This is a genomic window from Streptococcus viridans (assembly GCF_900636365.1).
GTDB classification, from domain to species: domain Bacteria; phylum Bacillota; class Bacilli; order Lactobacillales; family Streptococcaceae; genus Streptococcus; species Streptococcus viridans_A.
In genome coordinates this window covers 1922915-1980585 of the sequence record NZ_LR134266.1, presented here as the reverse complement: position 1 = coordinate 1980585, position 57671 = coordinate 1922915, and the positions used below count along the sequence as shown (strand labels likewise).

The 57671-nt window shown below is 42.6% G+C and carries 51 protein-coding genes (2 of these 51 running past the window's edge); 35 read left to right on the top strand and 16 right to left on the bottom strand.

The window, feature by feature from the left end:
- From pgsA to EL081_RS09895, 5 genes are all read left to right on the top strand, one after another.
- Positions 1–45: the end of a CDP-diacylglycerol--glycerol-3-phosphate 3-phosphatidyltransferase gene (pgsA, locus tag EL081_RS09915; RefSeq protein ID WP_006595343.1), read on the top strand. The gene continues 495 nt to the left of window position 1, outside the view; only the last 45 of its 540 coding nucleotides appear in the window; the start codon falls outside the window, past its left edge; it ends in the stop codon at positions 43–45.
- Complete coding sequence (locus EL081_RS09910) at positions 46–873, top strand: energy-coupling factor ABC transporter ATP-binding protein (RefSeq protein ID WP_006595344.1); 828 nt, start codon at positions 46–48, stop codon at positions 871–873.
- Positions 858–1700: an energy-coupling factor transporter ATPase gene (locus EL081_RS09905; RefSeq protein ID WP_126405009.1), complete on the top strand. Its 843-nt coding sequence runs from the start codon at positions 858–860 to the stop codon at positions 1698–1700. Before EL081_RS09910 ends, EL081_RS09905 begins: the two co-directional genes overlap by 16 nt.
- Positions 1693–2487 carry an energy-coupling factor transporter transmembrane component T family protein gene (locus EL081_RS09900; RefSeq protein WP_126405008.1) on the top strand — a complete coding sequence of 265 codons (795 nt, stop codon included), beginning with the start codon at positions 1693–1695 and terminating at the stop codon, positions 2485–2487. Before EL081_RS09905 ends, EL081_RS09900 begins: the two co-directional genes overlap by 8 nt.
- Positions 2488–2658: 171 nt before the next feature.
- Positions 2659–3303 carry a LysM peptidoglycan-binding domain-containing protein gene (locus EL081_RS09895; RefSeq protein WP_048715090.1) on the top strand — a complete coding sequence of 215 codons (645 nt, stop codon included), beginning with the start codon at positions 2659–2661 and terminating at the stop codon, positions 3301–3303.
- A gap of 166 nt (positions 3304–3469) precedes the next feature.
- On the opposite strand, the gene EL081_RS09890 is transcribed toward EL081_RS09895, so the two are convergent.
- From EL081_RS09890 to sdaAB, 3 genes are read right to left on the bottom strand one after another with little or no spacing between them, the layout of a single operon-like run.
- A complete protein-coding gene (locus tag EL081_RS09890; RefSeq protein ID WP_126405007.1) occupies positions 3470–4096 on the bottom strand; it encodes an HAD hydrolase-like protein in 627 nt (208 codons plus the stop codon).
- Between the two features lie 3 nt (positions 4097–4099).
- Positions 4100–4972 (bottom strand): L-serine ammonia-lyase, iron-sulfur-dependent, subunit alpha, encoded by an 873-nt coding sequence (gene sdaAA / locus EL081_RS09885; RefSeq protein WP_126405006.1) that lies wholly within the window; start codon positions 4970–4972, stop codon positions 4100–4102.
- Between the two features lie 9 nt (positions 4973–4981).
- Complete coding sequence (gene sdaAB / locus EL081_RS09880) at positions 4982–5653, bottom strand: L-serine ammonia-lyase, iron-sulfur-dependent subunit beta (protein ID WP_006595350.1); 672 nt, start codon at positions 5651–5653, stop codon at positions 4982–4984.
- A 228-nt stretch (positions 5654–5881) separates the two neighbouring features.
- Between sdaAB and EL081_RS09875 the strand changes: the two genes are divergently transcribed.
- The 11 genes from EL081_RS09875 (at position 5882) to EL081_RS09825 (ending at position 19587) form a co-directional block, all read left to right on the top strand.
- Positions 5882–6424, top strand: a complete 543-nt coding sequence (locus EL081_RS09875) for a LysM peptidoglycan-binding domain-containing protein (protein ID WP_126405005.1) — start codon at positions 5882–5884, stop codon at positions 6422–6424.
- Positions 6425–6627: 203 nt separating this feature from the next.
- Positions 6628–7749 carry a tRNA 2-thiouridine(34) synthase MnmA gene (gene mnmA, locus EL081_RS09870; protein ID WP_126405004.1) on the top strand — a complete coding sequence of 374 codons (1122 nt, stop codon included), beginning with the start codon at positions 6628–6630 and terminating at the stop codon, positions 7747–7749.
- A 137-nt stretch (positions 7750–7886) separates the two neighbouring features.
- On the top strand, positions 7887–8342 hold the full coding sequence (locus EL081_RS09865) for an NUDIX hydrolase (RefSeq protein WP_126405003.1): 456 nt from the start codon (positions 7887–7889) through the stop codon (positions 8340–8342).
- Between the two features lie 5 nt (positions 8343–8347).
- On the top strand, positions 8348–10261 hold the full coding sequence (gene mnmG / locus EL081_RS09860; protein WP_126405002.1) for a tRNA uridine-5-carboxymethylaminomethyl(34) synthesis enzyme MnmG: 1914 nt from the start codon (positions 8348–8350) through the stop codon (positions 10259–10261).
- 210 nt (positions 10262–10471) lie between these two features.
- Positions 10472–12451 (top strand): DHH family phosphoesterase, encoded by a 1980-nt coding sequence (locus tag EL081_RS09855; protein ID WP_126405001.1) that lies wholly within the window; start codon positions 10472–10474, stop codon positions 12449–12451.
- Positions 12448–12900: a 50S ribosomal protein L9 gene (gene rplI / locus EL081_RS09850; protein WP_126405000.1), complete on the top strand. Its 453-nt coding sequence runs from the start codon at positions 12448–12450 to the stop codon at positions 12898–12900. Before EL081_RS09855 ends, rplI begins: the two co-directional genes overlap by 4 nt.
- Before the next feature lie 24 nt (positions 12901–12924).
- Positions 12925–14280, top strand: coding sequence for a replicative DNA helicase (gene dnaB / locus EL081_RS09845; RefSeq protein ID WP_006596978.1), 1356 nt, complete (start codon positions 12925–12927; stop codon positions 14278–14280).
- Between the two features lie 3 nt (positions 14281–14283).
- Positions 14284–14556 (top strand): Veg family protein, encoded by a 273-nt coding sequence (locus tag EL081_RS09840; protein ID WP_006595358.1) that lies wholly within the window; start codon positions 14284–14286, stop codon positions 14554–14556.
- A gap of 594 nt (positions 14557–15150) precedes the next feature.
- Positions 15151–15762, top strand: coding sequence for a 30S ribosomal protein S4 (gene rpsD / locus EL081_RS09835; protein WP_003009175.1), 612 nt, complete (start codon positions 15151–15153; stop codon positions 15760–15762).
- A gap of 282 nt (positions 15763–16044) precedes the next feature.
- Positions 16045–18198, top strand: a complete 2154-nt coding sequence (gene comA, locus EL081_RS09830; RefSeq protein ID WP_126404999.1) for a peptide cleavage/export ABC transporter ComA — start codon at positions 16045–16047, stop codon at positions 18196–18198.
- 27 nt (positions 18199–18225) lie between these two features.
- Positions 18226–19587, top strand: a complete 1362-nt coding sequence (locus EL081_RS09825; RefSeq protein WP_126404998.1) for a bacteriocin secretion accessory protein — start codon at positions 18226–18228, stop codon at positions 19585–19587.
- Positions 19588–19898: 311 nt separating this feature from the next.
- Here EL081_RS09825 and EL081_RS09820 read toward each other — a convergent pair whose 3' ends face one another.
- Positions 19899–20435, bottom strand: coding sequence for a TetR/AcrR family transcriptional regulator (locus EL081_RS09820; protein ID WP_126404997.1), 537 nt, complete (start codon positions 20433–20435; stop codon positions 19899–19901).
- Positions 20436–20570: 135 nt separating this feature from the next.
- On the opposite strand from EL081_RS09820, the gene EL081_RS09815 reads away from it, so the two are divergent.
- Positions 20571–23366 carry a YhgE/Pip domain-containing protein gene (locus EL081_RS09815; protein ID WP_126404996.1) on the top strand — a complete coding sequence of 932 codons (2796 nt, stop codon included), beginning with the start codon at positions 20571–20573 and terminating at the stop codon, positions 23364–23366.
- A gap of 65 nt (positions 23367–23431) precedes the next feature.
- Here EL081_RS09815 and EL081_RS09810 read toward each other — a convergent pair whose 3' ends face one another.
- Together EL081_RS09810 and EL081_RS09800 are read right to left on the bottom strand one after the other, a co-directional pair.
- Positions 23432–24100, bottom strand: coding sequence for a DUF4947 domain-containing protein (locus EL081_RS09810; RefSeq protein ID WP_126404995.1), 669 nt, complete (start codon positions 24098–24100; stop codon positions 23432–23434).
- A gap of 317 nt (positions 24101–24417) precedes the next feature.
- Positions 24418–25668, bottom strand: a complete 1251-nt coding sequence (locus tag EL081_RS09800; protein ID WP_185946479.1) for a carbohydrate-binding domain-containing protein — start codon at positions 25666–25668, stop codon at positions 24418–24420.
- Positions 25669–25895: 227 nt separating this feature from the next.
- Between EL081_RS09800 and EL081_RS09795 the strand changes: the two genes are divergently transcribed.
- The 10 genes from EL081_RS09795 to EL081_RS09745 all read left to right on the top strand — a co-directional run bounded on the left by EL081_RS09795 (position 25896) and on the right by EL081_RS09745 (position 35537).
- Positions 25896–26675: a polyphosphate polymerase domain-containing protein gene (locus EL081_RS09795; protein WP_126404993.1), complete on the top strand. Its 780-nt coding sequence runs from the start codon at positions 25896–25898 to the stop codon at positions 26673–26675.
- Positions 26668–27351: a DUF4956 domain-containing protein gene (locus EL081_RS09790; RefSeq protein WP_126404992.1), complete on the top strand. Its 684-nt coding sequence runs from the start codon at positions 26668–26670 to the stop codon at positions 27349–27351. Before EL081_RS09795 ends, EL081_RS09790 begins: the two co-directional genes overlap by 8 nt.
- A 479-nt stretch (positions 27352–27830) precedes the next feature.
- On the top strand, positions 27831–27959 hold the full coding sequence (locus tag EL081_RS09780) for a teichoic acid D-Ala incorporation-associated protein DltX (RefSeq protein ID WP_006595368.1): 129 nt from the start codon (positions 27831–27833) through the stop codon (positions 27957–27959).
- Positions 27960–27973: 14 nt separating this feature from the next.
- Positions 27974–29524, top strand: a complete 1551-nt coding sequence (dltA, locus tag EL081_RS09775) for a D-alanine--poly(phosphoribitol) ligase subunit DltA (protein WP_126404991.1) — start codon at positions 27974–27976, stop codon at positions 29522–29524.
- Complete coding sequence (gene dltB, locus EL081_RS09770; protein ID WP_126404990.1) at positions 29521–30771, top strand: D-alanyl-lipoteichoic acid biosynthesis protein DltB; 1251 nt, start codon at positions 29521–29523, stop codon at positions 30769–30771. The genes dltA and dltB overlap by 4 nt, the downstream gene beginning before the upstream one ends.
- A gap of 18 nt (positions 30772–30789) precedes the next feature.
- Positions 30790–31029 (top strand): D-alanine--poly(phosphoribitol) ligase subunit DltC, encoded by a 240-nt coding sequence (dltC, locus tag EL081_RS09765; protein WP_006595371.1) that lies wholly within the window; start codon positions 30790–30792, stop codon positions 31027–31029.
- Positions 31022–32290 (top strand): D-alanyl-lipoteichoic acid biosynthesis protein DltD, encoded by a 1269-nt coding sequence (gene dltD, locus EL081_RS09760; RefSeq protein WP_126404989.1) that lies wholly within the window; start codon positions 31022–31024, stop codon positions 32288–32290. The genes dltC and dltD overlap by 8 nt, the downstream gene beginning before the upstream one ends.
- 143 nt (positions 32291–32433) lie before the next feature.
- Positions 32434–32670, top strand: a complete 237-nt coding sequence (locus EL081_RS09755; protein ID WP_185946480.1) for a hypothetical protein — start codon at positions 32434–32436, stop codon at positions 32668–32670.
- A 100-nt stretch (positions 32671–32770) separates the two neighbouring features.
- A complete protein-coding gene (gene aspS / locus EL081_RS09750) occupies positions 32771–34525 on the top strand; it encodes an aspartate--tRNA ligase (RefSeq protein ID WP_126404987.1) in 1755 nt (584 codons plus the stop codon).
- A gap of 70 nt (positions 34526–34595) precedes the next feature.
- A complete protein-coding gene (locus EL081_RS09745; protein ID WP_126404986.1) occupies positions 34596–35537 on the top strand; it encodes a YitT family protein in 942 nt (313 codons plus the stop codon).
- 33 nt (positions 35538–35570) lie between these two features.
- On the opposite strand, the gene pulA is transcribed toward EL081_RS09745, so the two are convergent.
- The 6 genes from pulA to EL081_RS09715 form a co-directional block, all read right to left on the bottom strand.
- A complete protein-coding gene (pulA, locus tag EL081_RS09740; protein WP_126404985.1) occupies positions 35571–37622 on the bottom strand; it encodes a type I pullulanase in 2052 nt (683 codons plus the stop codon).
- Positions 37623–37630: 8 nt separating this feature from the next.
- Positions 37631–38614, bottom strand: a complete 984-nt coding sequence (locus tag EL081_RS09735; RefSeq protein WP_126404984.1) for a LacI family DNA-binding transcriptional regulator — start codon at positions 38612–38614, stop codon at positions 37631–37633.
- Between the two features lie 11 nt (positions 38615–38625).
- A complete protein-coding gene (locus tag EL081_RS09730) occupies positions 38626–39438 on the bottom strand; it encodes a DUF1189 domain-containing protein (RefSeq protein ID WP_126404983.1) in 813 nt (270 codons plus the stop codon).
- A 228-nt stretch (positions 39439–39666) separates the two neighbouring features.
- On the bottom strand, positions 39667–40509 hold the full coding sequence (locus tag EL081_RS09725; protein ID WP_006596980.1) for a sugar ABC transporter permease: 843 nt from the start codon (positions 40507–40509) through the stop codon (positions 39667–39669).
- A 1-nt stretch (position 40510) separates the two neighbouring features.
- Positions 40511–41806, bottom strand: a complete 1296-nt coding sequence (locus tag EL081_RS09720) for a sugar ABC transporter permease (RefSeq protein WP_126404982.1) — start codon at positions 41804–41806, stop codon at positions 40511–40513.
- A gap of 81 nt (positions 41807–41887) precedes the next feature.
- Positions 41888–43144, bottom strand: coding sequence for an extracellular solute-binding protein (locus EL081_RS09715; protein WP_126404981.1), 1257 nt, complete (start codon positions 43142–43144; stop codon positions 41888–41890).
- Positions 43145–43605: 461 nt separating this feature from the next.
- Here EL081_RS09715 and malQ point away from each other — a divergent pair, with 461 nt between their 5' ends.
- The 4 genes from malQ to nrdI all read left to right on the top strand — a co-directional run bounded on the left by malQ (position 43606) and on the right by nrdI (position 48626).
- Positions 43606–45171: a 4-alpha-glucanotransferase gene (malQ, locus tag EL081_RS09710; protein WP_347231945.1), complete on the top strand. Its 1566-nt coding sequence runs from the start codon at positions 43606–43608 to the stop codon at positions 45169–45171.
- Complete coding sequence (glgP, locus tag EL081_RS09705) at positions 45159–47417, top strand: glycogen/starch/alpha-glucan family phosphorylase (RefSeq protein ID WP_126404979.1); 2259 nt, start codon at positions 45159–45161, stop codon at positions 47415–47417. The genes malQ and glgP overlap by 13 nt, the downstream gene beginning before the upstream one ends.
- A 173-nt stretch (positions 47418–47590) precedes the next feature.
- Positions 47591–48103: an ABC transporter permease gene (locus EL081_RS09700; protein WP_126404978.1), complete on the top strand. Its 513-nt coding sequence runs from the start codon at positions 47591–47593 to the stop codon at positions 48101–48103.
- A gap of 55 nt (positions 48104–48158) precedes the next feature.
- The gene (nrdI, locus tag EL081_RS09695; protein ID WP_123160721.1) at positions 48159–48626 is read left to right on the top strand and encodes a class Ib ribonucleoside-diphosphate reductase assembly flavoprotein NrdI; all 468 of its coding nucleotides are present in this window, start codon (positions 48159–48161) and stop codon (positions 48624–48626) included.
- A 240-nt stretch (positions 48627–48866) separates the two neighbouring features.
- Here the strand turns inward: nrdI and EL081_RS09685 are convergent, their stop codons facing one another.
- Positions 48867–49112, bottom strand: coding sequence for a hypothetical protein (locus EL081_RS09685; RefSeq protein WP_006596982.1), 246 nt, complete (start codon positions 49110–49112; stop codon positions 48867–48869).
- A 166-nt stretch (positions 49113–49278) separates the two neighbouring features.
- A complete protein-coding gene (gene argS / locus EL081_RS09680; RefSeq protein ID WP_126404977.1) occupies positions 49279–50967 on the bottom strand; it encodes an arginine--tRNA ligase in 1689 nt (562 codons plus the stop codon).
- Positions 50968–51069: 102 nt separating this feature from the next.
- Between argS and argR the strand changes: the two genes are divergently transcribed.
- Together argR and mutS are read left to right on the top strand one after the other, a co-directional pair.
- Positions 51070–51513, top strand: coding sequence for an arginine repressor (gene argR / locus EL081_RS09675; RefSeq protein WP_126404976.1), 444 nt, complete (start codon positions 51070–51072; stop codon positions 51511–51513).
- Between the two features lie 106 nt (positions 51514–51619).
- A complete protein-coding gene (gene mutS / locus EL081_RS09670; RefSeq protein WP_126404975.1) occupies positions 51620–54163 on the top strand; it encodes a DNA mismatch repair protein MutS in 2544 nt (847 codons plus the stop codon).
- A gap of 232 nt (positions 54164–54395) precedes the next feature.
- On the opposite strand, the gene EL081_RS09665 is transcribed toward mutS, so the two are convergent.
- Together EL081_RS09665 and EL081_RS09660 are read right to left on the bottom strand one after the other, a co-directional pair.
- Complete coding sequence (locus EL081_RS09665; RefSeq protein ID WP_048715642.1) at positions 54396–54854, bottom strand: DUF3021 domain-containing protein; 459 nt, start codon at positions 54852–54854, stop codon at positions 54396–54398.
- A complete protein-coding gene (locus tag EL081_RS09660) occupies positions 54848–55288 on the bottom strand; it encodes a LytTR family DNA-binding domain-containing protein (protein ID WP_040802875.1) in 441 nt (146 codons plus the stop codon). Before EL081_RS09660 ends, EL081_RS09665 begins: the two co-directional genes overlap by 7 nt.
- 252 nt (positions 55289–55540) lie before the next feature.
- On the opposite strand from EL081_RS09660, the gene mutL reads away from it, so the two are divergent.
- A complete protein-coding gene (gene mutL, locus EL081_RS09655; protein ID WP_126404974.1) occupies positions 55541–57490 on the top strand; it encodes a DNA mismatch repair endonuclease MutL in 1950 nt (649 codons plus the stop codon).
- A gap of 20 nt (positions 57491–57510) precedes the next feature.
- Positions 57511–57671 carry the start of a Holliday junction branch migration protein RuvA gene (gene ruvA / locus EL081_RS09650; RefSeq protein ID WP_048691877.1) on the top strand. 433 nt of this gene lie beyond the right edge of the window, so the window shows 161 of its 594 coding nt (coding positions 1–161); the start codon lies at positions 57511–57513; its stop codon lies beyond the right edge, outside the window.

Sequence of the window (57671 nt, the reverse complement as noted above, 5' to 3'; positions counted from 1 at the left end):
TACTTTAAAGGCAGTGCCTACCTCTTTAAAGATACCTTTAGATAAATGAATAATATTATAGAAGTTCGAAATCTTACATTTAAATACCAAAAAACAGATGAGAACCATCAGTTAAATGATATTTCGTTTCACGTGAAACATGGTGAATGGTTATCCATTATTGGACATAACGGAAGTGGTAAATCAACAGTGGTCCGCTTGATTGATGGCTTGTTGGAACCGGAATCTGGTCAAATCTATATTTCTGGAGATTTGTTAACTCCTGAAAATGTTTGGGATAAACGTAGTGAGATTGGCATGGTTTTCCAGAATCCAGATAACCAGTTTGTTGGGGCTACAGTTGAAGATGATGTGGCGTTTGGGTTGGAGAACCAAGGAATTCCAAGAGATGAAATGGTGCAACGAGTAGACGAAGCTTTGAAGATGGTCCGCATGGATGAGTTCAAAGATCGAGAACCCGCTAGGTTATCCGGTGGACAAAAGCAACGAGTGGCCATTGCCGGGATTATTGCTTTACGACCTAAAATCATCATTTTAGATGAAGCGACCAGTATGTTGGATCCTGAAGGGCGTCTAGAACTAATTCGTACAGTTCGAGAAGTTAAAGAACGATATGGGTTAACGGTTATTTCTATTACCCATGATTTAGAGGAAGTTTCCCTAAGTGATCGGGTTATTCTTTTTGAAAAAGGAAAAGCGACCTTGGATCTGACTCCAAGAGAACTCTTTTCTCGAGATGATCTGGATGAAATAGGACTAGAAGAACCTTTCGCCAATCGATTGCGCAGCATGTTACATCAAAAAGGTTTTCCAGTTGGAGAAACCTATCAGACTGAAGGAGAGCTAGAGAAACTATTATGGGAATTGCTTTAAAACAGCTTAGTTATACCTATCAAGAAGGTACTCCTTTTGAAGGAGCGGTTCTTTTTGATGTGAATATAGAAATCCCAAGCGGTTCTTATACAGCTCTAATTGGGCATACTGGAAGTGGAAAATCAACCATCCTTCAATTATTAAATGGTTTGCTTTTGCCCAGTCGAGGGGAAGTGCAAATGAATGATATGCGCATTAGTTCTGAGTCTTCTCAAAAAGAGCTAAAGGATCTTCGGAAAAAAGTGGGTCTCGTCTTTCAATTTCCAGAAAGTCAACTCTTTGCTGAGACTGTTGTAAAAGATGTCGCATTTGGGCCTCAAAATTTTGGAGTAGACCAAGAATCAGCTGAGAGCATTGCTAAGGAAAAATTACGCTTAGTCGGTCTTTCTGAAGAGTTGTTTGAACGGAGTCCCTTTGAATTGTCTGGAGGGCAAATGAGACGGGTCGCTATTGCAGGCATTTTAGCGATGGAACCTGAAATTTTGGTCTTGGACGAGCCGACAGCTGGTTTGGATCCGTCAGGTAGACGGGAATTAATGAAGCTATTTGCGTCACTTCATCAAGCTGGGATGACCATCGTTCTTGTTAGTCATTCTATGGAAGATGTGGCAGAATACGCAAATCTTGTTTATGTTTTGGAAAAAGGACGAATGGTGAGGTCTGGGCATCCAAGGGATGTATTTCAGGATGTAGAAGGATTAGAAAACATACAATTAGGTGTACCGAAAGTGACGAAATTTGCTTGGCGCTTACGTCAAAAAGGACTATCTTTGCCAACTTTACCAATCACTTTACAGGAGTTTAAGGAGTTAATTGGACATGAATAGTATGATTTTAGGACGATATGTACCAGGTAATTCCATTCTCCATCGTATGGATCCAAGGGCGAAGTTACTAGGACTTTTCTTGTTAATTGTTATTTTGTTTTGGGCCAATAATGTGTTGACGAATGTCCTGTTATTTTTATTGGCCTTTGCGTTGATTTTGAGTGCCAAGATCCCCTTCCGTTTTTTTATTAATGGCCTGAAATCGATGGTTTTTATCATTGCTTTCACCACACTCTTTCAGTTGTTTGCGACGACTGGCGGTAAGACTTTAGTTCAATTTTATTTTTTGACTGTAACGGATAAAGGACTTGCTCAAGCGGGTGTGATCTTTTGTCGTTTTATTCTCATTGTTGTATTTTCAACGATTTTAACACTGACAACAACGCCCTTAAGCTTAGCAGATGCCGTAGAAAAGTTGTTAACTCCATTTAAAATCATCAAAGTTCCTGCTCATGAAATTGGACTCATGTTGTCTATGAGCCTTCGTTTCGTCCCCACTCTAATGGATGATACGATTCGCATTATGAATGCACAGAGAGCTAGAGGGGTTGATTTTGGAGAAGGGAATCTCCTTCAGAAGATCCGCTCTTTTATACCGATTTTAATTCCCTTGTTTGCATCAAGTTTTAAACGTGCAGATGCTCTTGCAATTGCCATGGAGGCAAGAGGTTATAAAAGTGGAGAGGGAAGAAGCCGTTATAGGCAGTTAAAATGGCAAGCCTTAGATAGTGTAGCGATTCTGTCTGTAGTAGCAGTTGGTGCTATCATTTTTTGGTTGAAATATTAGAATACCACCACTACATATAGGGGAATTTTTCTAAAAAAATGAAGAAAAACGCTATTTATAGCGTTTTTTGCATGAAAAATACATGATTTTGTAACCTTTGTAACATAAATTATAACTAACTGTAACATTTAATGTGTAAGATAGTATTATGTTCGAAAGGAGAATGTATTGATGAACACAAAAAAAGTCCAATGGACATTAACTTCTATTATCTCAGCTCTTTCACTTTTTGTTTCTGGTGTGGTAGTGAATGCTGAAACATACGAAGTGAAAAATGGTGATACTTTATCAGAAATTGCGATTAAGAATAACACTACTATCGAAAAGCTTGTTGAATTGAATCAAATCAGCAATCAAGATTTGATCCACGCTGGTCAAATTATTGAGTTGGGTGAACGTTCAAATTCATTGATCAACAAAGTAAATACTGCCACAGTAAGTCAGGAACCTGGAGTCGAGGCTTCGACAAATCAAGTAGCGGCTTCAACAACAACTACTGCTAATGCTACTTATAATGCAGCACCTGTTGTTACGAATTCAGGAAATGGGATTGTACTTGCTAATGGGAATACTGCTGGAGAAACTGGATCCTATGCAGCAGCTCGAATGGCTGAAATGACAGGTGTTCCTGCATCAACTTGGGAAGCCATTATTGCCCGCGAATCAAATGGTCAAGTGAACGCAGCAAATCCATCTGGAGCTAGTGGTCTTTTCCAAACAATGCCAGGTTGGGGTTCAACTGCTACAGTTGATGATCAAATCCAAGCGGCTTATAATGCCTATTCAAACCAAGGACTTTCAGCTTGGGGATACTAAAAAAGAGGGGAAACCCTCTTTTTATTTTGTTTCTTACCTTGACAAGGATTGGAAAGTGATGTAAAGAAAAATGACTGTGTCAGTCAACCTTGCTGAACCATGGATACTCTTACACAAGCGTGATTTCGTACATAAAAGAGGTTTACAAATTTGTAAACCTCTTTTATTAACTTAAATGAGTCAGTAAAGCTAGGGGGGAATCTACGATGGTATCGGGAGTTTCCTCTTTTAATTGCTCTAGAGGTGCAAACCCCCAACTGACTGCAATTGTGTGAATACCAATGGTTTTTCCCCCAATGATATCAAATTTAGTATCTCCAACGATGCAAGCTTCCTCTTTTGGAATTTGATGATCAACTAGTACACGATGAATGATATCAGCTTTGTGCATAGATCCTGGGATAGAACCATAAATCCCCTCAAAGTAATCACTAATTCCTAATGAATGGGCTATTTCGAGACTCACTTCCTGATTCTTAGAGGTGGTAATGAATAAGTGATAACCCAATCCCTTCAATTGATGAAGGAGTTCTTTGATAGTTGGGTAGAGATAGATTTGTTGTTGGCCAGTTTCTTTGTAATAAGTACGATAGATTTCTACAGCTTTTGTGACAAGTTCTTTTGGAACATGGTTTGTAAATGTAACCTCGAGTGGAGGGCCCATAAAGGTTCGAATCGTTTTTTTATCAGGTGCAGGAACACCCAGTTCGTTAAAAGTATGTAAAAAAGTTGTCTCAATACCTTCGGAACTATCGACTAAGGTTCCATCTAAGTCGAAAAATATGTACTTCATAGCTTATTCTCCAAATATTTCTTGCTGTAGCCGTTTCCCAGTTGGAGTCGCTGCCAGACCACCTTCGGCCGTTTCTCTAAAGGCAGTTGGTAGGCTTGATCCTACCTGATACATGGCGTCAATGACTTCATCAACAGGGATTTTGGATTCGATTCCTGCCAAGGCCATATCTGCAGCGATATATGCATAACTCGCTCCCATTGCATTTCGCTTAACGCAAGGAACCTCCACCAGTCCTGCAACGGGATCACAAATTAAGCCTAGCATATTTTTAATGACGAAACAGATGGCTTGGCTAGCTTGATAAGGGCTTCCCCCAGCAGCTAACGTCAAGGCAGCCGCACTCATGGCAGCCGCGGAACCCACTTCGGCTTGACAGCCTCCCTCAGCTCCTGAAATCGATGCATTGTTGGCAATAACCAGTCCAAAAGCTCCTGCTGCTAATAAGAATTCCAATTGTTTGTGTTCATCTAAATGGAGTTTCTCGATGGCTGAAGTAAGAACAGCAGGTAAGCAACCAGCTGATCCAGCAGTGGGAGTAGCACAGACCAAGCCCATTTTTGCATTGTGTTCGTTGACAGCAATAGCATTTTTGGCAGCGGTTAGGACAGTATAGTCAGAGAGGGCTTTTCCAGATCGAATATAGCGATCTAGTTTTGCAGCATCTCCTCCAGTCAAGCCACTTCGAGAAAGTTGGTCATTGAGTCCAAGATGAACGGATTCTTTCATGACTTCGAGGTTTCGAGTCATAAGAGTCAGAACTTCTTCGCGCTCGCGACCAGTTAGTTCAAACTCAGTTGCAATCATTAATTCTGCGACATTTCCTTCATAGTGGAGGGTCGCTTGCTCAACTAGTTCGGTAATGGAATAAAACATGGGGTCTCCTTATTGAAAGAAATTCACATTGTGTAAATGGGGAATTTGACGGATTAACTCAATCGCTTCGTCACAATTTCGAGAATCTACTTCAATGATCATAATAGCCTTTTCTCCGGCTTTTTCGCGGGTAACGTTCATTTGGGCGATATTGATATCATAGCGGGAAAGCGCCTCTGTGACATGGGCGATCATCCCAGGAACGTCTTGGTGAACGATAATAATTGTTGGGGTATTCATGTTTAGAGAAATTGCAAAGCCATTTAACTCGGTAACTTGTATGTTTCCCCCACCAATGGAAATTCCTGTGACGGAGATGGTTTTGTGATCATTTTTCACCGTGATGGTCGTCGTATTTGGATGAGGAGCATTGCTCTCCTTTTGAATGGACCAGACGATTCGAATTCCTCTTTCATGTGCAATTTCAAGACTATTGGGGATTCTTGGATCATCTGTATCCATGCCTAAAATTCCAGCTACAAGGGCCAAGTCTGTCCCGTGACCACGATAGGTTTTGGCAAAGGAATTAAACAACTGAAATTCAACTTCTGTTGGATCCTCTCCAAAAATTGAAGAGACAATTTTCCCAATACGAACAGCTCCAGCAGTGTGGCTACTAGAAGGTCCAATCATAACCGGTCCAATAATATCAAATACGGATTGGAATTTAAGCGAATTCATCAGTCAGCTCCTTAGGGTTTCTTTTCTTTCATTATAACAAATCTAGGGCATGTTTTCTTCTATTTAAGAGGGAAATTTTGTTTTAAACTTAAAAGATACTTAAAACTAGTTTATTTGAGGTATTTTTATTCTTACTAACATATTGTTGAAACATTTGACGTGATTTCATAAAGTTTCTGAAACATTTCTTCTGTAAGATAAAGAACATACAGAAAAGGAGTGAAAAAAATGAATAAAAAAATGTTTGTAAAACGTGTTATCGGACTGAGCTTATTATCAGGAATGTTTATTCCCGTCCTCGCCAGTGCAGAATCTTATACTGTAAAGTCAGGTGATACCTTATCAGCTATTGCTAAAGAGAAGAATACAACGGTTGATGCGATTGCTAAGAAAAATAAGATTAGCAATGTAAATCTCATTACAGTTGGTCAGGTTTTAGAGATTGAAGATGAGAAGGCAACAACTAATACTACAGAGCAAGCTGCCACTAGTAAAGCTAACACTACACAAGCAACAACTACGGTATCTGCTTCAAATGGCTTGAGTGCCGAAGATGCAGCGGCTAAAGAATGGATTGCCCAGAAAGAATCAAGTGGCAGTTACACAGCGCAAAATGGCCAATATTATGGTCGTTACCAGTTATCCCTTTCTTATTTAAACGGTGATTTATCCGAAGCAAATCAGGAAAAAGTAGCCAATCAATATGTTGTCAACCGCTATGGTTCATGGTCGGAAGCTAAAAACTTCTGGCTGGCCAATGGTTGGTATTAAAGTAGATGAAAGAGTTCAGCAATTGCACTCTTTTTGATTTACAGACTTGTAAACGTCTAGATACAATAGTCAATAAGAAGAATGGCAAGATGCTTGTTTTCTACTATAAAGCGTGTTACAATTGATAATGCTCAAAACGACCTTCAATCGTTGAAGCAAACCACGACCTTCAATCGTGAGTAACGAAAAGATGGGAGAAACCTATGAGTGATAACTCGAAAACACGTGTTGTTGTTGGTATGAGTGGCGGTGTCGATTCATCTGTAACGGCTTTGTTGTTAAAGCAACAGGGTTACGATGTCATTGGCATCTTCATGAAAAACTGGGATGACACAGACGAAAATGGTGTCTGTACAGCTACAGAAGATTACAAAGATGTAGCAGCAGTTGCAGATCAGATTGGCATTCCTTACTATTCTGTCAACTTTGAGAAAGAATACTGGGATCGCGTCTTTGAATACTTCCTTGCTGAATACCGTGCAGGTCGGACACCAAATCCGGATGTCATGTGTAATAAGGAAATCAAATTTAAGGCCTTCTTAGATTATGCCATGACACTTGGTGCCGATTATGTAGCAACAGGGCACTATGCGCGCGTGGCGCGTGATGAGGATGGTATTGTCCATATGCTACGTGGCGTTGACAATGGAAAGGATCAAACGTATTTCTTAAGCCAATTGTCACAAGAACAACTTCAAAAAACCATGTTCCCATTGGGACATTTGGAAAAACCTGAGGTTCGCCGTTTAGCAGAAGAGGCTGGATTGGCTACAGCTAAAAAGAAAGATTCCACTGGGATCTGCTTTATCGGCGAAAAGAATTTCAAAGAGTTTCTCAGTAACTACCTCCCTGCCCAGCCAGGCCGAATGATGACTGTAGATGGACGAGATATGGGCGAACATGCCGGTTTGATGTATTACACAATCGGTCAACGGGGTGGTCTTGGAATTGGTGGTCAACAAGGTGGGGACAATGCCCCATGGTTTGTAGTTGGTAAAGATCTGAGTCAAAATATTCTGTATGTCGGTCAAGGCTTCTATCATGAAGCACTGATGTCAACAAGTTTACAAGCTAGTCAAGTTCACTTTACACGAGATATGCCAGAAGAGTTTACACTAGAATGTACAGCCAAGTTCCGTTATCGCCAGCCAGATTCCAAAGTGACAGTTCATGTCAAGGGTGACCAGGCTGAGGTCGTTTTTGCAGAACCTCAACGGGCCATTACACCTGGGCAAGCTGTTGTCTTTTACGATGGTGAAGAGTGCCTCGGTGGTGGTTTGATTGACAATGCCTACCGAGATGGAGAAGTTTGTCAGTATATTTAAATTGACAAATGTTCTCAATTTGCTACAATAATAAAAGCAATAGAAATGATGGTCAAAGCTCATGGATGTTGCAGGCTTTTTTGTCCTGCACTTCTCAGAGTTTTGACTATTTTTGTGTCGTTTCGAAAGGAAGTAAAATGCAAAAACGGGATTTTCGGACCAAGTTGAATCAGACGGTTTTTGGTGTGAGAGCCACTGCTTTGATTGTAAAAGATAATCGTTTGTTAGTCGTAGAAGATGAGGATGGTTTTTATACGATTGGAGGTGCCATTCAAGTGGATGAAGCTACTGAAGATGCTGTGGTTCGAGAAGTAAAAGAAGAACTTGGCGTTGTATCTAGAGCAGGTCAGCTAGCTTTCATTGTTGAAAATCGCTTTGAACAAGATGGGATTCACTACCATAACATTGAATTTCATTATTTGGTGGACTTGCTGGAAGAAGCACCTTTGGTTATGCAGGAAGATACAAAGTCCTTACCTTGCCGGTGGCTTGCTTTAGAAGGCTTATCTACTGTTGACCTGAAACCGGCATTTTTAAAAACGTCCTTACCAGATTGGAACGGACAATTACAACATATTCAGCTGGAGGAATAAAAAAGATGACTTATAATTTTATAGAAGAATACGATATTATTGTAATCGGAGCGGGACATGCGGGTGTAGAAGCTTCGCTTGCTGCGAGCCGGATGGGTTGTAAAGTTTTACTTGCAACTATCAATATAGAAATGTTGGCGTTTTTGCCGTGTAATCCTTCAATTGGTGGTTCGGCAAAAGGGATTGTGGTCCGTGAGGTAGATGCCCTCGGCGGTGAGATGGCCAAGAATATTGACAAGTCCTACATTCAAATGAAGATGTTGAATACAGGAAAGGGTCCAGCAGTCCGTGCACTTCGTGCCCAAGCGGATAAGGAACTTTATTCTAAGGAAATGCGCAAGACGGTTGAGAACCAAGAAAACTTGACTCTTCGCCAAACCATGATTGATGAAATTTTGGTAGAAGATGGGAAGGTTATTGGTGTTCGAACTGCGACTCACCAAGAATATGGGGCCAAGGCTGTTATTGTCACGACTGGAACAGCTTTACGTGGAGAAATCATCATTGGGGATCTCAAATATTCATCTGGCCCTAACCATAGCCTTGCTTCTATTAATTTGGCTGACAATCTCAAAAAACTAGGACTTGAAATTGGTCGTTTCAAAACGGGTACGCCACCACGTGTAAAGGCATCGTCAATCAATTATGAAGAAACGGAAATTCAACCTGGTGATGAGAATCCAAATCACTTTTCTTACAATTCGCGTGACGAGGATTATCTAAAGGATCAAATCCCTTGTTGGCTAACCTATACCAATAGTCAAAGTCACGAGATCATCAACAGCAATTTACACCGGGCCCCTATGTTTACAGGTGTTGTAAAGGGTGTTGGCCCTCGTTATTGTCCATCTATTGAAGATAAGATTGTTCGCTTTGCTGACAAGGAACGTCATCAGCTTTTCCTTGAACCAGAAGGACGCAATACAGAAGAAGTCTATGTCCAAGGCTTATCAACCAGTTTACCAGAGGATGTGCAACGAGATCTTGTCCATTCTATTAAGGGATTGGAAAATGCTGAGATGATGCGAACGGGTTATGCGATTGAGTATGATATGGTTCTTCCACATCAATTGCGGGCAACTTTAGAAACCAAGAAAATTTCAGGTCTCTTTACAGCAGGCCAAACCAATGGAACATCTGGCTATGAGGAAGCTGCTGGCCAAGGAATTGTGGCAGGGATTAATGCTGCCCTAAAAATTCAAGGAAAACCAGAGCTCATCTTGAAACGTAGTGATGGTTATATTGGAGTCATGATTGATGACTTGGTAACCAAAGGGACCGTTGAGCCCTATCGTTTGTTAACAAGTCGTGCTGAATATCGTTTGATTCTTCGTCATGATAATGCAGATATGCGCTTGACAGAAATCGGTCGCGAGGTTGGTCTAGTTGACGACGAACGTTGGGCACGTTTTGAAACCAAGAAGTATCAGTTTGAAAATGAAATGAAGCGCCTTGACAGTATTAAGTTAAAACCTGTAAAGGAAACGAACGAGAAGGTTGCAGCGCTAGGCTTTAAACCATTGACAGATGCTGTCACAGCCAAAGAATTCTTGAGAAGACCAGAAGTATCTTATCAAGATGTTGTCAACTTTATCGGACCAGCTGCTGAAGAACTAGATGATAAGATTATCGAGTTGATCGAAACTGAAATTAAGTACGAGGGTTATATCTCAAAAGCTTTAGATCAGGTTGAAAAAATGAAGCGAATGGAAGAAAAACGAATTCCTGCCAATATTGATTGGGATGATATTGACTCCATCGCAACAGAAGCTCGTCAAAAGTTCAAACTGATTAATCCAGAGACCATTGGTCAAGCTAGCCGGATCTCAGGTGTCAACCCAGCTGACATTTCTATCTTGATGGTGTATCTTGAAGGCAAGAGTCGGAGCATTTCTAAGAATCAAGAAAAAGAATCCTAACTTGTAATGATGTAAATATGTGGAAGAAGTAGCCAAATAGCTACTTCTTTTCTCGTTCTACTGTGTATTTACAATAGTGTAAACATCCTTTACACCGTTTGACAAATGAGGGACCGGACCTTAATCCCTGTCAGCTTTTTCTTTGGCGGAAAGGCTTGACTGGCCTCGCTTTTTCTTATGTTTTATGGTATAATGGCCCAACAGAGGTTTATGATGAAAAAATTTCGTATGACGCCTATCCATTATTGTATGGTAGGTTTGTTAGCATTTATTATATTAGCCATCAGTTCCAGATTATTGGGTGGCACAATTGTAAATTTATTTGTGATTCTGTTGATTCTTTCTGGTGTCATCTATCTCTTTCTTCATCAATTAAAGCAAGTAGAATTGGATGAGCTAGAACAAATTCAATATGTCAATCATCAGGCTGAAAATGGGTTGGCCTCGCTACTGGATAAAATGCCAGTTGGTGTAATCAAGGTGAACGACGTAACCAATGAAGTTGAGTGGTTCAATCCCTATGCGGAGTTGATTTTCTCCACTGAGGATGGACAATTTGATGTGGAATACCTACAACAAGTGTTGGCGATTCCTTTTGAAGGGAAAGGCCATTATGCAACCGTTGGGGATAAGAAATATTCTGTTTATCTAGACTCCCAGGCCAGTGTCGTTTATTTTTTTGATGCTTCAAGCGAGTACGAAGCCAACGTTGGTCTTGTAACCACTAGGCCGGTCATCGGGATTATGTCTGTAGACAACTATGATGATTTAGAAGATGTTGTGTCTGATTCAGATATCAGTAGCATCAATGGATTTATTGCAAACTTTGTTGAAGAATTCTCGGAAAAATACCATATGTTTTACCGAAGAGTTGTGATGGATCGTTTTTATCTCTTTACCGACTATACGGTTCTTGAACAATTAATAGAATCTAAATTTTCTATTATTGACCAATTCCGTGAGGAAGCGAAAAATCGTGAATTACCCATTACGTTAAGTATGGGATTCTCTTACGGAGATGGCAAACATGATGAAATCGGTAGAGTTGCTTTGTCAAATCTAAACTTAGCTGAGGTTCGAGGTGGTGACCAAGCAGTTGTGAAAGAAAGAGAAGAAGGCAAGGATCCTATTTTCTTTGGAGGAGGGACAGCTTCTGCTATCAAGCGCACCCGCACACGAACTCGTGCAATGATGACAGCCATTTCTGAAAAAATCAAATCAGTTGATCAGGTATTTGTTGTTGGCCATAAAAAATTAGATATGGATGCTTTGGGAGCATCGATTGGGATGCAATTATTTGCAAACAATATCAACGAACGCTCTTATGCAGTTTATGATGATACGTCTATGGCTCAGGATATCGAACGAGCAGTTGAAAAAATTCAATCAGATGGAGCGACTAAACTAGTAACAGTTTCAGATGCTTTACGGATGGTAACCGATCAATCCCTTTTGATTATGGTGGACCATTCGAAGACAGCTCTCACGCTTTCAAATGATTTGTATGAGAAATTTTCCCAAGTCATTGTCATTGATCACCATAGACGGGACGAAGACTTCCCTGAAAATGCCATGATCACTTATATTGAAAGTGGCGCAAGTAGTGCAAGTGAGTTGGTTACGGAATTGCTTCAGTTCCAGAATTCTAAGAAGAACCGCTTGAATAAGATTCAAGCCAGTGTTCTGATGGCCGGTATTATGTTGGATACCAAGAATTTCTCAGTTCGCGTAACCAGTCGTACATTTGATGTAGCTAGTTATTTACGAAGCCGAGGCAGTGATAGTGTTCTCATCCAGGAAATTTCGGCTACTAACTTTGATGAGTACCGCGAAGTAAATGAATTGATCCTAAATGGTCAAATGGTCTTCCCACATATTATTGTGGCAACAGGAGCAGCAGATGTTCCTTATGGAACAGTCACCATTAGTAAAGCAGCGGATAGTATGTTGGCCATGTCCAAAATTGAAGCGACCTTTGTTATTGCATTGAATGAACAAGGAAGCATTTCCGTTTCAGCTCGAAGCAGAAGCAAAGTCAACGTGCAAAAAATTATGGAGCAAATGGGAGGCGGAGGCCACTTTAATTCGGCGGCTTCTCAATTGGAAAATGTAACTATCGATCAGGTTCGTGCCCAGTTGATTGACTGTATTCAAGAAGAGGTCCAAAAGGATAAGGAGGAAGAAGAATGAAAGTTATCTTTTTAGCAGATGTAAAAGGAAAAGGAAAAAAAGGGGAAATTAAAGAAGTCCCAACAGGTTATGCGCAAAACTTTTTGATTAAAAAGAATTTAGCTAAGGAAGCCAATGCCCAAGCTATTGGGGAGCTTCGTGGTAAGCAAAAATCTGAAGAAAAAGCCCATGCGGAACTAGTCGCAGAAGCGAAAGACATTCAAGCAAAATTAGCAGAAGAAACGACCGTTGTCCAATTTACAGAAAAAATTGGTCCTGATGGACGTACATTTGGTTCGATTACCAATAAAAAAATTGCAGAAGAACTACAAAAACAATTTGGAATTAAAATCGATAAGCGTCACATTCAAGTTGCTTCACCAATTCGCTCTGTTGGATTGATTGATGTGCCTGTTAAAATTTATCAAGATATTACAGGTGTTATCCAAATTCGAGTAAATGAAGGTTAAGTACATCGTTAGAAAGGAATGACTATGGCTGAGATAGAAGAATTAAGAACCCAGCCTCAAGATATCCAAGCAGAGCAATCTGTCTTAGGAGCCATCTTTATTGATGAGGGAAAACTGGTTTTTGTTCGTGAGTTTATTGAGCCAGCAGATTTCTTTAAATATGCCCATCGGTTAATTTTTAAGGCGATGATTGACCTTGCAGACAGGGGAGATGCTATTGATGCGACTACAGTTCGCAATATTTTAGATAGTCAAGGGGATTTGCAAAATATCGGTGGTCTCTCTTATCTAGCCGAAATCATCAACTCTGTTCCAACCTCAGCCAATGCGGAATATTACGCAAAGATTGTTTCTGAAAAAGCGGTTCTAAGACGCCTGATTGCTCGTTTAACGGAGAGCATCAATCAAGCATATGATGGAGCTAGTCCGTCGGATGAAATTATTGCAGGTGCAGAAAAAGCTCTGATTGATGTTAGTGAAAATGCCAACCGGAGTGGTTTCAAGAATATCAAGGATATCTTAAATATCAACTTTGGAAGTCTTGAAACTCGGTCTTTGCAGACAACAGATATTACTGGGATTGCAACGGGATATCGAGATCTTGATCATATGACAACAGGTCTTCATGAAGAAGAGTTGATTATTCTTGCAGCTCGTCCAGCGGTTGGTAAAACTGCCTTTGCTCTAAACATTGCCCAAAATATTGGAACTAAGTTGGATAAAACAGTTGCTATTTTCTCGCTGGAAATGGGTGCTGAAAGCTTGGTAGACCGGATGTTGGCAGCAGAGGGCTTGATTGAATCCCATTCAATTCGTACGGGTCAGCTGACAGACGATGAGTGGCGAAAATATGCCATTGCACAAGGAAATCTAGCCAATGCAAGCATTTATATAGATGATACTCCCGGTATTCGAATTACAGAAATTCGGTCTCGTTCTAGAAAATTAGCACAAGAGACAGGTAATCTCGGTCTAATCCTCATCGACTACTTGCAGTTGATTACCGGGACTGGACGCGAAAACCGTCAACAGGAAGTATCAGAAATTTCTCGTCAATTAAAAATTTTGGCGAAGGAATTAAAGGTTCCTGTGATTGCCCTCAGTCAGCTATCTCGGGGAGTCGAACAACGACAAGATAAACGTCCAGTTCTATCAGATATCCGTGAATCAGGATCCATCGAGCAGGATGCAGATATTGTTGCCTTTCTATATCGGGATGACTATTATGAACGTGCAGGCGAGGAAGAAGAAGGCTTGCCAAATAATAAGGTTGAAGTCATCATTGAAAAAAACCGGTCGGGAGCGCGTGGGACAGTGGAGTTAATCTTCCAAAAGGAATATAATAAATTCTCCAGCATATCAAAGAGAGTAGAGGAATAATGGATGAGTGATGCATTTACTGATGTAGCAAAAATGAAAAAAATCAAAGAAGAAATCAAGGCTCATGAAGGCCAAATTGTGGAAATGACCTTGGAAAATGGTCGTAAACGTCAAAAAAATAAATTTGGTCGATTAATTGAAGTCTATCCTTCTTTGTTTATTATCGAATATACAAATGAAAATAGTTTACCTGGTGAGCCAGCGACAACCTATGTCGAATCGTATACTTACTCAGATATTTTAACTGAGAAAAATCTGATTCATTACTTAGACTAATTTGGTTAGGGTGATTTACCCATTCCAACCATCTCTTCTAGGAGATGGTTTTTTTGATGATATAAACCGTATAATAGATGTTAATTGTGTAAATTTTTTGACAAAGGTGTCAACTTTATAAGCAAATCTGTCAATAATAGATAGGGAATCTTTTGAAGAGCCATCTCATTTATGTTCTTAATCTTTCAACAATATAGAGAGATTTGGGAGACTGTTAAAACAATCATACTTGACTAGCTGTAAATAAGCTGTAAAGATTCATGTAAACAAAATAAATATTATAAGACAGGAAAGGAAATACATGATAATCGAAGTCAGAAATTAGAAATTTAGGAAGTCGCTAGCCAGAAGCTCTCATTTTACTTTTCAGTTATAGAAAGAAATACAAAAAAACGAGAAAGCAACTTTACAAGGACTGGTATTGGTGGTATAATAGAATTTGTGCGAAATGACAGCAGGACAAAATGAAGCTCGTCAACAGGAAGCCAGCTAGAAAAGTAACCTTTGCTGTTTGGGCGAAGGCTTTCTGAACGAATCAGGTTTGTCTAATACGTTATTTCCTACAAAAATTATTTTTATAGGAGGACATTTCAAATGTCACGTTATACAGGACCATCTTGGAAACAATCTCGCCGTCTTGGCTTGTCACTTACAGGTACAGGTAAAGAATTGGCACGTCGTAACTACGTACCAGGTCAACACGGACCAAACAACCGTTCAAAATTGTCAGAATACGGTTTGCAATTAGCTGAAAAACAAAAACTTCGTTTCTCTTACGGACTTGGTGAAAAACAATTCCGTAACTTGTTCGTACAAGCTACTAAGATCAAAGAAGGAACTGTCGGTTTCAACTTCATGCTTCTTTTGGAACGTCGTTTAGATAACGTTGTTTACCGTCTTGGACTTGCGACTACTCGTCGTCAAGCTCGTCAATTCGTTAACCACGGTCACATCCTTGTTGACGGAAAACGCGTTGATATCCCTTCATACCGTGTAACTCCAGGTCAAGTGATCTCAGTTCGCGAAAAATCAGCTAAAGTTCCAGCGATCCTTGAAGCTGTTGAAGCAACTCTTGGACGTCCAGCATTCGTATCATTCGATGCTGAAAAATTGGAAGGTTCATTGACTCGTTTGCCAGAACGCGATGAAATCAATCCAGAAATCAACGAAGCACTTGTCGTTGAATTCTACAACAAAATGCTTTAATTTTAAGAAAAAACTTGCAGAAAGCCTACGACAGTGGGCTTTTTGTTTTGTCTTAAAGCGTTGATTTCTGGGTTTGTTCAGTTAGTTGCTCCCTAAGTTGACTTCGTAGAAAGAAATGACCGTCGTAAAAATAGGCGGTTTTTCTTTTTCAAAATAGATAACAACTCTCCTGATTTCGATATTTTTATGACCAAATACCTAAAATAATGAACCAAATAGCGATTTTTTCTTCTTAGATAGTCCTTTTTGTTAAGATGAAACAAACGATTGGAAAGGGTTCTTATGGGATTTAAGAAAAAACATTATCGCCAACAAGTTGACATGAGAGATTGCGGTGTTGCAGCTTTAGCCATGGTCTTTGGTTACTATGGATCATACTATTCTTTAGCTAGTCTGAGGGAGAAGGCAAAAACGACTGCAGATGGAACGACCGCCTTAGGTCTGGTCAAGGTGGCTGAGGAGTTGGGATTTGAGACACGCGCCTTCCGAGCAGACCGCACACTTTTTGACTTGGAAGGAGTGACCTATCCATTGATTGTCCACGTGATTAAGGATGGGCGTCTCCCTCACTATTACGTAGTCTATAAGAAAGATAAAAAGCATCTTTACATAGCAGATCCAGATCCAAATGTAAAGATGACCAAATTGACGATCGAAGAGTTTGAAAAGGAATGGACAGGGATTGTCATTGCCCTGGCCCCGACTCCAGCCTATCAACCGAGTAAAGAAAAGAAAAATGGGCTCCTAGACTTTGTCCCTCTTTTGTTTAAACAGCGACAATTAGTCCTTCATATTGTTCTTGCAACGTTATTGGTAACCCTTATCAATATTGTTGGTTCTTACTACCTACAATCGATTATTGATACCTATGTGCCTGATCAGATGAAGCAGACCCTAAGTGTGATTTCACTAGGTTTGATCGTGGTTTACATCTTACAGCAGGTTCTGACCTATGCGCAAGATTACTTGCTTCTTGTTTTAGGTCAACGTTTGTCTATTGATGTCATACTGTCCTATATTAAGCATGTTTTTCAGTTGCCTATGAGTTTCTTTGCAACTCGACGGACAGGAGAAGTGGTGTCGCGGTTTACAGATGCCAACCGGATTATCGATGCTCTGGCTAGTACGCTACTTTCAATCTTTTTGGATCTGTCCATAGTCCTGATTTTATCAGTGGTCCTGTTTAGCCAAAATGCTCATCTCTTTTTCTTGACCATTCTCTTACTGCCGATTTATGCAGTCATTATTTTTGCCTTTATGAAGCCTTTTGAGCGCTTAAATAATGAAACAATGGAAGCCAATAGTGTCTTGTCTTCTTCTATTATCGAAGATATCAATGGGATTGAAACCATCAAGTCTCTTACCAGTGAGCGTAGTCGTTATCAAAAGATTGACACAGAATTTGTGGACTATCTCAAGAAGTCCTTTGCCATGAGCAAGGCGGAGAGTCTGCAAAAGGGGCTCAAGCACTTGGCCCAATTGATTTTGAATGTCTTGGTCTTGTGGATGGGGGCTCATTTGGTCATGAAGCAAGAATTGAGTTTGGGTCAGCTGATTACCTACAATACTCTCCTTGTTTATTTCACAGGGCCTCTAGAGAACTTGATCAACCTCCAAACAAAACTTCAAGCAGCCCGAGTGGCCAATACCCGTCTGAATGAAGTCTATTTGATAGACTCTGAGTTCGCAGAGAAGAAGCCTCTTCAAGAGCGTGAGACTCTCGATGGTGATCTGGTTTTTGAGGGAGTAGACTACAAGTACGGTTTTGGAGCCAATGTTATAACAGATATTAACTTAAAGATCAAAAAAGGGAGCAAGGTAAGTTTTGTCGGTATTTCCGGTTCTGGAAAAACCACGCTAGCGAAGATGATGGTGAATTTCTACAAACCCAATAAAGGGACGATTCGGCTGGGAGGGACGGATATCCAGCAAGTGGATAAGACCTTGCTCCGCCAGCAAATCAATTATTTACCCCAGCAGCCCTATGTCTTTAATGGTACGATTTTAGAGAACTTGTTACTGGGAGCGCGGGAAGGAACCAGTCAGGAAGATATTTTGCGCGCTGTTGAAATAGCAGGAATTCGAGAAGACATTGAGCGCATGCCCCTCAATTACCAAACGGAATTGACTACGGATGGCATGGGAATTTCTGGTGGACAACGGCAGCGGATTGCCTTGGCGCGTGCCTTATTAACGGATGCTCCGATTCTGATTCTGGATGAAGCGACCAGTAGCCTGGATATTTTGACGGAGAAGAAAATTGTGGACAGCTTGATGGCCTTAGATAAAACCATTATCTTTATTGCCCACCGGTTAACGATTGCAGAGCGTTCTGAAAAAGTCTTCCTCCTGGACCAAGGTTGTCTTAAGGAGGAAGGAAGTCATGAAGAACTGCTGAAAAAGAATGGCTATTACAGTCATTTGGTTACTTGTTAAGAGAGGACTAGGAGAAAAAAAGAGAGTATGATGAACGAAAAATATTTTGAAAGTGCAGAATTCTATCAGAAACGTTTCCATAATTTTGCTAGTTTGTGGGTAGTCCCTTGTTTTCTTTTACTACTGTTTATTGTAGGCTTCTCTGTCTTTGCCAAGAAGGAAGTAACCTTGTCTAGTCGTGGGACGATTGAAGCTACGCGCGTGGTGGACCAAATCCAGTCAACGAGTAATTCTCCCATTCAAGTCAACCATTTGAAGGAAAATAAAGAGATTAAGAAGGGCGAAATTTTGGTAGAATACCAGGAGGATCAGGAAAAACAACAAGGAATGAGCTTGACGCAACAGCTAGATCTCTTGAAGAAACAGGAGGAACAATTAAAACTGTTGAAAACGAGCATTGAGACCGGGGAGAGTCAGTTTACAGGAAATGAGCATTTTGGGTATGATCAGCTGTTTAAGGATTACCAGCAACAGATAGCGATTCTCCAAGCGCAAGCCCATCAACAAAATGCGACTATTGCTTCTCAAAATGCCAGTGCAAGTTCCAGTCAAGCAGAAATTGGCCAAGCTATCCAAGACCAGGAGAAGCGATTAGCTGATTACCGTAGTCTAAAATCAGCTCTCCTAGAGGAAAGAAGTCTGGATGCGACTCATCCACTTTACTCCCTCTACCAGAGTTACGCTCAGCAACCACATGGAGAAGAAAACGCTCAAGCACAAGCTTCTTTTATCAGTCAACTGGATAGTCAAATCCAGCAGCTAGAAGCGAGTATTTCTAATTATCGAATTCAATATGCGGGATCCGGAAGTCAACAAGCTTTTTCGACCAGTTTAGATAGTCAAATAGCCTCGCTGAAAGCTCAACAGCTAAGTAAGGTTGGACAAGATCTGTTGCTTCTTTCTCAGCAAATCGCAGATTTAGACAGTAAGTTAAAAACACAAGAAACTCTTCTTCAGAAGACTCGGATTCTAGCCAAGGATGAAGGGGTAATTCATTTGAATGATGAAACAAAAGGAGCGAGTATTGTAGCAGAAGGCACTCCTTTGGCACAAGTTTATCCACTCATTCAGAAAGAAAAAGAAGTCAAGATTGTTACCTATATTCCTTCAAAAGATATAGCTACGATTCATGTGGGAGATCGGATTCGCTTTAGCACGCAGGGAAGTAAACAAAAACCAATTACGCTAGAGGCCCGTATTAGCTCCATTGCTTCGAGTGCCACTCGGACAGAACAGGGGAATTTTTTCAAAATCGAGGGAGTTCTTCGTCTCAAGGATTATGAGGCAAAACTTCTACGGTACGGATTGGAAGGGAAGTGTGTTCTGATCACAGGAGAAAAATCTTACTTTAGTTTCTTTGTGGATCAATTTTTAGGAGCGGGGAACTAAAGAAAGATAATATAAAAAGAGACCGAGGTCTCTTTTCAGATTTAAGATAAAGTCTTCTGAAAAACTTCCCTTAGGTGAGTACGGACGTCAGCGAACTTCTACGAAGTTCCATGACTTAGTTTTGAGCCTAAGGTCTCAAAACTCCCGAGTGTTAGAGACACTAGTATCTCTAACACTTTTCTCACGGCGGGAAGTTTTTAATCTTTTTATTAAATGGCTAAAAAAATAAAAGTCATTTTTGAAAATCATCTGGCCGTTTTATGTAAAACAATAGTTTGTTTACATTCAAAAAAGAGACCGAGGTCTCTTTTTTATTCCAGCATTTTTAATAGGAAGTCCGCCATTTGTTGGGGGCTTTCTTTTTGACCACGCGCCACCCACATTTGACAGACTCCAAAGAAGGCATTGGTGAGGTAGACAGAACTGTAGTCTCTTTCGATTTCGGTCAAAGATCGATGGCCATAACGCTCTTGCAAGCTATCCACTAGTAGAACTTGTAGCTTGTGCCGCAAGAAGGATTGAATTTCTTTTGTCCCATTCTCGGTTAGAAGGACAGCAAAGAGGGGCTCCTTGGTGAGAAATTCGAAAACTTCGGTAACAGCTTGGTGTTTATCATCTTGTTGTTTGTCGAAGATGTATTCAACTTTGTGGAAAAATTCCTGTTGGTAGCGCTCAATCATATCGTACTTATCGCGGTAGTGGGTATAGAAGCTACTCCGGCTGATACCGGCTTCTTTTGCCAACTGAACGGTTGAAATCTCATCAAAGGACTCTCTATGAAGGAGGTTAACCATAGCTTCCTGGATGATCCGTTTTGTTTTTATTCGCTTATTGCTTTCGGTAACCATTTTAGTCTCCCTCTTTTATAAACAAAATTATACACAGTGTCCAAAAATAAGTTTTTTAACTTGCGGTTTTTAAGAAGAACTGTATAATCAATTATATCAAAAAATTAGACAATGTGTATAAAAAGGAGGCAAAAAATGTTTAAGGAATGGAAAGCGATTTTTAGGAAACCGACCTTCATCGTTGTGATGATAGGGGTTGCCTTGATACCAGCTCTCTACAATGTAATCTTTCTATCCTCTATGTGGGATCCTTATGGCAAGGTTTCCGACCTGCCAGTAGCAGTTGTCAATCAAGACCAGCCAGCTCGTTATCAGGAAGAAAAATTGACAATCGGAAAAGACATGGTGTCCAATTTTGAGAAAAGTGACGCCCTGGATTTCCATATTGTTGATGAAAGAGAAGCTAAAGAGGGGTTGGAAAAGGGTGATTACTATATGGTGGTGACCTTGCCTAAGGATCTATCTGCTAAAGCTGCTTCTATCTTAACCAATCACCCAGAACAGATGACCATTGCCTACCAAACATCTAGTGGCCATAGCTTTATTGCTGGTAAGATGAGTGATTCAGCCATGATAAAAATCCAGCAAACCGTTGCTAGTAATGTCACCCAAACCTATACCAGCGCTCTTTTCGAAAAGATGGGAAGCTTGAAGACAGGTATGGGAACAGCAGCGGAAGGAAGCCAGAAATTAGCGACCGGTGCTGGTCAGCTAAAAGAGGGTGGACAGACTCTGACAGACCATTTGACCACCTTGTCCAATTCGAGTCTGTCTTTTTCAAATGGGGCACAGACTCTTAGCACTGGACTCTTGGCCTACACCAATGGAGTTGGGCAATTAGGAACTGGTCTTCATCAAATGCAGGAGAAAGTTCCCACCCTCGTATCGGGAGTTGGGCAACTTCATGATGGTTTTACTACCTTTAGTAGTGGACTGACGACCTATACATCTGGTGTTGGACAGCTAGGAGATGGTTTGAACCAAATGGCTAGTCAAACGCCTCAGTTAGCATCTGGAATTGGCCAATTGCATACAGGGATGACGACTCTCTCAACGGGACTGGATACCTACACAAAGGGAGTTAGTCAGTTGAATCTTGGTGCTAGTAACTTGACGGCTGGCCTAACAAGCTATAGCTCAGGGCTTGCTACTCTCAGTGGTGGAGCTAGTCAATTAAGCGGCCAATCGGAAACATTAAGAAATGGAGTGTCTCAGTTAGAGGCAGGCATTCAAACCTTATCCACCCAACTTACTCCGCAACCAAATCAACAAGAGCAACTTGCCCAATTAACAGCAGGCCTCACCCAATTAAATGAAGCCATTCAGAACACGAGTGGAGATACTAGTCAACTCAGCACAGCTTTGGCAAGCATCGCAACATCTGCTCAAGGGATTTCAGCAGCTGCACAGGCTGACCGCAATTCGGTGTTAGCAAATCTTCAAGCTACTGCTGCCTATCAATCAATGACAGCTGAGCAACAGGCAGAAATAACGGCTGCTGTCTCTGCTACTTCAAGTACCACGGAGACTGCGGCTCAAGCGATTTTAACCACTGTTCAAGGCTTGCAAGAAGGCTTAACGACCGAGAGTCCCTTGGCCACAGTAAAAGAAAGTGCCAACCAGATCTTGCCAACAGCTTCGTCTACCTTGAATACTCTTTCAACTAGTTTGAGCTCCCTACAGACAGCAGTGCCAGAGCAACTTCTACCAGCAAGCCAAACCCTTAACCAGGGAGTTCAACTCTATACGACAGGAGTAGATCAATTAGCTGGCGGAGCTAGTCAGCTTACGGATAATAGCAGTAGCTTGATAGCAGGAGCTACTCAATTGAGTGCAGGGACAAGTCAACTGGAGCAGAAATCTAATGACTTGATAATGGGAAGTAGTCAACTAGCAACAGGATTGGGAGACTTAAATGGGAAAATGCCAACACTGACTGCTGGAATGAATCAGTTAGCTTCAGGAGCCAACCAATTGACTAGTAAGTCTAGTGAATTAACAACAGGCGCTGGACTGTTAGCTAGTGGGATCAGTCAATTAAATACTCAAACACCAGTCTTGGCTAGCGGTGTTGATCAACTCGTATCAGGAGTCGATCAGTTATCGGATAAATCAGGTCAGTTACTATCAGGTTCTCATCAATTGGCGGATGGTGCAACTAAAATAGCCGATGGCTCAGGTCGATTAGCGACAGGAGGCCAGGTTCTTGTCGGAGGCTTGGGTGATCTTCAAACAGGTAGTCAGAATCTTAGTCAGGGCTTGAGTTCAGCCAAAGATCAACTAAATAGCGCTAGCACTGAAAAAGAAAATGCAAGCGTATTGTCAGATCCAATCACCCTTTCAAAGACAGACCATGACAATGTTCCAGTGAACGGAGTAGGAATGGCGCCTTATATGATATCTGTTGCCCTTTTCGTCGCGGCTCTCTCTACCAATATGATTTTTGCCAAATTGCCATCTGGGCGTCATCCAGAAAGTCGTTGGGCTTGGCTTAAATCGAGATTGGAAGTGAACGGGATGATTGCTGTCTTGGCTGGTGTCCTGGTCTACGGAGCTGTCCACCTGCTCGGAATGGCGGCAAACCATGAAAGCTTGACTCTCTTCCTCTGTGTGTTAGGAAGTGTGACCTTCATGTCCATGGTGACTGCCTTAACAACATGGAACAACAAGGTAGGAGCTTTTATCTCTTTGATTCTCTTGCTCCTTCAACTGGCTTCTAGCGCAGGGACTTATCCGCTTGCCCTCACCAATCGTTTCTTCCAAACCATTCATCCGCTGTTGCCAATGAGCTATACCGTATCGGGACTACGGGAAGCCATTTCCTTGTCGGGTCAGATAGGTGGGCAAGTCACCTTCCTTACCCTGGTTTTGGGCTTGTGTATTGGTTTAGGAATGTTGGCCTATCAACCTCAAAAGATGGAAGAAGACTAGACTTCCTCTATCCATAGTTTCATGTGAAACAAATCCCCCTTCTCAACGGAGAAAGGGGATTTTTCTTAGTTAAAATAAAGCACTTCTGGATCTGGAGTAATATAGACAAGGTTGTCATCCTTAAAGACAAGTTGAACTTGTCCTTCTTTGTAGGTAAAGACTGTAAACGTTTGCTCTAATTGAGCCGTTTGAGCTAGATCGATTACACCAGCCCAAAAAGCATGGAGCTGTTCTTCTGTTAAGTGTCCCTCTTGATAAAGTTTGACCAGATTTTCCCGTTCCTTTTCTGAGAAGGTCTCGAGCATATAATTTGAATCAACATGGGTTTTTTCAGGTTTTCCAAGAATTTTTTTGACTATTTTTGTTGTATAGCCTTCGAAATCAGGTGTATGTACTTTTAATCCACCGTCATATTTTTTATAGTAAACGACAGAATCGCCAGTTGCATAGATCTTGTCTTTTGGAGCTTCGCTAGCATTGGCAGGGAGCTCCTCCATTTTTTTGCTAGAGCTGGTTTCCGTCTGAAACTCTTTCTTCTCTTTTTTGGAAGAGCTAGCTTTAGATGATTTTTTTGATGATGAGGCTTCTTTTTCACTTTTCTCTTGTTTTTTAGAAGAGGCACGAGAGCTCGTTTCATCCGGTTTGAAATGTGATTCAAAATCAGGCATACAGGCTGTCAAGAAGAAAAGACTCAAAAAGAGCGTTGCAAGGAGAGTAATTTTTTTAGACATCATGTAAATCCCTTTCTAATTATAGAGCGCTATTTCTTCTATTGTACACTATAAAAGCTTGGAAAGCACGAAAAAACAGGAGAGTTCAACTCTATCTCATTTGAAGCGTGGAGTCTGGGACAAAAGTCCTAGCCTCTCAATTGTCTTTGGATTGTCGAGCAAGACGCAGTGGTTGAGCGGGCTCTACTACGCTGATTTCATCAGCTTTTACAGCCCTACTCAACTGTGCGGAGGTGGGACGACGAAATCGAATTCTAACGAATGACCGATTTCTGTCCCACTCTCTTGTGTGCTTCAGCTAGTGGCCTTGGAAGAGGGATTTAGCGTCCACCAGGCCCGCCAGGTCCACCGCCTTGAGGTCCGCCACCGCCGGGAGCACCACCGCCTCCAGGCATGGAATTGACAATTTCCGTTTGTTTTTCACCGTTGATATAGATATCCCCGCCAGTATAGGTGGCTGTTCCATCAAAGTCAAAGCCGGATTGCCCCGTCAAATTGATGGTTCCTCCAGTCACAGTGACATTGCCGTTAGAGTCGATTGGATCGGTATCCCCTTGGCCAACTTCAACGTTGAGAGTTCCACCGTTCATGGTGAAGAAAATTTCATCTTGGTTAGCATTGGCATTGGCCGCATTGACACCGTCATCGGTTGAGTAGATGGTGATATCTCCTCCGTTGATGGTGATCGATTTTCCTTCGAGACCTTCGACAGACTCGCTTACCTTGTAGGTTCCGCTATCGATGACCAGATCACCAGAAGCATGGATACCATCGTCCCCAGCTGAGATGGTCATAGTATTGTCAGACAGATACATGGTTCCGACAGATGTATCTTCATCGTTATCCACCTTGACCGCATCTTCATCTGCATCGATGGTCATCGTCGTACCGGTGATATTGAGCTCATCATTGACGTTGAAGGCATCTCCTACAGCCGTGATCTTATAGGTTCCGCCTGTGATGTGGAGAGTGTCATTGGCCTTGATCCCGTTGTTCTTCTTGGCATCAATATTGAGCGTACCCGAACCATTGATGGTGAGATCCCCTTTAGAGAAGATGACCGCATCTGCATCTTCATCACTGTTTGAACTTGAGTCAGACAAGGTATTGGTCGTGCCATCTGCTAGAGTCAAGTAGACATGTCCTGCTTTCGTAGCAGAGATTGGCGCGTTGGTGTTGGTCATGGTAACCCCTTTTAAGACGATATGAACATCATCTGAGTCACCTGCTTCGACCTTGATTTGAACCCCATTGGATTCACCAGAGATGACATAGGTCCCGGCCTTCGAGATGGTCACAGTGGATTCAGAAACAGCTACGCCGTCACCTGATACACTTGCAGAAGATCCAGACAGTTTGACAGTAGAGGCTGTACTTTCATCGTAAGAAGTGTCCTTGTCCTTATCTGTAAAATAGTTGGAGCTATCGGTTTTACTATTTGAAGTAGTAGTAGCAGTTGTTTGGGGCGTATTGCTTGTTGTAGCTGATTGTGATGACGCTTGGGTACAAGCTGTCAGTAAGGTGAGGGTCGCGGCCCCCGTTAGTAAGAATTTCCATTTGTTTGATTTCATGAGCTTTTCCTCTCGTTCCATTGATATGCTCCTAGTCTAAAGTTGCTAGCTGAAAGTTTCCTAAAGTTTTTCTGAAAGGAACCTTAACTTTAGTTTTCTTTAAGTTTGGCTTAATGAAAGCTTAAGAAAAAGCCACTAAACTAAGGAACCAGTAAAGCGACTTGTGGCTTTGCAACAAAAGCGATAAAGAAAATGCCCAACTTTTTATAGAACAAAAGGAGAAAAACATGAAAAAAACGGTAGAGACAAGCTTCAAGCGGATTGAAACCAAATATGTGGTGAATAAAGAAGACTTGGATGATTTATTGAAAGATTTGAAGAAATATGTGGTTGAAGATGATTATCCCATCTCCACGATTTCGAATGTCTATTTTGATACCGAAGACTTCGATGTGATCCAAGATGCCCTTGCTAAACAGAACCGTCGTGAAAAGATCCGGATGCGGACTTATATAGAGCATCCAACAGTAGATAGTCCGGCTTTTCTAGAAGTAAAATCAAAGGATGCAGAAGGAATTGGCCACAAGTTCCGTTTGGTCTCTAACCCCTCCTCTATTACCCGCCTCATGACGGATGGACTAGTGGATCAGACCATTCAGGATCTGGACTTGGTGCAAGAAATCCAAGCTCTGCGTCAGCGCTATGATCACCGACTACAGCCTCAGATGTACATCTATTATGATCGTTTGTCCTTAAAAGAAAAGAAGAGCATTCAAGGCTATCCTTACAATAAGATTCGGGTCACCCTGGATCAAAACCTAGTCTATCGTGATCAGCAGGTCAGTCTCCTTCGTGGGAAAGCTGGGGAGCCTTTATTAGAAGAAAATACCATCATTATGGAAATCAAGGCCCCAGGTGAAGAACCTCAGTGGCTGAAAGATATTCTGGATAAGTACGGACTGGTAAAACAGAAATTTTCGAAATACAGTTGTGCCTACCATAAGTCACAAGGCTTAGATTATGCACCAACGCCAATTCAGGAAAGGACAGGTGCTGCCTATGTCTAATCTATTTGATTCTATTTTTAACAATGCTACGGCAACTGTGGATCCGGTACGCCTGATGCTGGCCTTAGTCGTCAGCCTGGTGCTCGGGCTGGCCCTGTCTTGGACCTACAAATACCGTACCCTCTATACACGTGAATTTATCGTCAGTCTCACCTTGCTTCCCTGCATGATGACCCTGGTGATTTTCCTGGTGAATGGGAGTCTAGGAACCTCGATTGCAGTAGCGGGAACCTTTAGCTTGATTCGTTTCCGGTCTGCTACCAGCGGATCGAGAGAATTAATTGCGATTTTCCTAGCCATGATCATTGGTTTGGCGGCGGGATCGGGCTACCTCTTATTGGCGGTTTTGTTTACGGCCTTTCTATTAGCTATCTGGCTCTTGCTCGAAACCAAGCAAAGTAAGACGGACCACCAACGGCGCCGTCACCTGACGATTCAAGTAGAAAATCAAGAACGGATTGCCGACAAGATCAGCCGTTTGCTGGATCGCAATTGTACAGAAGTCGACTTGATTTCGGTCAATACAAGCCAAAATGGGGAACAGCTTACCTTGGATTATGAAGTAGATCTGAGACCAGAAGTTGACGATTTTGCAATGACGACCCTCCTAACAGAAGAAATTCATCATTGCGATGTATCCTTGACCAAGAAGGCTAAGAAAAGAAAGAATTTATAGAAGAAAGTGGGACAGAAATCGGTAATTCGTTAGAATTCGATTTCGTCGTCCCACCTCCGCACAGTTGAGTAGGGCTGTAAAAGCTGATGAAATCAGCCTAGTAGAGCCCACTCAACCACTGCGTCTTGCTCGACAATCCAAAGACAATTGAGAGGCTAGGACTTTTGTCCCAGCCTCTTTTTAGCCTTTTAAGAACTTTTTAAGGAAAAGTGGTATACTGTTTCTAAAAAAATGAAGGCTATCTCGAAGCGAAATCGTCAAGAGAATGAAAGAAATTTTCAAATCTGAGGACGGAATCATTTCTTTATAAAAGATGGAATGGCCCGTCGACTCGACCAGAAAAGCAAACGATCCAAGGTCAGATCTCAAGAGTCTCTTATGGTAACGTTTTCTAGTATTTTTTCCTTGTGTTTGGATTGCTATGACTGAACAAAAAATGGTAAAATAGTCAGTGATAATCAAAATGAAGAGTGAAAAAGATGAAACATAAAACACTTTATAAATTTATAGGGCAAACAATCTTGTATTTCGCTATTTTCTTAGCCCTACTCTATTTCTTTAGTTATCTTGGTCAAGGCCAAGGTGGCTTTATCTACAATGAATTCTAAAGGAGATCCCTACCGTGTCAAACCAACCAATTACTGATATGATTGAGGCGATTGAGCGTTACGCCCAACTGCAACCAGACTATCCTGTCTACAATGTCCTTGGAGAAGAGCATACCTATGGCCAATTGAAGGCGGATTCAGATAGCTTAGCAGCCCATATTGACCAAATGGGACTTCCTGAAAAGTCACCTGTTGTGGTCTTTGGTGGCCAAGAATATGAAATGTTAGCAAGCTTTGTGGCCTTGACCAAATCTGGCCATGCTTATATCCCAATTGATAGCCACTCTGCCTTGGAGCGCGTGTCTGCGATTGTTGAAGTAGCAGAGCCAAGCTTAATCATCGCCATCAATGAGTTTCCAATTGAAAACCCAGCTGCTCCAATCATGTCCTTGGAGCAAGTACGTCAAGCTTATGCAGCTCAGCATGCCTATGATTTGCAACATCCGGTCAAAGGGGATGATAACTACTACATCATCTTTACTTCAGGGACAACTGGGAAACCAAAAGGGGTGCAAATTTCGCATGATAACTTGCTCAGCTTCACCAACTGGATGATTACAGACAAGGAATTTGCGACGCCAGAGCGTCCGCAAATGTTGGCGCAACCACCCTATTCCTTTGACTTATCTGTTATGTACTGGGCACCAACTTTGGCTCTTGGAGGAACGCTTTTTGCACTTCCATCAGCCATCACTCAAGACTTTAAACAACTCTTTGCGACCATCTTTTCTCTCCCGATTGCTATCTGGACTTCAACACCATCTTTTGCAGATATGGCTATGCTGTCTGAAGATTTCAATGCTGAAAAGATGCCAGGCATTACCCATTTCTACTTTGATGGGGAAGAGTTGACGGTTAAAACGGCTCAAAAACTGCGTGAGCGGTTCCCGAATGCGCGCATCATCAATGCCTATGGGCCAACGGAAGCAACGGTTGCCTTGTCGGCGGTTGCTATCACAGATGAGATGCTAGCGACACTTAAACGCTTGCCAATTGGTTATACCAAAGAAGATTCTCCAACCTTCATCATTGATGAGGAAGGAAACAAATTGCCAAATGGAGAGCAAGGTGAGATCATCGTGTCTGGACCAGCTGTTTCAAAAGGTTATATGAATAATCCAGAGAAAACAGCAGAAGCCTTCTTCGAATTTGAAGGACTTCCAGCCTACCATACGGGAGATGTCGGAACCATGACAGATGAAGGTCTTCTTCTCTATGGTGGTCGGATGGACTTCCAGATCAAGTTTAACGGCTACCGTATTGAGCTAGAAGATGTTTCTCAAAACTTGAACAAGTCTCAGTACATCGACTCGGCTGTTGCAGTGCCACGCTACAACAAAGATCACAAGGTTCAAAATCTCTTGGCCTATGTCATCTTAAAAGATGGGGTCAAGGAACAATTTGAGCGCGAGATTGATATTACCAAAGCGATTAAGGAAGATTTGGAGCACATCATGATGTCTTATATGATGCCTTCGAAATTCCTCTACCGTGACAGCTTGCCGCTAACTCCAAATGGGAAAATCGACATCAAAGGGTTGATTAGTGAGGTTAACAACCGATGATCGAGTTTTTGAAACAGCTCCCTCATTTAGAACCCTATGGGACCCCAATCTACTTTATTTATCTGATTGGGGCCTTATTGCCCATCTTTGTTGGCCTCTTCTTTAAGAAGCGTTTCCCAGTTTATGAAGCCTTGGTCAGCCTCGCCTTTATTGTTTTGATGTTGACAGGGACGGATTTGAAACAAATCTATGCGGTTCTTTTCTACCTCTTTTGGCAAATCCTTTGGGTCTATTCTTATAAAAACTATCGAAGCCAGCGTGATAACAAGTGGGTCTTTTACCTTCACTCTTTCTTGGTCGTTTTGCCCTTGGTTTTTGTGAAGGTGCAACCAGCCATTGATGGGACCCAGTCTTGGATGGGCTTCCTTGGGATTTCCTATCTGACCTTCCGAGCAGTGGGTATGATTATCGAGATGCGAGATGGGACTCTCAAAGATTTTAGTCTCTGGGAATTCTTGCGATTCTTGCTCTTTATGCCAACCTTCTCAAGTGGACCGATTGATCGTTTCAAACGCTTCAATGAAGACTACCTAACGATTCCAGATCGAGATGAGCTTCTCGATATGCTGGAGCAGAGTGTCAAGTATATCATGCTTGGCTTCCTCTATAAGTTTATTCTAGCTCATATCTTTGGCCACCTCTTACTTGGACATGTCAAGACCTATGCCCTTCTTCAAGGGGGCGTCTTTAACCTAGGAACCTTAGGGGTGATGTACGTCTTTGGTTTAGATCTCTTCTTTGACTTTGCAGGCTATTCCATGTTTGCCCTTGCGGCATCTAATTTGATGGGAATTAAGAGCCCGATCAACTTTAATCTTCCTTTCAAATCACGTGATTTAAAGGAGTTCTGGAATCGTTGGCACATGAGTTTGTCCTTCTGGTTCCGTGACTTTGTCTTTATGCGTCTAGTCATGGTCTTGATGCGCAACAAGGTCTTTCAGAGTCGGATTACAACGTCAAACGTTGCCTATATCATTAACATGTTGGTCATGGGCTTCTGGCATGGAGTGACCTGGTATTATGTTGCTTATGGTCTTTTCCACGGACTTGGTCTTGTGATCAATGACGCCTGGCTTCGGAAGAAAAAAACAATCAATAAAGAACGTAAAGCAAAAGGACTAGAGCCCCTACCAGACAATCGTTGGACCCAGGCTCTTGGAATCTTTATTACCTTCAATACCGTTATGCTGTCCTTCCTGATTTTCTCAGGCTTCTTGGATCAGCAATGGTTTCCAAAAATGAAATAAGAAAAGGAAAAATGAAAAATGGATGTAAAATCACAAGTAATTGAAATTATTGACGAATTGTTTATGGAAGATGTCTCAGACATGATGGATGAGGATCTTTTTGATGCTGGTGTCCTTGATAGCATGGGAACCGTTGAGTTGATTGTGGAATTGGAAAACCGCTTCGATATTCGGGTTCCCGTATCTGAGTTTGGTCGTGATGACTGGAATACAGCCAACAAAATCGTAGAAGGCGTCATGGAGCTTCAGAATGCTTAAACGATTGTGGCTGATTCTGGGTCCTGTCTTTTGCGCCATGGCTCTTGTCGCTACTCTTCTCTTTTTCTATCCGATTAACCACAAACACAATCTGACAGAGGAGAAAAAGGCTGCAGTGAGCTTGACAGCAGAAGGCTTTAAAAGTCGCGCCCGTAAGGAAGAAGCACTCGGGGATCCCAACTATCGTTTTGTACCCTTCTTTGGTTCCAGCGAATGGTTGCGATTTGACATCGTCCACCCAGCAGTACTAGCAGAGAAGTATGATCGCTCTTATCGTCCGTACTTTTTAGGACAACGAGGGGCGGCGTCCTTGAACCAATATTTTGGGATGCAGCAAATTCTTCCTCAACTAGAAGGGAAAACGGCTGTCTATGTGGTATCGCCCCAGTGGTTTACGAAGGGCGGTTATGATTCATCGGCCTTCCAGCAATACTTTAACAGTGATCAATTAACCAGCTTTTTGGCCAATCAGGAAGCTAGACCAGCAAGCCAGTATGCGGCATCTCGTCTCTTGCAGCAGTACCCTAATGTTGCTATGCAGGGAGGAGTTCAAAAGCTAGCCAAAGGTCAAAATCTATCTAGTTTTGAAAAAGGTCTCAATCAGACCCTCATGCGCTTTGTTCGTCGGGAAGATGCCTTCTTTAGCACCTTTACGGCAATGAACAATAGCAACTATGAGAAGAAGGTTCTCTCTCGCTTAAATGATTTGCCAGATACATTTTCTTACGAAGCCTTGGAAGAAGTGGCGACGGCGGAAGCCAAAAAGAAAACCAATAATAATAAGCTTGGCATTAGTAACAGCTTTTATAGCCACCGTCTTGCAAGTAAGTTAAAGAAACTTAAGGGATTCCAAAAGAATGAATCCTATGAACAATCCCTAGAATACAATGATTTGCAGTTGGTCTTAGATCAGTTTGCTCAATCTAAAACCAATGTAATCTTTGTTATCCCTCCAGTGAACTCTAAATGGATGGCTTATACAGGCTTGAGTAAAGAAATGTATCAACGGACAGTTGAAAAAATCCGTTATCAACTAGAAAGTCAAGGGTTTACCCATATTGCTGATTTTTCTAAAGATGGTGATAAACCTTACTTCATGCAGGACACCATTCATATGGGCTGGAATGGATGGTTGGCATTTGACAAGGCAGTTGATCCTTTTGTCTCCAACCCTCAACCTGCTCCTGAATACAAGATTAACAATCGTTTCTTAAGTCAGGACTGGGCTAACTACAAAGGTCAGCCGGATCAATTTAAGTAAGATGCGAAGAGGTTGAGAATACCCAGTCTCAACCTTTTTCCTATGGTTTTGAAGAAACTTATCCCCATATTCACAGACTTATCCACAGACTTGTGGATAAGTCTATCTACTAGAAAGAGAGGAACTGCTAAACCATGAAAACAATGAAGAAAATAGCCTTTTATGCGATTCTTCAAGGAATCGTGATCTTTCTCATGACGGGCCTCATCACCCAATTAGTCAGAGGGGACTTCTTTTTCCGTGGCTTGGCTCCAATATTTGGAGTCTTGGCAACTGTCATGCGTTTCGGAACAGCTAGTCTGATGAAAATCTTGGCCCCAACACTATACGATGAAGAGGCCAAACAAGAGAAAACTCCTACCAGGAAAGAAGCGGAATAAAAGAACTGTTTTTTCTGGAAAAATCTTTGGAAAAGCACTTATCTGACAGGCTTTATGGTAAAATAGAAGGAAGAATATTAGTTTGGAGAGTAAAAATACAATGAAACGTTCCATGTATGCTGGGCGTGTTCGAGAGGAACACATTGGACAAGAACTAACCCTCAAGGGATGGGTGAGTCGACGCCGCGATTTGGGTGGATTGATCTTTATTGATTTGCGGGACCGTGAAGGGATTATGCAATTGGTCATCAATCCAGAAACTGTCAGTTCGGAAGTCATGGCAACGGCCGAAAGTCTTCGTAGCGAGTATGTGATCGAAGTGACAGGTCAAGTTGCTGCCAGACAGCAAGCAAATGATAAAATTGCAACAGGTCAGGTTGAAATGCATGTTTCTTCTTTGACTGTCCTTAATACGGCAAAAACCACGCCATTTGAGATCAAGGACGGCATTGAAGCTAACGACGATACCCGTCTACGCTATCGATATTTGGACTTGCGTCGTCCAGAAATGTTGGAAAACTTGAAATTACGTGCCAAGGTAACGCATTCTATCCGCAACTACTTGGATGAGTTGGAATTTATCGATGTGGAAACACCTTTCCTTTCTAAGTCAACTCCAGAAGGGGCGCGTGACTATCTCGTTCCATCTCGTGTTAACAAGGGTCACTTTTATGCCTTGCCTCAAAGCCCTCAAATCACCAAACAGTTATTGATGAATGCTGGCTTTGACCGCTATTATCAAATCGTCAAATGTTTCCGTGATGAAGATTTACGTGGGGATCGTCAACCTGAGTTTACACAGGTCGACTTAGAAACCTCCTTCCTGACAGAGCAAGAAATTCAAGATATTACAGAAGGTTTAATCGCACGTGTCATGAAAGAAACCAAGGGAATTGAAGTGACACTTCCTTTCCCACGGATGAAGTACGATGATGCGATGGCTCTTTACGGTTCTGACAAACCAGATACTCGTTTTGAGATGCTCTTGACAGACTTGACAGAAGTTGTAAAGGGCGTAGACTTCAAGGTCTTTTCAGAAGCTCCAGCAGTGAAAGCCATTGTCGTCAAAGGCGCTGCAGATAACTACTCACGTAAAAACATCGATAAGATGACCGAAGTAGCCAAACAATATGGGGCTAAAGGTCTAGCATGGGTCAAAGTAGCGGATGGTGCTTTGAACGGCCCAGTTGCTAAGTTCTTGACAGATGTGACAACAGAGTTGACAAGTGCTTTACAGTTGGAAGAAAAAGATTTGGTCCTCTTTGTAGCAGATACATTAGAAGTAGCTAACGCAACACTAGGTGCCCTTCGTTGTAGAATTGCCAAGGAATTGGACCTCATTGGCAACGGTCAATTCAACTTCCTATGGGTGGTAGATTGGCCAATGTTTGAGTGGTCTGAAGAAGAAGGCCGTTACATGAGTGCCCACCATCCCTTTACACTTCCGCAAGCAGAGACAGCTCATGAATTAGAGGGCGATCTTGCCAAGGTATGTGCCATTGCCTATGACATTGTGCTCAATGGTTACGAACTTGGGGGAGGAAGTCTCCGGATTAACCAAAAAGAATTGCAAGAACGGATGTTTACAGCTCTCGGTTTCTCAAAAGAAGATGCAACAGAGCAATTTGGTTTCTTGCTAGAAGCTATGGATTATGGTTTCCCTCCACATGGTGGATTGGCTCTTGGTTTAGACCGTTTTGTTATGTTGTTAGCTGGTGAGGAGAATATCCGTGAAGTGATTGCCTTCCCTAAGAACAATAAGGCAACAGATCCGATGACCCAAGCCCCTTCTACAGTAGCCACTAAACAACTGGAAGAGTTGAGTCTACAAGTGGAAGTCAAAACTGAGGAGTAAGAATAAAAGCGGAAAATCAGCAGAAGTAGCTTCTGAGATTTTCCCTTTATTTATAAATTGAGAGATAGTCATGAAAAAAACTCGCTTAGGTAAAATCTTACGTTTTTATGTGAGAAGAATTGCTTATAATTTTAAATTATTACGGGTCTTGAAAAGTATTTCCCGCGAAAAGTATGATGAAAAGATTTCAGCCTCATTGGTCTATGGATTTTTATCTGCGATTGCTGTGAACTTCTTTTTCCAGCCGGGACGTGTCTATTCAAGTGGAGCGACAGGGTTAGCACAGATTGTTTCCGCTCTTAGTGATCGATTTTTGGGCTTTACGATTCCTGTTTCCTTGTCATTTTATGCCATCAATCTACCCTTAATGATTATTGCCTGGTATCAAATTGGCCATAAATTTACCATTTTCACCTTTATCACGGTGTCCATGAGTTCCTTCTTTATCCAATTTGTCCCCGAAGTTACTCTCACCAATGACCCTATCATGAACGCCTTGTTTGGGGGGGTTGTTATGGGAACAGGGATTGGTTTTGCCCTTCGGAATAATATCTCAAGTGGGGGAACCGACATTGTTAGTTTGACCATTCGAAAACGAACGGGCAAGAATGTCGGTAAAATTTCTCTCATCGTCAATGGGACCATCATGTTGATAGCAGGGATGACCTTTGGTTGGAAGTATGCCCTCTATTCGATGATTACCATTTTTGTTTCTAGTCGAGTGACAGATGCCGTCTTTACCAAGCAGAAGCGGATGCAAGCTATGATTGTCACTAGCCAACCGGATAAGATTATTGAGAAAATCCATAAGCGCTTGCATCGTGGGGCAACCATTATCCACAATGCCGAAGGAACCTATAACCATCAGGAAAAAGCGGTCTTGCTCACTGTTATTACCCGAGCAGAGTTTAATGAGTTTAAATTTTTAATGGAAAAAGCGGATCCTCAAGCTTTTATAACAATTTCAGACAATGTTCATATTATTGGACGCTTTGTCGAAGTAGAAGATTAAAAAATTCCTGCAAGAACTTCTTGCAGGAATTTTTTATGCTTTTTCTACCAAGATCCAGCCATGGGCTGGAATGGTAAATTCTTCTTGAGAAATATTTTGATCTCCTCCATAAATATGAGGGTAGGAAATTGCTAATCTAGCAGGCTGTTTGAGTCGATAGGACCATTCTTGATCCCCCAGGTTGACCAAGATAAGCAACTTACGTCCGTCTTTCTCGATGCTGTATGAGAAGGTCTTCTCCGAAGTCCAAGTAACTTGACAATAATCTCGAATGTCTTGGGCATTTACAAGGCGGAGGAGTTCTTCCTTTTTACGATAGGCAATCAATTCGCGCAGGAACTGAATATCTGTTTCATAAGCTATAGAAGAAAGCCAGTCTAGTTGATTTAGAGCATCTGGAAGATTGTAAGTATTCTCTTCTAAGCCCTTGCTGCGATAGAACTCTTGACCAGCATGTAGGAAGGGAACTCCTTGAGCTAAGAGTACGAGGTGCAAGCCTAGTCGAGCTTTAGCCTGACGTTGCTCCTCTGAAATGTTTGGATCTTCAACCTTGAGATAGTCAAAGAAGGTTGCGTTATCGTGGCATTCCACATAGTTGATCGCCTGTTGAGGACGCACAAAGTGAGGTGCTCCTTTGAGTCCGATGTTACCAGTCAAAATATTAGCCAGATCATTGGCCTGATAGCGACTGTCGATACGTCCTTCGTTCAGGATGCTTCGTTTAATGGTATCACGGAAATTGTCACTGAAGAAGCCATACGGACGGAGTTGACTGGCATTGTATTGATGGGCCAGGAGTTCAGGATCTAGTCCGGTATCCATCTTCCACCCTTCTCCATAAAGGTAAATGTTGGGGTAAATGGCTACTAATTCTTCTTGAATTTCCATCATGGTTTGGCGGTCAAGAATGCCCATCAGGTCAAAGCGGAAACCATCAAAGCCGTAGAGTTGAACCCATTGCTTGACTGACTGCTTGATATAGTTGCGAACCATGGCTCTCTCGCTGGCTACATCGTTGCCACAGAAGGTTCCGTTGGTTCGTTGACGGTCTTGGTCATAGCGATAGAAATAGCCTGGGACAATCCGCTCAAAAGCAAATTCATCAGAGAGGTAAACATGGTTATAGACAACGTCCATGATGAGGCTGAGATCTGCCTTATGGTAGGCATCAATTACTTGCTGTAGCTCGAGAATCAGTTGGTAAGGATCATTTGCCTGGCTACTAAAACTTCCTTCAGGAACATTGTATTGCACAGGGTCATAGCCCCAATTGTAGCCAGAAGTAGGGTTGGTTTCATCCACGCTTCCGAAATCATAGAGGGGCAAGAGCTGAATATGAGTAATGCCCAAGGATTTCAAATAGTCAAAGCCAAAGGTCTGTTCTCCATGCTTAGGAGATTCTAAGAGGGCTGGGAAGGTTCCAGGATGATGGAAACCAGCTTCTTTTTGCATGGAGAAATCACGGACACTCAGTTCATAAATAATGGCCTCAGTCGGATCCAATTGCGTCGTTGCTCTCTGAATGGGGCGTTCAATCTTGTGTCGGTCGATGACATAGCTAGCTCCTGAATTGGCTTCAGAAGAAAGAGCATAAGGATCATAAACGATATGGGTTACACCGTTGACATGATGTTGGTAGTAGTAAGAGGATTTTTCCCAATCTCCCTCGAGTTCTAGACGCCAAACTCCTTTTTCTGTCCGCTCCATCGGGTAGGCAGTTTGGTTGATCAAGAGCTCAACCTCTTGAGAAATGGGAGCCCAGAAGGCAAAGGTCGTTTTTTCTTTTGAGTAATGAGCTCCTAAATCCTCTCCATCATAAGCATATAGCTGATCAAAGATGGGTTGGCGGACAATGTCGCGGTAGTGGAGGAGGCAGGTTTCTCCTTTAGCGTTGGAGAGAGTATAGCTTTGACTCATGTCGATGGGAAGGGGGCTTCGAAGAGTTTTTTCTTCCTCTGTCGGCAAGAGTTCAATCGTTTTCGAACCAGACGTCAATGTAAAAGGAAGAAAGGCCGTTACGCTCTCTCCTCCTTCCATGCGAATCAAGTCTTGGTCATCTAAATAAGCAGCAAAGTGTGTGGTCATAGGTTCTCCTAAAGTTCAATAATCGAGTGTTCAATGAGCTGTCTGTAGCAAACAGTTTTGTTTTCCTTGTTGTCTTTAATAATTTGGAGTAAGGTTCTGACAGATTCGCGTCCCAATTCAACCGTATTGATATCAATATAGGCGTCAATAGGGATCCGCGGTGGAATGGAGTCGAAGGAAATAATCGGAAGGTCGACTTGTTTGTCGCTCAGGTATCTCCGAACCCCTTCGGCAACTAGAATATCCGTTGTCATGAGTGCTTCAAGTTCTTCAAAAGGCAGGGTATCCATGATTTGGTAAGAATTTTCTTCCAGCAAGAAACCAAAGGAGAACTTGACCAATTCCTCACGAAGAGGGATCTGGTGACTGGCAAGAGCTTCCTGGTAACCCTTGTAGCGGTCTTGAGAAACGGCCAATTCCTTATTTCCTCCAATAAAGGCGATGTGTTGGTATCCCTTGTTGATAAAATATTCGGTCGCGTCAAAGGCTGCCTTAACATTGTCGTTATCGACTAAGGATACAAAAGGTGAAGTTGCTTTCCCTAAAATCAAGAAAGGAAATTTATCTTGAATACAGAAGTCAACCAGAGGATCATTCAATTTGGAATAGAGGAAGATGAGCCCATCTACCCGCTTACCATAAATCATTTGTTTGAGTTGATCGAGGCGGTGGGTTTCATTAGCCCCTGTACAAATCTGAATGGCATAGTCATAGTCAGAAGCAACTTGGCTAATTCCCCGGAGAACCGTTGGGAAGAATGGGTTTTGGAAAAACACATCACTTTCATCAGGTAAGACCAGGGCAATCACCTGACTGGACTGGCTCACTAAGCTACGAGCATTAAGATTTGGATGGTAATCCAGTTCTTTCATGGCAGCGCGAACCCGTTTTTTGGTTTCTTCACTAATAGTAGATTTGTTTTGAATCACTCGTGTAACGGTAGATGGTGCAACGCCAGCATGTTTGGCGACATCTTTGATGGTGACACGCATAAAAGACCTCCTTAAGGTTTATAATCAGGGTCCCGGAAATGAGTCTTATAGAAGGCGAGCGCTAGGAATAAGACAAATAGGATATTTTGGATCAAGATGGTTGTTGTAAAGACTTGGTGGAACAATAAACTGATCAGGACGCTCGCAAGAATAGGCAATCCAAGACAGTTGATGGTGAAATTGAAGCATTCTTTGAAAGTCTTTAAAGAGAAGAGACGCGACTTTCTTGTTAGATAGAGGAAGAAAGAAGCACCGAATACTAAAATTGCAAAATTCACAGCAGATAAGAAACCTGAGAAGAGGACGAGGAAGAGACTAACTGCTAATCTATTAGCTTGGAACCAATCTTTGGAAATGGCTTGGCTTAAAGCATCTTTGTTTTCAAGACTCTTTTGATTGATTGCCTGATAAGGAATGCTTGCAAGTTCTTTATTTTCTCTGCTGATCACTAGTTGGGTCTTATCGAAATAGAGGGTTAATTTTTCACCTAATGGAGTCCCTACGTGATGACCAATGATCACATGGCCAGCTTTGTTCTTATGAACTCCAAAATGACTGTTATAGACTAGTTCATGCTGTTCAATACGGACATTTTCTTTCAAGTCTTTCATAACATCTTCTGTTAAGGGATCAAAGACATCGCTAACAAAGGTGGTTAAGGGGTAGGTCTGTAATTCCGCATTTTGAACGGCAACAGGAATCAGGGTCAAGGATAGAAGAAAGAGTGAGGTAAAGATCATTTGGAACCAGTTGAGTTGTTTGCGGTTGGCAAATGCTTTTCTTACCTGAAAAAGGCTGGAAAAATAATTAAATGGATAGGGCATGAAGAGACCTTTCTAATCTCCGGGATGGATTTCCCTTGTATGGAGAGCATAACAAGATTTTATCCTTAACCAAAGATGGGAGGAAGACCGGTAGCAAATCAATCAACTTGCTATCCTTGTCCCACTCCCATCCTTTCCTTAAAGATAAAATTTATGTGACTGGGAGAAAAGCACGAGAGGAAATTTCGTTCTTTTCATTATTGCTGGAAGGTTATAGAAAAGTTTATTTTATCCTTTATCCCCACCAGCTGTCAAACCTGAAACAAAGTTCTTTTGAAGGAAGAAGAACAGCACACAGATTGGAACTGCAATCAGAATCGCACCTGCCGCAAAGAAGGCAATCTTTTGATTTTTTTGGTCGCTGATAAAGGTCTGAAGACCAACAGCTACCGTGTAATTGATTTCATCGCGAAGCAAGAATTTAGATAAGATGTAGTCTCCAAAAGGTCCCATGAAGGCCCAAAGAGCTTGGACCGCAATCATTGGGCGAACCAATGGAAGGACGATTTGCCAGAAGCGACGGAAGTGTCCAGCACCATCCAATTTTGCAGATTCATCAAGTGAAATTGGGACTGTATCGAAGTAACCCTTCATCAACCATGCGTTCATTGGGATTCCCCCACCGACATAGAGGAAGATCAGGAACCAACTGTGGTTCAAGGCATTCAACATCAAGGCCATAACGAAGAAGGCAGTCAAAGCAGCCATGGTAGGGACCATTTGGATAATCAAGAAGAAGACCAAACTTTGCTTACGAGCCAAGAAGTTGTAGCGGCTGTAAGCATACCCTGCCAAGGTAATGATGGACGTTTGAGCAACCATGGTAATAATGGCGATAATCAAGGTGTTGAGATACCAAGTACCATATAGGGTATCCGTAAAGAGTTTTTGGAAGTTATCAAAGCTGAGACTGCCACTGAAATCAAGCGTAAAGGCACTGACGTTACCAGTTTTGAAGGCTGAAAGAACCGTGATCAACAAGGGATAGATGATGATGATGGAAAGGACAACCAAGTAGAGGTAAGTCAAGAAATGATTCAGGCGGCGTTTAAATTGAACTGAATTTTTCATTTTACACATCCTCCATATCAAATGCGTGCAGTTTCTTGAAGGCAATCATCGAGATCGAGATCACAATCAGAGAGATAATCAACGTAACCGCAGCAGCCATTGAGTATTGAGGTGATGAGTTCGTTGTCAATTTATAAATCCAAGAAATCAAGATATCAGTCGAACCAGCATTTCCTCCAACAGATCCAGGACCACCATCGTTAAAGAGGTAGATAATGGAGAAGTTGTTAAAGTTGAAGGTGTATTGGCTGATGAGCGTTGGTGCCGCAACCGCCAAAATCATTGGGAGGGTAATGTTGCGGAATTTTTGCCAAGCGTTCGCTCCATCAATATAGGCTGCTTCGTAAAGGTCGTTTGGAATAGATTGCAAGATTCCGAGTGTCAAGACGTAAATGTAAGGGAAGCCGAGCCAACCTTGCATCATAATCAAAGCAATTTTCGTCCAAGTAGGATCTGTTTTCCAAGGAATAAGAACCCCATCCAAGAATGGGAAAATCTTCGCAAAGAGCGGAAGGACTTGCGCATTAATGGCCCCGATACTATCGTTGAACATGTTTGAGAAGGTCAAGATCGTGATGAAGGCAGGAACCGCCCAAGGAAGAAGGAAGATAACACCGAAGATGCGTTTTCCTTTAATGAATGGTTGGTTGGAAATAATGGCTGTCAAGATACCAAGAACGATTTGAAGAGTAGAAGCTGCCAAGGCCCAGATCAAGGTCCAGCCCAATACAGATGTAAAGGCAGAACGGAAGGTACTCAAAGTCCACATGTTGGTGAAGTTTTGAAGTCCGATCCAATCGAGGAGCGTAAAGCGAGCTGTATGCTTAAAGTCGTAGTTGGTAAAGGCAATCATCAAGGTAACCAAAACAGGGAAGATGATTGCAAAGGTCATGGCAATATAAGAAGGGATGATTAAGAGATATGGGAAGCCATTTTCATAGATAGCATTCACCATCTCTTTTAGGGTCTTCGGCACTCGAATACCGTTATTAATCCGCTTAGCTACAGTACCCGCATCATTGATATTTAGAGCGTAGAACATCAAATAAACGACGGTGATAATTAAGTGGAAGGCACCACGAATCAAGATAAAAAGAGAATTATCTTTTCCACGGACAGTACCGAGGGTGATGAGTTTGGACAATTCCTCCAAACCAATACCGAAAAAGTAAGCAAGAAAGACAAGTGTTACACCAAGGAAGATGTATCCTTTTGCTTTCTGTTTGTTATAGATTTGTCCCAAGCCAGGAATGAGGGATAACCACATGGCTTTTTTGGGATCTTGTTGTGTTTCCATATCGACTCCTTATGCGTGAGCGACCAGGGGCCACATCACAGTGAAAGGCTGGGAAAGATTCCCAGCCCCTTGGGAACTGTATTACTTGCCACCGAATTTTTGTTCGATAGTTTCTTTGATTAATTTAACAGCATCGTCAGCAGCATCTTTAGCAGATTTCTTACCACTTACAGCGTCGAAGAGCATAGTTTTAGCTGGATCCCAAACAGTACTCATTTCAGAGATGTTTGGCATTGGTTGTGCATTTTCAAACTGGTTAACAACGGCAGTTGTCAACTCATCGTTTTTACCAACAGCGTATTCACGAGCTTCTGTGTTAGCTGGCACTTCGTTAGTCTTATCGTATAAGGCTTTTTGTTGATCAGTTGTAGTCAAGAAGTTTACGAATTTTTGGGCTGCTTCAGGGTGGTTAGCACCTGCAGGAATAACCCAAGCTTTACCACCACCGAAGGCAGAGTAAGCTTTTCCGTTTGGAAGAGTAGGGATAGTTGCTACACCGTAGTTTACTTTTGCTTCTTTCAATGAAGCTGCTTTCCATGGACCATCAATGATGGCAGCTGTCTTACCTTCTTGGAATTGAGTTTGGATGAAGTTTGCAGCACCTTGAGTGTCTTGCAATCCTTTAGGCCATTTAGCATACCAAGTTTTCGCGTATTCGATACCATCGATAGCACCTTGGTTGTTCAAACCGATGTCTTTTGGATCTGTACCATCTTTACCAAAGACATATCCACCGTTACCTGAAAGGAGTCCGTATGCATAGTAGAAGTTTGTCCAGTCAGCAAGGAAGGCTGTGTTTTTACCAGCTTCGCCAGCGAAGTCATACTTGCTGTCTTTTGCTAATTCTTCAAGTTCGCCAAAAGTTTTTGGAGCTTCTTGGATGAGGTCTTTGTTATAGTAGAGAACCAAAGTTTCGATGATAGCAGGTGCACCGTAAACTTTACCACCGTTTGTTACAAGTGATTCAGTTGTTTTGTCAGTCTTGCTGTCTTTGTTCAATGTCACTTCAGCCAATTGACCGTCGTTACCAAGTCCACCTACGCGGTCGTATGGTGCCATCATAACGTCTGGAGCTTTACCAGATTGGTTGTCAAGAGACAATTTGTCCAATCCACCAAGAGCGTCCCCTGTCTTGATAGTTACTTTTGTTCCACTTTCTTTTTCAAAAGCTTTCGCAGCTTCTTCCATGTAAGCTTTGTAACCATTGTCAACGTATACTGTCAACTCGTTCTCAGAAGCAGCAGAGTCGTCTTTTTTGCCTCCACAAGCTACCAAAAGAAGTGATGCGAATCCAACTGTACCAAGTACAGCAGCGCTTCGAAGAATTGTGCGTTTCATGATTTATTCCTCCTAAAGAATAAAAATAAGATTATTAGTTGAAAACGTTTTAGACAAACGTTTTCCTTAACACGAATAGTATATCACAGGGCGAAAACGTTTGCAAGCTCTTTGTGCAAAAATTTTTAAAATTTTTTTATCTTCTATTATATACACACAAATAGTTGACAAGAGAATAAGAAAGGGTTAAACTAGGCATGGAGTGAACCTGCAGAAAAAATCATAAAAGTTTAGGAAACCTCTTGCATAAACTGAAGGAATATTTTATAATGGACACGTAACGCAAACGTTTTCCTTGGACGTTGCATAAATATGACCTAGGGTCATTTATAAATAGGTTAAATTCAGTTCTATGTCTGATGGCTGGGCTTCTTCTATTCTTTCTGAGAGTCGGAGTTGGATCAGAAACAGTGTAGAAGGTTCGTCTATTTTTCTTTGAAACAAAAAATATTAAACTAAAGGTGGTACCCTCAATGAAAAAACGCCAAAGTGGTGTCTTGATGCACATTTCATCCTTGCCTGGGAAGTATGGAATCGGTTCGTTTGGTCAAGCAGCTTACGATTTTGTGGATTTCCTGGTTCGGACCAAGCAACGGTATTGGCAAATTTTGCCTCTCGGAACAACCAGTTATGGAGATTCTCCATATCAATCTTTCTCAGCTTTTGCAGGGAACACCCACTTTATTGACTTCGATCTCTTGATCGAGCAAGGGCTCTTGGATGCATCTGATGTTGAAGGTGTTGATTTTGGTCAAGATCCAACAGAAGTAGACTATGAGAAGATCTTCGAACAACGTCGTCCCCTTCTAGAAAAAGCAGTTAAAGCTTTTATCGAAAACGGTGATTGGGATGACTTCAGCCGTTTTGTTGAGCAAAATGCAGCTTGGTTGGAATTGTTCGCAGAATACATGGCTATTAAAGAGCACTTTGAATTAAAAGCATGGACAGAATGGCCAGACGCTGCGATTCGTGCACGTCAACCGGAAGCCCTTGCTTCATACCGCGCTCAATTGGAAGACAAATTGACTTACCATCGAGTAACACAGTATTTCTTCTTCAAACAATGGTTGAAATTGAAAGCATACGCTAACGACAACCATATTGAGATCGTAGGTGATATGCCAATCTACGTAGCGGAAGATTCAAGCGATATGTGGGCAAATCCTCATCTCTTCAAAACAGATGAAAATGGAAAAGCAACCTGCATCGCAGGATGCCCACCAGATGAGTTCTCAGCAACTGGTCAGCTTTGGGGTAACCCAATCTATGACTGGGAAGCAATGGACAAAGATGGTTACAAATGGTGGATTGAACGCTTGCGTGAGAGCTTCAAGATCTACGACATCGTGCGGATCGACCACTTCCGTGGTTTTGAATCTTACTGGGAAATCCCAGCTGGTTCTGATACAGCAGCACTAGGTAAATGGGTCAAAGGTCCTGGCTACAAACTCTTTGCCGCAGTGAAAGAAGAACTCGGTGATTTGAACATCATCGCAGAAGACCTTGGCTTCATGACGGACGAAGTCATTGAGCTTCGTGAGCGCACAGGCTTCCCAGGCATGAAGATTCTTCAATTTGCCTTCAATCCTGATGATGAAAGTATCGACAGCCCTCACTTAGCGCCAAATAACTCTGTTATGTACACTGGTACACATGATAACAACACGGTTCTTGGATGGTACCGCAATGAAATTGACGATCCAACTCGTGAGTACCTTGCTCGTTACACCAACCGTAAAGAATACGAATCTGTTCCACATGCGATGCTTCGTACCGTCTTTGCTTCAGTCAGCTTTATGGCCATCGCTACCATGCAAGATTTGTTAGAGTTGGATGGTTCAGCGCGAATGAACTTCCCATCTACTCTTGGTGGCAACTGGGCATGGCGGATGACAGCGGATCAATTGACGCCGGCTGTCGAGCAAGAATTGCTTGACTTGACTACAATTTATCGCCGTATCAATGAAAATTTGGTAGAATTAAAGAATAAGACATTATCAGGAGACATAAAAAAATGTTGCCATTAAAAGAATTTGTACAAAATCGTTACAATAAATCTATCGCAGAATGTAGCAACGAAGAGCTTTACCTTGCTCTTCTTAACTACAGCAAACTAGCAAGCAGCCAAAAACCAGTGAACACTGGTAAGAAAAAAGTTTACTATATCTCAGCTGAGTTCTTGATTGGTAAACTCTTGTCAAACAACTTGATCAACTTGGGTCTTTATGACGATGTTAAGAAAGAACTTGCTGATGCAGGTAAAGAGTTGATCGAAATCGAAGAAGTAGAATTGGAACCATCGCTTGGTAACGGTGGTTTGGGACGTTTGGCAGCCTGCTTTATCGACTCCATCGCTACACTTGGTTTGAACGGTGACGGGGTTGGTTTGAACTACCACTACGGTCTTTTCCAACAAGTGCTTAAAAACAACCAACAAGAAACCATTCCTAACGCTTGGTTAACTGAGCAAAACTGGTTGGTTCGCTCAAGCCGTAGCTACCAAGTACCATTTGCACACTTCACATTGACATCTACTCTTTACGATATCGATGTACCTGGTTACAAAACAGCTACGAAAAACCGTTTGCGTTTGTTTGACTTGGATTCAGTTGACTCTTCTATCATCGAAGATGGTATCAGCTTTGACAAGACAGATATCGCTCGCAACTTGACACTTTTCTTGTATCCAGACGATAGCGACAAACAAGGTGAATTACTCCGTATCTTCCAACAATACTTCATGGTTTCAAACGGTGCTCAATTGATCATCGATGAAGCCATCGAAAAAGGAAGCAACTTGCATGACCTTGCTGACTACGCAGTTGTACAAATCAACGATACTCACCCATCAATGGTGATTCCTGAATTGATCCGTCTTTTGACTGAACGTGGTATCGAACTTGATGAAGCAATCTCTATCGTTCGTAGCATGACTGCCTACACAAACCACACAATCCTTGCTGAAGCCCTTGAAAAATGGCCTCTTGAATTCTTGGAAGAAGTGGTTCCTCACTTGGTACCAATCATCAAAGAATTGGACCGCCGTGTTCGTGCTGAATACAAAGATCCAGCTGTTCAAATCATTGATGAAAACGATCGTGTACACATGGCCCACATGGATATCCACTATGGATACAGCGTAAACGGAGTTGCCGCTCTTCACACAGAAATTTTGAAGAACTCTGAGTTGAAAGCTTTCTACGATCTTTACCCAGAAAAATTCAACAACAAAACAAACGGTATTACTTTCCGTCGTTGGCTCATGCATGCTAACCCAAGCTTGTCTCACTACTTGGATGAGATTCTTGGACGCGACTGGCACCATGAAGCTTCTAAATTGGAAGACCTTCTTTCATACGAAGACAATGCTGCTGTCAAAGAAAAATTGGAAAGCATCAAAGCTCACAACAAACGTAAATTGGCTCGTCACTTGAAAGAACACCAAGGTGTGGAAATCAATACAAACTCAATCTTTGATATCCAAATCAAACGTCTTCACGAGTACAAACGTCAACAAATGAACGCTTTGTATGTGATTCACAAATACTTGGACATCAAGGCTGGTAATATCCCTGCTCGTCCAATCACAGTTTTCTTTGGTGGTAAAGCAGCTCCTGCCTACACAATCGCTCAAGACATCATCCACTTGATCCTTTGCTTGTCAGAAGTGATTGCAAACGACCCAGCAGTAGCACCACACTTGCAAGTCGTAATGGTTGAAAACTACAACGTTACTGCAGCAAGTTTCTTGATCCCAGCATGTGACATCTCAGAACAAATCTCATTGGCTTCTAAAGAAGCTTCAGGTACTGGTAACATGAAATTCATGTTGAACGGAGCTTTGACTCTTGGTACGATGGACGGTGCTAACGTGGAAATCGCTGAGTTGGTTGGAGACGAAAACATCTACATCTTTGGTGAAGATTCAGAAACTGTTATCGATCTTTACGCAAAATCAGCTTACAAATCAAGCGAATTCTACGCTCGTAAAGCGATCAAACCATTGGTTGACTTTATCGTGAGCGACGCTGTTCTTGCAGTTGGTAAGAAAGAACGCTTGGAACGTCTTTACAATGAATTGATCAACAAAGACTGGTTCATGACTCTTCTTGACCTGGAAGACTACATCAAAGTGAAAGAGCAAATGCTTGCTGATTACGAAAACCGTGACGCATGGTTGGATAAAGTCATCGTCAACATTGCTAAAGCAGGATTCTTCTCATCTGACCGTACTATCGCTCAGTACAACGAAGATATCTGGCACTTGAACTAATTTGCTTTCAGAATTCTAGAAGCAATATACTCATAAAAGAGGAGCTCCTTTTGGATCATATCCTGATTTAGAGGGAGCTTTTTTGTATAGGATAACTGGGAAAATCTAAACTTGCGCTTCCCTAAGGTTCACGTTATAATAAATACTATGGATATTAGAAACGAGGAAATACAATGAAGAAAAATCCGATTTATATGTATGTCTTGCTAGCCCTCTCAGCGATGGGAACTCTATTAACTGCTCAGTCCTTCTTTGGATTGGCTAAAGTGGAGGTCACAGATGAAACGGCAGCTTCTTTGAACTTAACCACTGCTCTTGAACGGGAAGAATACAAAGCCTTCCTTGAAAAATTAATCGTAGCCTTACGCGGACCAATCGCTTGGTTGTTGCTCTCTCTTTTGATTGCAGGCTTAATTGCTGTTGGCTATTTCTTCCTATCTAAAAAGGATATTGTCAAGGCAACCTATGCCTATATGGGTCAAATTGGAGCCTTCCTCCTAATAAGCTTGCACAATTTCTGGTCTTATCGTTCTTCCATGTCGGTAATCACATCAGATAAATTGCGGACCTTGTTACAGGCTTCTAGCTTATATGCACTTGTCTTGAGTGTGGTTGTAGCCCTTGTTTACTTGGGAATCCTCCTCTACAAATTGAAAAATAGACCAGCTAGCGACCTTCAAGCTTAGATCATAGCATTAAAAAACTCCTCAAGTCTGGAACAAAGAAGAGGAGCTGGTCTGATTGGAGAAAAAAATGAAAGTATGTTTTGTCTATATCAGTTTAAGTGGCAATACTGAAAGTTTTGTTCGTCGTCTCAGTGATTATCTATGGGAGCAGTACCCTGACTTGGTCATTGAAAAAATCCATGTCAAAGACCTAGTCAAAGAAGGGAAGCCCTTCTTTGAAGTTGATACACCTTTTATCGCCTTTTTGCCGACCTACCTAGAAGGAGGAAATGGTGTTGATAATGGAGATGTGGAAATTTTAACGACCGATGTAGCAGACTTTATCGCCTATGGAGACAATGCCACTAAATGCTTGGGAGTTGTAGGATCAGGAAATCGCAACTTCAACAATCAATATTGCCTAACGGCCAAGCAGTACAGCCAACGCTTTGGTTTCCCTATGCTAGCAGACTTTGAGATGCGAGGAATGCTAGGGGATATCAAAAAAGTAGCGGCCATTGTAGAAGATTTGTATCGTCTTTAAAACAAAAGAGGCTGGGACAAAAGTCCTAGCCTCTCAATTGTCTTTGGATTATCGAGCAAGACGCAGTGGTTGAGTGGGCTCTACCACGCTGATTTCATCAGCTTTTACAGCCCTACTCAACTGTGCGGAGGTGGGACGACGAAATCGAATTCTAACGAATTACCGATTTCTGTCCCACTCTCTTATTTGTTGCGGTTGAAGAGAGAGGGGTCATATTTTGTATGACTCCTCTTTTAGGGCTTATTTTAATTGATCTGTGATTTCTTTCGAGAGCAAGAGGCCGAGGCGATAGTCCTTATTGATGGCGTGAATGACATCGTTGATGTTTTCCGTCGTTTGGATTTGTTCCTTGATGCTTGCCTTGAAGGCTTCATCTTTTAAGAGTTGCTCTTGTAAAATCTTTTGCAGTTTTTCTCTCTCGTATTTATTGATTAAAAAGAGAATGAGCAGACTAACTAAAATAAGAATATAAACAGTTTGATTCATAGGGTTCTCCAAAGGATAAGATAATGGATGAAGGGAAGCGATAATCCCTAAAAATATAGGTGTATTGAGCATGAGAAAAGGAGTGAGATGGAACTAAATAAGGTTTATTTAGCGATTCCTCTCACCCCTACAAGAGACGGTTTCCTATCAAAAAGTAAGGAAGAAATTACATTTTCTCAGGTGCATCGACACCAAGTAAGCGAAGCGCTTCTTTCAAAACAACTGCTGTTGAGTAGCTAAGAGCAAGGCGGCTATCGCGTTCTGGGCTTTCATCCAAGATACGAGTGTGAGCATAGTACTTGTTGAAGGCTTGAGCCAAGTTGATAGCATATTTAGCAATCAAGGATGGGTCATAGTTTTCAGCAGCACGTTTCACGACACGAGCAAAGTCTTGGAGAAGTTTGATGATTTCCCAGCTTTCAGGGTCGTTCAAGCTGTATGTTGCATCTGCAGATGGAGTGAAGTTGGCTTTGCGAAGGATGGATTGGATACGTGCGTATGCGTATTGAACGTATGGTCCAGTTTCCCCTTCGAAGGATACCATGGCTTCAAGGTCAAAGTCATACCCGTTGCGACGATCTGTCTTCAAGTCGTAGAACTTAACGGCACCAACACCGACTGCACGTGCTACTTCTTCCTTGTTTTCCAATTCAGGGTTCTTTTCTTCGATCTGCGCTTTAGCACGAGAGATGGCTTCTTGAAGGGTTGGTTCGAGCAGGATGATATTTCCTTTACGAGTTGACAATTTTTGGCGGTTCTTTGTGACCAAACCAAAGTCAACGTGGATCATATCGTCGCTCCAGTCAAATCCCATTTTCTTCAAAACAGCTTTCAACTGACGGAAGTGGTTGGATTGTTCTTGACCTACAGCATAGATGTTTTTCACAAAGTTGTAAGTCCGTGCACGATAGATAGCGGTTGCGATATCACGAGTGATATAAAGAGTGGCACCGTCTGATTTCTTAATCATAGCTGGTGGAAGGTTGACATCATCCAGCTCAACGATGCTAGCTCCCTTAGACTCTTTCAACAAGCCTTTGTCTTCAAGGATTTGGACAGCTTCATCCATCTTGTCATTGTAGAAAGCTTCTCCGTTTAAGCTGTCAAATTCAACACCGAGGAGTTTGTAGATACGGTTGAATTCTACCAAGCTCTCGTCACGGAACCATTGCCACAATTCAGTCGCTTCTGGATCTCCATCTTCCAATTTCTTGAACCAGAGACGTCCTTCCTCATCCAAAGCAGGATCGTTTTCGATTTCGGCATTGATGCGGACATAGAGTTTCAACAATTCATCGATTGGATTGGCTTCGACGGCTTCCTTGCTACCCCATTTTTTATAAGCGACCATCAAGAGACCAAATTGTTTACCCCAGTCTCCCAAGTGGTTGATTTTAATGGTGTTGTAGCCCATTTTGCGGAAGATATTTGAAAGAGCATCTCCGATAACGGTTGAGCGCAAATGACCAACTGAGAAAGGTTTTGCAATATTTGGACTAGAAAGGTCGATGGTAATATTTCCTCCATGTCCTTCGTCTTGCTGACCGTAGTCTGCACCTGCTTCGATAACAGATTTGATTACGTGATCAGAGATCTTAGATTTGTCCAAGAAGAAGTTTACATAAGGTCCAGTTGCAACGACTTTTTCAAAGTGAGAGGCATCGATTTTTTCCGCAATATCAGCAGCAATCGCTTGAGGAGCTTTGCGTTCGATTTTAGCCAAAGAAAAGGCAGGAAAGGCGATATCTCCGAGGTCTGAAGATTTTGGTTGCTCTAGTAAATTTAAGATAGTTTCTTGGTCTAAGCCTTCAATGACTTTTGCCAATTCACTTGCAATAAGTTCTTTATGATTCATAGTAGCTCCTTTGGTCTTTTGTTACTATTCTATCACAAAATTCGGCCTTTCTTCAAACTTTTTGGTATAATCAAAGTATAATTATTCAAAAGTGGAGCAAAAATGAAAAAAGATGAACGTCAACTTTTGATTCGAGAAATTATTCAACATGAGAAGTTATCGACGCAAAAAGACATTCAAGACCGTCTAGAACAAAGAGGGGCGGGAGTGACCCAGACAACCTTATCTAGAGATCTACGAGAAATCGGTCTGATCAAGGTAAAAGAAAAGGGTGGCCTCTATTATAAATTAGCAGACGAACCTGATCGAACAGATATTTTTAGACTGATTGCTCAATATGCACAAGTGGTCTCGAGAGCGGAGTTCACACTGGTTGTTCGGACGGAGCTGGGAGAAGCGGCTATTTTAGCCAATGCAGTCGATGAGATCTTGGATGATCAAATCCTTGGCACCGTCGCAGGGGCCAATACCCTCTTAATTGTTTGCAAGGACCAAGAAGTAGCACAAACAGTCCAGCAGACCATTCTCCAACATTCTAGTCACTAGTCAAGGGCGAGGGACCAGTCCAGAAAGGGATCGGCCCTCCTTTTATGTCAGTTTAGAGTTGGAGTAAGCACTCAGAATGAATGCAATGATATAGAAAAGGAGCGATATGGCAGCAGAAAAAATATCACCTGGCATGCAGCAATACCTAGATATCAAAAAAGACTATCCGGATGCTTTTTTGCTCTTTCGGATGGGGGATTTTTACGAGCTCTTTTATGAAGATGCCGTCAATGCAGCACAGATTTTAGAGATTTCTTTGACCTCTCGGAATAAAAATGCAGAAAATCCGATTCCCATGGCTGGAGTTCCCTATCATTCGGCCCAGCAGTACATCGATGTCTTGATCGAAAAAGGCTATAAGGTGGCTATTGCAGAGCAGATGGAAGATCCCAAGCAAGCCGTCGGTGTGGTCAAACGGGAAGTGGTCCAAGTCATTACTCCGGGGACCGTTGTCGATTCGACCAAGCCAGACAGCGCCAACAACTTCCTGGTAGCCTTGTCTCATGATGAGACGGACTATGGCCTTGCCTATATGGACCTAGTGACCGGGGAGTTTCAGGTCACCAGTCTGAATGATTTTGCCATGGTCTGTGGGGAGATCCGCAACCTACGGGCGCGGGAGATTGTCCTGACCTACTCCTTGTCAGAAGGTGAAGAAAGAGTCCTTCTTGGCCAAATGAACCTCTTGCTCTCCCCTATCTCAGAAGTGGCGGAGGATGTCCAACTTTTAGGGGCTGACTTGACTCATTTGGAGAGAATAGCGGCAGGAGGCCTGCTCCAATACGTCCAGGAAACCCAGAAGCGGGAACTCCACCATATCAAGCCTGCCCATCACTATGAAGTTCGTGATTTCTTGCAGATGGATTATGCGACCAAGGCGAGTTTGGACTTGACAGAAAATGCTCGGACTGGCAAAAAACATGGCAGCCTCTACTGGCTCCTAGATGAAAGCAAGACAGCCATGGGAGGCCGTCTCTTGCGGGCATGGATCCAGAAGCCTTTGATGGACCGCCATCGGATCGAAGAACGCCAAGAGATTATCCAAGTCTTCTTGGACCATTTCTTTGAGCGAAGTGATCTGGCAGATCGTCTCAAGGGAGTGTATGACATCGAGCGATTGGCCAGTCGGGTTTCCTTTGGCAAGACCACTCCCAAGGACCTCTTGCAGTTGGGTGAAACCCTGCGCCATGTTCCCTTGATCAAATCGCTTTTGGTCGAGATGGGCGAGCCCGTGCTAGACCTCCTCGTTGCCCAGTTAGATGAGCTACCAGAGCTTTGCCGTCTCATCGAGGCAGCGATTGACCCGGATGCCCCTATCGTTCTGACAGAAGGTAATATCATCCGTACCGGCTTTGACCCAACTCTGGACCAGTACCGTGTCGTCCTCCGGGAAGGGACCGGCTGGATTGCAGAGATCGAAGCCAAAGAACGGGAGGCCAGTGGCATCACCGGACTTAAAATTGACTACAACAAAAAAGATGGCTATTATTTCCATGTGACCAATTCCCAATTATCCCGTGTACCAGCTCATTTCTTCCGCAAGGCAACCTTGAAAAATTCTGAGCGCTTTGGGACAGAGGAACTGGCTCGGATTGAAGGGGAGATGCTAGAAGCTCGGGAACAGTCGACTAGCCTAGAGTATGCGATTTTCCTACGGATCAGAGAGGAAGTCGGCAAGTACATCCAGCGCCTGCAGTCCCTAGCCCAAGCCCTAGCAACGGTGGACGTCTTGCAAGGGTTGGCCTGTGTAGCTGAAAGGCAACAACTGACCCGTCCAGTCTTCCAAGAGGCGCGCGATATCCGGATTGAAAAGGGGCGTCATCCAGTTGTTGAGAAGGTGATGGGAGCTCAAAGCTACATCCCCAACAGCATTTCTATGGATGAGACCTGTGATATCCAGTTGATTACGGGACCTAATATGAGCGGGAAGTCCACCTATATGCGCCAGTTGGCCATCATTGTCATTATGGCTCAGGTTGGTTCCTTTGTACCGGCTCAGGCGGCGACCCTTCCTCTCTTTGATGCCATTTATACCCGGATTGGGGCTGCAGATGACTTGGTATCCGGTCAATCGACCTTTATGGTTGAGATGATGGAGGCCAACAATGCCATTCGCCAAGCGACTCCGGCTTCTCTTATCTTGTTTGATGAGTTGGGACGGGGGACGGCGACCTATGATGGGATGGCCTTGGCTCAAGCCATCATCGAATACATCCATGACCGGACAGGTGCCAAGACGCTCTTTGCCACCCACTACCATGAGTTGACCGACCTGGAGCAGACCCTATCTCGCTTGCGCAATGTCCACGTCGCAACCTTGGAGAAGGATGGCCAAGTGACCTTCTTGCACCGGATTGAAGAGGGACCAGCGGATAAATCCTATGGGATCCATGTGGCCAAGATTGCCGGGCTGCCAAGCGATCTCTTGAAGCGGGCAGATACTATCTTGAGTCAATTAGAAGGCCAAAGCCACGAAGTGCCGATGGCGACTCCAACACAAGAATCCTCTCCACAGGTCGGAGAACAGATATCCTTGTTTGAAGCAACTTCCTCTCACTCTGTCTTAGAAGAGTTGAAGAATCTCGATATCTACAATATGACCCCGATGGAAGTCATGATGGCAGTTGCCGAGATGAAAAAGAGAATTTAAAAAACAGTTCATTCGAACTGTTTCAGATTGAAGACAAAGTAATTTTAAAAACTTTCCTTAGGTGAGTACGGACGTCAGCGAACTTCGTAGAAGTTCCATGACTAATCATTGAGCCTAAGGTCTCAATGATTCCGAGTGCCTGAAACACAGTTGTTTCAGGCACTTTTCTCACAGCGGAAAGTTTTTCATCTTCTTGAATGACTAAAAAATAAAAGTCATTTTTTTGAATTCCTCAGGCTTTCCCTTGCAACTGTTGGTTGATCTCTTCTACTTTTTTCTTGTAAATGTGATAAGAAACCGCCCAGATAACCAAGTACACAAGGCTAAACTCTATAATGACGGAGATGTAGAAGCTGATTTGGATTGGGAACCAGCCTCCCAAGGTTGCCAAAGGTAGAAAACCAAAGAGCATCAAAAGGTAGTGGCTGAGGGTCGCACGGAGGAGGCTCCAGTCTTTGTTGAACAGGTTTTTTCCTAAGCTGAAGAGCAAGCCGATGCCAGCCCATATAAGGATACAATAGAGCATGACAAGGGATCCATGCACGTCGTGGGCTTGCATCCATTGTCCAACGCCTGAACTTGGACTGAGAGGCATGTAAGTGGAAGGTGAGTTTAGGAAAGAAAAGACGATAGAGAGGGTAAGGCCGATGAAGATGCCTTTAGAGGCATTCGATAGATGAGTCTTTAACATGATAATTTCTCCTTAATAGCTTTTAAATAGCGACGAGACGAATAGGTGATGGTCCCGTTTTTCAGATTGATTTGGACCGATCCGCTGCTGGTAAAATGCAGGTGATCGATTTCTTTGGTATTGATAATTTCAGATTGGGAAATTTTTAAAAAATAGATGGGCAAGTCTTGAGAGAGTTGGTAGAGGGGGCCGGTGAGGATGAAGTGATCATCCTTTGTTTCCCCAACGACTTGACGGTTTTCAATATAGAACCGATGAAACAAGTGAGTCTCTACAAGATAGGTTTCCCCCTCCTTTTTCGCTCGCAAGCGTTCCTTCTGGTCCAATTCCTCAATGAATTGTTGGACTTTCTGGATGCGTTCGCTAGGTTGTGGCCCTGTGATGGCTACGCCTTCTTCTTGAAAATGGGGGTCAATGGTAACTGTTACTTTCATACAAATCCCTTCTAACATATTGACGTCAGGTAAGCGATCCGCTAGCAGGACTTCTTGCTTACAAGTCTATTAAACACTTTTTCAGGCATCAAGACAAGGCTTTTCGCATATTCGGTCAGTTTGTCTGTTTATCTGGTAGAAGACGGTATCTTTAATGGAGCTGGAGCACAAGGTTTTATAAAGGGAGGGCTTCCTTGGAGATATGGTATAATAGTTCTACCTATGCGCGTATAAAACATAAGAGGGGAAGCTATGTCACAGATTATCGAATTACCAGAAATTTTAGCCAATCAAATCGCTGCCGGTGAGGTCATCGAGCGCCCTGCTAGTGTGGTCAAGGAACTGGTTGAAAACTCCATCGATGCGGGAGCTAGTCAGATTGTCGTAGAGATCGAAGAAGCTGGCTTAAAGAGCATTCAAATCACGGATAATGGACAAGGGATTGCCCATGAGGAAGTGGAATTAGCTCTTCGTCGCCATGCGACTAGTAAGATCAAGAGTCAAGCAGATCTCTTTCGTATCCGGACCCTAGGCTTCCGTGGCGAGGCCTTGCCGTCTATTGCCTCTGTCAGTGTCATGACCATCCTGACAGCTCAGGAAGGAGCTAGTCATGGGACCAAGCTAGAGGCTAAAGGGGGCGAAATCACTTCTCTTGAGCCGGCGACTAGCCCTGTGGGGACTAAAATCACAGTTGAGGACCTCTTTTTCAATACACCAGCCCGCCTCAAATATATGAAGAGCCAGCAGGCAGAGTTGTCCCATGTCGTCGACATTCTCAACCGCCTGAGTCTGGCCCATCCAGAGATTGCCTTTACCTTGATCAATGACGGCCATGAAATGACACGGACGGCAGGAACGGGGAATCTCCGTCAAGCCATCGCAGGAGTCTACGGGCTCGCTACCGCTAAGAAAATGGTTGCCATCGAGACAGGTGATTTGGACTTTGAAGTGTCGGGCTTCGTCTCTTTGCCAGAATTGACCCGGGCCAATCGCAATTACATTAGTCTCTTTATCAACGGTCGTTACATCAAGAATTTCTTGCTCAATCGGGCCATCTTGGACGGCTACGGCAGTAAACTCATGGTTGGACGCTTCCCGATAGCGGTCATCAATATTCAGATTGACCCCTATCTAGCGGATGTCAATGTCCACCCGACCAAGCAAGAGGTGCGCATTTCTAAAGAACGAGAACTAATGGCCTTGATCTCCCAGGCCATTGTCTCCGCTTTGAAAGAGCAGGATCTGATTCCAGATGCTTTGGAAAATCTAGCCAAGTCGACGCTTCGTCGAACAGAAAAACCAGTCCAGACCAGTCTCCCTCTAAAAGAAAATAGCCTCTATTACGACCGAGACAAGGGAGACTTCTTTGTCCGTCCAGAGGTTGCAGAATCCCAGCCAAGTGGTGAATTGACCCCAGAGCAAACGGTTCTCTTTGCCTCAGAAGAGGGAAATCAGGAGGCTAAATCACCAGCCATCAAATTTGCGGAGCGAAAGGCGCCTCAGTATGATCAACTGGACCATCCAGAGTTGGATCTAGCTAGTCTAGATAAGGCTTATGACAAGTTGGAAGGAGAAGAACATTCGACCTTCCCAGAGTTGGAATATTTCGGTCAGATGCATGGGACCTATCTCTTTGCCCAAGGCAATGGGGGTCTTTACATCATTGACCAGCATGCGGCCCAAGAGCGGGTCAAATACGAAGAATACCGGGAGAGCATCGGGGACGTAGACGGCAGTCAGCAACAACTGCTGGTGCCTTATATCTTTGAATTCCCTGCAGACGATCTGATCCGCCTGCAACAGCGTAAACACCTCCTAGAGGAAGTGGGCGTCTATCTAGAAGAGTACGGAGCCAACCAGTTGATCTTGCGGGAGCATCCGATTTGGATGAAGGAAGAAGAGATCGAGTCGGGTATCTATGAGATGTGTGATATGCTCCTTTTGACCAAGGAAGTGTCCATCAAGAAATACCGGGCGGAGTTGGCCATCATGATGTCTTGCAAACGCTCCATCAAGGCCAATCACACACTGGACGATTACTCCGCACGGGATCTCATCTACCAACTGTCCCAATGTGACAACCCTTATAACTGTCCCCACGGCCGTCCCGTCTTGGTCAACTTCACCAAATCGGACATGGAAAAGATGTTCCGACGCATTCAGGAAAATCACACTAGCCTACGAGAATTGGGCAAATATTAAGTAAACGATAAAGGAAGATTATGTACGAATACATTAAAGGAATTTTAACGAAAATCACCGCTAAATACATCGTGGTGGAAACGGCTGGGATCGGCTATCTCTTGCATGTGGCCAACCCCTATGCCTACTCTGGTAAAATGAATCAAGAGGTGCAAGTTTATCTGCACCAAGTGGTCCGTGA

What these genes read in the sequence shown, in the direction of transcription:
- EL081_RS09725 (WP_006596980.1), bottom strand. Translation starts at nt 40,509, where the DNA reads ATGAAAAATTCAGTTCAATTTAAACGCCGCCTGAATCATTTCTTGACT.
- EL081_RS09720 (WP_126404982.1), bottom strand. Translation starts at nt 41,806, where the DNA reads ATGGAAACACAACAAGATCCCAAAAAAGCCATGTGGTTATCCCTCATT.
- mutL (WP_126404974.1), top strand. Translation starts at nt 55,541, where the DNA reads ATGTCACAGATTATCGAATTACCAGAAATTTTAGCCAATCAAATCGCT.
- EL081_RS09730 (WP_126404983.1), bottom strand. Translation starts at nt 39,438, where the DNA reads ATGCCCTATCCATTTAATTATTTTTCCAGCCTTTTTCAGGTAAGAAAA.
- rplI (WP_126405000.1), top strand. Translation starts at nt 12,448, where the DNA reads ATGAAAGTTATCTTTTTAGCAGATGTAAAAGGAAAAGGAAAAAAAGGG.
- EL081_RS09795 (WP_126404993.1), top strand. Translation starts at nt 25,896, where the DNA reads ATGAAAAAAACGGTAGAGACAAGCTTCAAGCGGATTGAAACCAAATAT.
- EL081_RS09900 (WP_126405008.1), top strand. Translation starts at nt 1,693, where the DNA reads ATGAATAGTATGATTTTAGGACGATATGTACCAGGTAATTCCATTCTC.
- EL081_RS09715 (WP_126404981.1), bottom strand. Translation starts at nt 43,144, where the DNA reads ATGAAACGCACAATTCTTCGAAGCGCTGCTGTACTTGGTACAGTTGGA.
- EL081_RS09875 (WP_126405005.1), top strand. Translation starts at nt 5,882, where the DNA reads ATGAATAAAAAAATGTTTGTAAAACGTGTTATCGGACTGAGCTTATTA.
- aspS (WP_126404987.1), top strand. Translation starts at nt 32,771, where the DNA reads ATGAAACGTTCCATGTATGCTGGGCGTGTTCGAGAGGAACACATTGGA.
- EL081_RS09755 (WP_185946480.1), top strand. Translation starts at nt 32,434, where the DNA reads ATGAAGAAAATAGCCTTTTATGCGATTCTTCAAGGAATCGTGATCTTT.
- EL081_RS09780 (WP_006595368.1), top strand. Translation starts at nt 27,831, where the DNA reads ATGAAACATAAAACACTTTATAAATTTATAGGGCAAACAATCTTGTAT.
- EL081_RS09840 (WP_006595358.1), top strand. Translation starts at nt 14,284, where the DNA reads ATGAGTGATGCATTTACTGATGTAGCAAAAATGAAAAAAATCAAAGAA.
- argS (WP_126404977.1), bottom strand. Translation starts at nt 50,967, where the DNA reads ATGAATCATAAAGAACTTATTGCAAGTGAATTGGCAAAAGTCATTGAA.
- dltB (WP_126404990.1), top strand. Translation starts at nt 29,521, where the DNA reads ATGATCGAGTTTTTGAAACAGCTCCCTCATTTAGAACCCTATGGGACC.
- comA (WP_126404999.1), top strand. Translation starts at nt 16,045, where the DNA reads ATGGGATTTAAGAAAAAACATTATCGCCAACAAGTTGACATGAGAGAT.
- EL081_RS09700 (WP_126404978.1), top strand. Translation starts at nt 47,591, where the DNA reads ATGAAGAAAAATCCGATTTATATGTATGTCTTGCTAGCCCTCTCAGCG.
- dltC (WP_006595371.1), top strand. Translation starts at nt 30,790, where the DNA reads ATGGATGTAAAATCACAAGTAATTGAAATTATTGACGAATTGTTTATG.
- EL081_RS09855 (WP_126405001.1), top strand. Translation starts at nt 10,472, where the DNA reads ATGATGAAAAAATTTCGTATGACGCCTATCCATTATTGTATGGTAGGT.
- mnmA (WP_126405004.1), top strand. Translation starts at nt 6,628, where the DNA reads ATGAGTGATAACTCGAAAACACGTGTTGTTGTTGGTATGAGTGGCGGT.
- EL081_RS09745 (WP_126404986.1), top strand. Translation starts at nt 34,596, where the DNA reads ATGAAAAAAACTCGCTTAGGTAAAATCTTACGTTTTTATGTGAGAAGA.
- EL081_RS09810 (WP_126404995.1), bottom strand. Translation starts at nt 24,100, where the DNA reads ATGATGTCTAAAAAAATTACTCTCCTTGCAACGCTCTTTTTGAGTCTT.
- EL081_RS09905 (WP_126405009.1), top strand. Translation starts at nt 858, where the DNA reads ATGGGAATTGCTTTAAAACAGCTTAGTTATACCTATCAAGAAGGTACT.
- EL081_RS09790 (WP_126404992.1), top strand. Translation starts at nt 26,668, where the DNA reads ATGTCTAATCTATTTGATTCTATTTTTAACAATGCTACGGCAACTGTG.
- EL081_RS09815 (WP_126404996.1), top strand. Translation starts at nt 20,571, where the DNA reads ATGTTTAAGGAATGGAAAGCGATTTTTAGGAAACCGACCTTCATCGTT.
- glgP (WP_126404979.1), top strand. Translation starts at nt 45,159, where the DNA reads ATGTTGCCATTAAAAGAATTTGTACAAAATCGTTACAATAAATCTATC.
- dnaB (WP_006596978.1), top strand. Translation starts at nt 12,925, where the DNA reads ATGGCTGAGATAGAAGAATTAAGAACCCAGCCTCAAGATATCCAAGCA.
- EL081_RS09890 (WP_126405007.1), bottom strand. Translation starts at nt 4,096, where the DNA reads ATGAAGTACATATTTTTCGACTTAGATGGAACCTTAGTCGATAGTTCC.
- argR (WP_126404976.1), top strand. Translation starts at nt 51,070, where the DNA reads ATGAAAAAAGATGAACGTCAACTTTTGATTCGAGAAATTATTCAACAT.
- EL081_RS09735 (WP_126404984.1), bottom strand. Translation starts at nt 38,614, where the DNA reads ATGCGTGTCACCATCAAAGATGTCGCCAAACATGCTGGCGTTGCACCA.
- EL081_RS09685 (WP_006596982.1), bottom strand. Translation starts at nt 49,112, where the DNA reads ATGAATCAAACTGTTTATATTCTTATTTTAGTTAGTCTGCTCATTCTC.
- mutS (WP_126404975.1), top strand. Translation starts at nt 51,620, where the DNA reads ATGGCAGCAGAAAAAATATCACCTGGCATGCAGCAATACCTAGATATC.
- sdaAB (WP_006595350.1), bottom strand. Translation starts at nt 5,653, where the DNA reads ATGAATTCGCTTAAATTCCAATCCGTATTTGATATTATTGGACCGGTT.
- EL081_RS09865 (WP_126405003.1), top strand. Translation starts at nt 7,887, where the DNA reads ATGCAAAAACGGGATTTTCGGACCAAGTTGAATCAGACGGTTTTTGGT.
- EL081_RS09910 (WP_006595344.1), top strand. Translation starts at nt 46, where the DNA reads ATGAATAATATTATAGAAGTTCGAAATCTTACATTTAAATACCAAAAA.
- EL081_RS09820 (WP_126404997.1), bottom strand. Translation starts at nt 20,435, where the DNA reads ATGGTTACCGAAAGCAATAAGCGAATAAAAACAAAACGGATCATCCAG.
- mnmG (WP_126405002.1), top strand. Translation starts at nt 8,348, where the DNA reads ATGACTTATAATTTTATAGAAGAATACGATATTATTGTAATCGGAGCG.
- EL081_RS09825 (WP_126404998.1), top strand. Translation starts at nt 18,226, where the DNA reads ATGATGAACGAAAAATATTTTGAAAGTGCAGAATTCTATCAGAAACGT.
- pulA (WP_126404985.1), bottom strand. Translation starts at nt 37,622, where the DNA reads ATGACCACACACTTTGCTGCTTATTTAGATGACCAAGACTTGATTCGC.
- EL081_RS09665 (WP_048715642.1), bottom strand. Translation starts at nt 54,854, where the DNA reads ATGTTAAAGACTCATCTATCGAATGCCTCTAAAGGCATCTTCATCGGC.
- rpsD (WP_003009175.1), top strand. Translation starts at nt 15,151, where the DNA reads ATGTCACGTTATACAGGACCATCTTGGAAACAATCTCGCCGTCTTGGC.
- dltD (WP_126404989.1), top strand. Translation starts at nt 31,022, where the DNA reads ATGCTTAAACGATTGTGGCTGATTCTGGGTCCTGTCTTTTGCGCCATG.
- EL081_RS09800 (WP_185946479.1), bottom strand. Translation starts at nt 25,668, where the DNA reads ATGAAATCAAACAAATGGAAATTCTTACTAACGGGGGCCGCGACCCTC.
- EL081_RS09660 (WP_040802875.1), bottom strand. Translation starts at nt 55,288, where the DNA reads ATGAAAGTAACAGTTACCATTGACCCCCATTTTCAAGAAGAAGGCGTA.
- EL081_RS09895 (WP_048715090.1), top strand. Translation starts at nt 2,659, where the DNA reads ATGAACACAAAAAAAGTCCAATGGACATTAACTTCTATTATCTCAGCT.
- sdaAA (WP_126405006.1), bottom strand. Translation starts at nt 4,972, where the DNA reads ATGTTTTATTCCATTACCGAACTAGTTGAGCAAGCGACCCTCCACTAT.